Genomic DNA, 54,618 nt, shown 5'->3' with positions numbered 1-54,618 from the left:
TTCGGTAATCAGTATGAATGTGCATAAAGGCTTATCTCCTTTGCATCGGCATTCAACTATTTATCAATTACGCCAGAAAATGCGTACTCACTATCCTGACCTATTATTTTTACAAGAGCTACAACAAGAGCACCGTGGCAGAGTGAAGCGTTTTGGGCACTGGCCGCTAACAGAACTAACCCATTTTTTGTCAGAAGACTTTTGGCATGACTGGCATTACGGAAAAAACGTGGAGTACCCCGATGGTCACCACGGCAACGCCATACTTTCTAAGCATCCACTACATAAGGGTACGAATTACGATATTTCGGCATATCGCTTTGAACGGCGTGGACTCCTACATAGCATCATTCAGTTTGAAGGTGCAGATAAACCAATTCATTGTTTCTGTGTGCACCTCGCTTTATTTGAGAGAGGAAGAGAGCGGCAATTAGACGAAATTATTGGTTATATTGAAGAACTTACACACGATGGACCTACCATCGTAGCTGGAGACTTTAATGATTGGCGAAACCGCATTAGTGCTCCAATGAGGGCGGCGGGATTTAATGAGGTATTTGAAGTATTGACCGGATCTCCGGCTAAGACATTCCCAAGTATGAAGCCCTTACTGCCAATGGATCGCATTTATGTAAGAGGCCTCAAGATTCATTCTGTAGAAATTCTGCATGAATGGATGAAGTTATCCGACCACCTAGGAATTACTGCTGAATTGGAACTGCTATGAATGGTTTGTTGGCTGAAATTTTGCATCTATCACTCAATTTAAATTTTGATTGGATTTTATTAATCCATTTCATCTTGGTGACTTACTTTATTGGCGTGATTATTTCGGTGAGAAGACCGGTTGGTGTGGCATTTGCCTGGATCTTCATTGTGATGAGTTTCCCAGTCGTGGGTATCTGCTTGTATGTGCTCATCGGAGAGCGTCCTGTAGGTCGCAAACTTACCAGAAAAATTAATCGCATGAATCGGGAATATTCTGTGATCACTGAGGACATGCGCAGAAATTACGCTGATGATAAGCAGAAGCTACCAATTGAAGCCCGTTTGTTTAGTCATTTAGCAGCATCAAATAATGGCACGCCAGTGGTTGCAGGCAATCAGGTTGAGTTACATACGAATTCATTACAAATCCTGCAACTCTTTATTGATGAAATTAATCAGGCCAAAGAAAGCCTGCATCTAGAGTTCTATATTTGGGCTTTAGGTGGCGATGCCGATCGAGTAGGTGAGGCAATGATTGCAGCCGCAAAGCGAGGCATTGCTTGCCGGGTTTTATTAGATTCATTAGGAAGTAAAGATTGGTTTAAATCTAAATGGCCAGCCCGCTTTCGGAATGCAGGGATTGAGGTAACGGAAGCATTACCAATCCAGATTGGAAGATTTCAATTTCGTCGCGCCGATATACGCTTGCATCGTAAGATATTCGTAATCGATAGCGCTATCGTTTGGACTGGGAGTATGAATTTGGTTGACCCCCGCACCTTTAAGCAAGATTCTGGAGTGGGTGAGTGGGTTGATGCCATGGTGCGGGTTGAGGGCCCGGTGGCCGCTCAGTTTGAGCTGACCTTCTCGTTTGATTGGAGCGTTGATAACCCAAAGATTACCCATTTCAAAGATCACAAGCCGCCAATAGCGCCTCGTGAGGGTGGAGTCATTGCGCAGGAATTTGCTTCAGGTCCGGTATATCGGGACGATATTTTGTATCAAGTGATGCTCTCAGCGATTGTTGATGCGAACGAAGAGTTGACGATTACGACGCCCTACTTTGGTCCGGATGATGGTCTGATGCAAGCGCTGATGGCAACTGCTCGGCGTGGGGTAAAAGTCACCTTAATTGTGCCCAAATTAAATGATTCAAAACTGGTTGCTTGGAGTAGTAAAAGTTATTACGCAGACCTCTTAAATTCAGGGGTATTGATTGCTGAGTTCCATGGTGGTCTTCTGCACACTAAGAGTTTGATGGTTGATAGAAAAGCAGCGATCTTTGGGTCCGTCAATTTTGACCAACGTAGCCTACGACTAAACTTTGAAATCAGTCTTATTGTGTATGACGGTGATTTTTGTGCAAAGCTCGAAACCTTAATCGAGTCCTACTTAGCACAGTCTGATTACGTCAACCCCAAGTTATGGGCAGAGCGTCCGCGCTGGCAGCATTATTTAGAAAATGCGGCACATCTCACTTCGCCGCTACTTTAGATTGCGCCACTAGCGCGCATACTGGTGATCGCAGATTCTGTCATTCCTAGTTCTTTCAGAATGGCATCGGTATGCTCTCCCACCTCTGGAATGGGATCCATGCGATAGTCGTAGCTGTCATTGAGTCCTGGTGGTAAAAGCGCCGGGATGGGGCCTGCCGGGGTATCAACCTCCGCCCAGCGATTACGCGCCTTGAGTTGTTGATGATTCCAAAGACCCTCCATATCATTCAGATGGGCATTGGCAATTTGGGCTTTATCTAGTTTTGCGATCAGTTGTTCAGCCGTTAACTTACTAAAGCAGGTTTCAATAATTTCTAGTAGCTCAACTCTCTTCTCATTGCGCTTAAAGTTTTTATTGAAACGTTCATCTTGTGCGAGCTGGGGATTTTCTAATACCGTTTCACAAAACTGCGCCCATTCGCGTTCATTTTGCAGTCCTAGCATGACAGTCTTACCATCGCCTGCTTTAAAGGGTCCGTATGGATAAATGGTAGCGTGTGAGGCACCGTTTCTGGAGGGTGCTGCAGCTCCCTTATGAGCGTAATACATCGGAAAGCTCATCCATTCGCTCAGCGCTTCCAACATAGAAATATCAATGACAGTGCCTTTACCGGTTTTTCCTCTTTGCAATAGAGCGGCTAATATATTGCTATAGGCGTACATACCAGCAGCAATATCAGCGATGGAGTTACCAGCCTTACTTGGGGTATCTGGTGTACCAGTGATAGAGAGGAATCCAGCCTCACTTTGGATGAGTAAGTCGTAGGCTTTCTTATCTCGATAAGGCCCATCACTGCCATAGCCAGAGATAGCGCACATAATTAACTGCGGATTGTCTTTTTGCAGCACTTCTGCGGTAAGTCCCATCCGAGCTGCCGCTCCTGGCGCCAGATTTTGTACAAAGACATCAGCAGTTTTTAGTAGATTCTTTAAAACCGTTACCGCAGATTCTTGTTTGAGATCGAGTGTCAAACTTTCTTTAGAACGATTAACCCAGACAAAGTGAGAGCAGAGCCCCTCAACTCGGGTGTCATATCCCCTTGCAAAGTCACCGTCACCAGGACGTTCGATCTTGATGATTCGTGCCCCCAAATCCGCTAGCTGACGGGTACAAAAGGGTGCAGCGATGACATGCTCTAAGGCAACAACAGTAATTCCATCTAAGGGACGAACGCGCATATTCATTTCCAATTAGAAGGATCTAGGTAGACCCAGAACATGCTCGGCTATATAAGAGTAGATCAAGTTAGTGGAGATTGGTGCTACTTGGTATAGACGAGTTTCTCTGAACTTCCGCTCTACATCATATTCATTGGCAAATCCAAAGCCACCATGCGTTTGAATACACACGTTCGCTGCCTCCCATGAGGCTTTAGCAGCTAGGTACTTGGACATATTTGATTCAGGGCCACAGGGCTGGTGAGCATCAAAGAGTTCACATGCTTTGAAGCGCATGAGATTGGCTGCTTCAGTTTCGATATAGCTTTCCGCAATCGGAAATTGGATGCCCTGATTTTTGCCAATCGGACGATCAAAGACTACGCGATCATTGGCATAACGTCTCGCTTTATCAATAAACCAATAGGCGTCACCAATACATTCCGCAGCAATCAGTACCCGTTCTGCATTTAAGCCATCTAAAATATATTTAAAACCTTGGCCTTCAGTACCAATAAGATTCTCTGCTGGGATTTCTAAATGATCAAAGAACACTTCATTGGTTTCGTGATTCACCATATTGGCAATCGGTCTGATTTCCATCCCTTTACCAATGGAATCGGCTAGATTGACGATGAAGATTGACATGCCTTCAGATTTGCGTTGTACTTCACTAATGGGTGTTGTGCGTGCTAACAAAATCATTAAATCAGAATGCTGAATGCGGGAGATCCAAACCTTCTGACCATTTATTACATACTTGTCGCCTTTTTTGACTGCAGTGGTTTTCAATTTGGTGGTATCGGTACCAGTTGTGGGCTCTGTCACTGCCATACTTTGCAGGCGTAGCTCACCATTCGCAATCTTGGGCAGATACAGTTGTTTCTGTGCCTCAGATCCATGTCTGAGCAAAGTACCCATGTTGTACATTTGGCCATGACATGATCCCGCGTTTCCACCAGAAAAGTTAATTTCCTCCATGATGACTGAGGCCTCTGCTAAACCTAATCCTGAGCCACCATATTCTTCAGGGATCAAGGCGGCTAACCAACCTGCTTCGGTAATCGCGTTAACAAATGCTTCTGGGTAGGCTCGTTCGTGGTCTACTTTTTGCCAATAGCTAGAGTCAAATTTTCCACAAAGATCACGTAAAGCCTCACGCATATCTTGATATTGATCTGGCTTAGGAATGGGTAGGTTCATGAAAGTCTCAATTGATAGGTTTTACGGATAATTTTCTTATTTAGGTGCTAGTTTAAGCAAGATTTGAAAATACTGGAAAATGATAGAAATAGGGCGAAAATAGGCTATTTGTGATTTAGATAAACTCGGTAAATAGACTAACGGCAAATAGACTAAATAAGGGCACAGACTTTTCAATGCAGAATAATCACCAACAAATCCTCGCAGGGGTCAAAGTGTTAGAGCTTGGCCAACTCATTGCTGGTCCATTTGCGTCTAAAACGCTTGCGGATTTTGGGGCTGAGGTTATTAAGGTGGAGTCTCCAGGTGAAGGGGACCCTTTGCGCAAATGGAGAATGCTTCATGAGGGCACTTCAGTTTGGTGGCAAGCGCAATCGCGCAATAAACAATCGATTTGTTTAGATCTTCGTGTAAAAGAAGGTCAAGCCATTGCCAGGAAATTGGCGCTCGAGGCCGATGTGGTCATTGAAAATTTTCGGCCAGGGACTCTAGAGAAGTGGGGTCTTGGCTGGGAAGATCTTCATAAAGCCAATCCGAAACTCATTATGTTGCGCATCTCTGGTTATGGTCAGGATGGGCCAAGGCGAGATGAGCCTGGCTTTGCTGCCATTGGTGAAGCAATGGCTGGCTTACGTTACATCACAGGCCATCCTGGCGAGGTTCCGGTTAGGGCTGGCGTTTCTCTTGGAGATACCATCGCGGGCCTTCATGGGGCTATTGGCGTCTTATTGGCCCTCTATGAAAGGGATGCTCGAGGTGGACAAGGGCAAATGATTGACGTTGCTTTATATGAGGCAGTATTTAATTTGACTGAGAGTCTCTTGCCCGAGTATTCCGCTTTTGGCGCAATACGTCAGCCAGCTGGGGGCGCCTTGCCTGGGATTGCACCATCTAATGCCTATTGCTGTAGTGATGGCCAGTATGTCCTGATTGCTGGCAATGGAGACTCCATTTATAAGCGTTTGATGACTCTCATTGGTCGATCGGACTTGGGTGAGGATCCTACGCTTGCGCACAATGACGGACGTGCAAAGCGCGCTATCGAAATTGATGCAGCGATTAATGCTTGGACCGCGACGCTAGGTCTGGATGAAGTGATTCAGGCCCTAAAACACGCTGACGTACCCTCAGGAAAAATCTACACCGCAAAAGATATTGCTGAAGATCCCCACTATCAGGCGCGTGGTGTAATTGAAACTGTGCAAGCAGCCAATGGCCTTAAGGTACAGGTTCCTGGGATCATTCCTAAGCTTTCTCAAAATCCTGGTGCAATTCGTTATCGTGCCCCTACGCTAGGGGAGCATACTGATGTCGTTCTCAAATCTGCTGGCCTTACTGAAGAACAAATCGCTATCCTGAAAAAATCAGGAATTCTGGCTTAATGGATCCATTCTTTGAGCATTTTTTTGGCTGGTTTGGAATGCCAGCCATTGGTTTGCCTGCGGTATTCATCAGCGCATTTTTATCGGCAACTTTGCTGCCGGTCGGTTCCGAGCCAATTCTATTTGGCTATATTACGATCAACCCACATCTTTATTGGATTGCAATCCTTGTCGCTACTGTTGGCAATACCTTGGGAGGGATGTTTGATTGGTGGCTAGGTTTTTTGGCTAGCAAAGGAATTAAGTCAGTCGAAATTAAGACCAAGGGCCGTCTGCACACATGGCTGAAAGACTGGGGTCCCAAGATACTGCTTCTAGCCTGGTTACCTGGTGTTGGAGATCCTCTTTGTGTTGCAGCAGGCTGGCTGCGTTTAGCCTGGTTCCCTTGCATGGTGTATATGTTCTTTGGAAAATTACTCCGCTATCTCAGCATGACTTGGTTACTCACCCTTGTCCCCGATAGCGTGTGGCAGCAATTAGGACGTTGGTTACATATTCTCTAATGCAGCTGCTTTAAACCGCGCAATACTTCTGCTGAATCTCGTCATTATTTAAGAGATTTTGGGCAGTGTCGTGAAACACAATCTCACCTTGATCCAAGATATAAGCCCGGTCTGAAATCTTTAATGCTTGTTGTACGTTTTGCTCAACCAGCAGAATAGTGAGGCCTTGAGCTTTGAGATTGGCAAAAAGCGCAAACATTTCTTCGACGAGCACTGGCATGATGCCTTCCGAGGGTTCATCTAGTAGGATGACTTTTGGTTTACCGATCATCGCTCTAGCAATCGCCAGCATTTGTTGCTCACCTCCCGACATTGAAGTGCCATCTTGATCAAGACGTTCTTTAAGTCTAGGAAAGGTTTCAGCGATTTCATCTACTAAGGCACTCATATCGCCACGATTTTTCTGGGCAATCACTCCCAGCTCTAGATTTTCTTTGACAGTGAGTCCTGGGACGATACGCCGATCCTCTGGAACATAAGCAAGCCCCAAGTGAAAGCGCTCATGGGCCGGTAAATCTAAAAATGACGTGCCATCAATAGATGCTTTACCTTGACGTTTGGATAAGAGGCCCATCAAGGTCCGCAGGGTAGTAGTCTTGCCAGCACCATTACGTCCCATCAAGGTAACAATCTCACCTTTATTCACCTGTAAGGAGACTCCCTGTAAGACGTGACTTCGGTCGTACCAGGCGTTTAGGTTTTCAAGCTGCAACATAGAGGACCTTTAAATTAACCTTGGCCTAAGTACACGCGACGTACTTCAGCATTATTTTGGATTTCTTCAGGAGTACCTTCAGCCAAAAATTCTCCATGATGAAGAACGATGATGCGTTTGCAAAGACCCATGATGAGTTTCATCTTGTGTTCAACCAAAATGACAGTGCGTTCACTGGCTAAAGTTCGAATGAGATCCATCATCACTAGTGTTTCCTCTGGGGACATCCCTGCAGTAGGCTCATCCAGTAGCAGTAGACTGGGATTACAAGCTAAAGCCATAGCAATTTCTAGGGCGCGCTGTTGACCATGGGCTAAGTCGCCAGTCTTCTTATTACGTAAATGCTCGAGATTGACGCGGCGAAGCAATTGATCAGCTAACTCAATAGGTTCAGGATAACTTTGGGCATTACGAAGAAAATCATAACGCGCAGTTTCCATTTGCGCAGCAACACGTACATTTTCATGAACGCTCAGCTGCTTGAATACGTTGGTGATTTGAAAGCTTTTCGATATACCAATGCGTGCAAACTCATATTGCTGCATGCCAGTGATATCTTTGCCATTAAATAAGATTTGTCCACTACTTGGAGGAAAGGCGCCACTTAAGACATTAAAGAAAGTGCTCTTACCTGCACCGTTAGGACCAATGATGGCAGTCAGTGATCCAGGCATAAAGCTGGTGGATACATCTTGTAGAGCTTTAAACTTACCAAAACTCTTGCTGATATTACGCGCCTCAAGGATTGGAGTGGTTGATGGGCTATTCATTATTTTGAATCCCGCTGAATGTTGAGCTTGCTCAGAATTGTTCCCCAGATGCCCTTAGGGAAAAATAGTACAAAGAACATGAAGACCAAACCGATCACAGCCATCCAATGTTTAGTGAAGCTGGTAACAACATCTTCCAGGTACAGCATGACGGCCGCGCCAATAAAAGGCCCAAAAAAAGTGCCCATACCACCTAAGATACTCATCATGACGGCTTGACCGGATTGCAAGTAGTGCAAAGAGTCAATTGGTACGATGGAGAGGTGGAGGGCGCGAAGTGATCCCGCTAAGCCACAAATCGCTGCTGAGAGGACGAAGACCAAGAGCTTTGTTTTTGCAACATCAAAACCACAGGCTGCAGCACGTTTCTCATTTTCCCGAATCGCCTCCATGACTGCACCTAATGGTGAATTCAGAATGCGAGAGATTAGCCAGATTGCGATAACAACAAAAAATAAGATGATGTAGTACTTCACTAGCGGATTTAAAAAATCGACTGGAATTCCAAGGATATTGAATGTATCTACTCGGACACCCCGTAAACCATTCTCACCACCAGTAAAACTTTCCGCTTTATAGAAAATATAGTAAACAATTTGACCGAGCGCTAAGGTCACCATAGAGAAGTAGATGCCGCGCGTACGAATTGCCAGAAAGCCCATAATGAGTCCACCAAGCGCTGCACCCACTACGCCAATCAGAATGGCAGCCGCCCAAGGCACTCCGTAATGAACGATGGCAATGCCGGTGAAGTAGCTGCCAATACCTAAGAAGGCCGCATGACCAAATGAGAGTAGACCCATGTAGCCAAATAAGAGATTAAATCCCATGGCAAACAAGCCGAAGATCAAAATGTTAATCGCCAAGGCCTCGTAGGGCATGATGAATGGAAATATCGCCAGGAAAAGGGTGCTGGCTAGCACTCGGTGACGTGCAATGAGTTGGAAAAATGACTTCATCAATTTAGCCCATCGCCCCCGCTTTACCAAACAGACCTTGAGGACGAATCAATAAGACCACTGCCATTAATACAAAAATAGAGAGTTCGGCTAACTCGGGGAAGAAGAGTGAGGTCATACTATAGACAACGCCAACCAAAAGTCCCGCTACCACTGCACCAACTGGTGAGCCCATGCCACCCACAACAGTAACTACAAATGACTCAGCAAGAATGGGTATACCCATTTCTGGATTAACTGAGCGAGTTGGCGCAGCCAGGATTCCAGATAGACCAGCAATCGCGCAACCCAGACCGAATACCAGTAGCCAAACTTTGGCAATATCAATACCTAACACTTTGACAATTTCTTGGTCGGCTGCACCGGCTTTAATAATTAGTCCGTAGCGGGTTTTCTGGATAAAAAACCAGACGCCAAAAATAATAAGGGCAGTAGCAGCAATCAGAAAGAGGCGATATTTTGGGAAGTCACCAATGCCTACATTCATTGTTCCGCCAAGGCCAGCCGGCGTCACTGAGGGAAGTCCTTCAATGCCGAAAGTCACGCGCATCACTTCAATCAAAACATAGGATAGGCCAAAGGTAAGCAGTAGTGGGTAATCAATACCGCGACCATATAGAGGTCTTACTAAGAAGCGCTCGGTGAACAAACCAAGGCCTCCAGTAACAAGCGGTGTTAAAACAAGGCTAAACCAAAAGTTACCGGTTACCCCCAAGAAATAAACACCTAAAAATGCGCCCACCATAAAGAAAGCACCATGGGCAAAGTTCACTACATTGAGCATGCCAAAAATAAGACATAAGCCTAAAGCAAGGAGTGCATAAATGCTGCCTAGGGCAATGCCTGTTAGCAACTGCATGCATAAAAGTTCGAAGGATAGACCGGTCATAAATGTACTCAGAAAAACTCCCCATGACCAAACCGGTTCAAGGGGAGTGAATCAGGGTAAATCAAGTGATCTACCCTGAGATTTGGTATTAGGCTTTGTGGCCTAGCTCTGCGCAACTGCGCATATTTTTCTCAGTAGTGGGTTCGATAGTCAGAATATTGAAGACATCGTATTTGTCTTTCATATTCTTGGATTTGGACTCAACAATAATCACAGTTTGAACGGCTTGATGATCGCACTTACGATAGTACTCAGGACCTTTGTACCAATCGTATTTGAGGTTTTCCATGGCGGTGACTACCTTCATGGTTTCAGTGGATTTGGCAATCTTGATCGAGGCGAGGACACTCCTCACCCCTGCATAACCTAGGGCACCGTAATCGGATGGCACTGAACCGTTATACATTTTGCGGAAAGCATCATTAAATGTTTTGGCTGTTGGAATACGATCCTCTAAGCCCCAGTAATACGAGGTGCCACCAGCAATACCTTCAAATGCTTCTGGACCACCAGCAAGACGTGAGGTATAGAGCAAGACGGGCGTTACTATCTTCATGCTCGATTTCAGGCCAAAGTCGGTACATTGTTTTGCTGCGTTCACAAGGTCGCGGCCAAAGTTACAGAGCACCAAAATATCAGGGTTCAAGGCTTTGATTCTGGGCAAGAAAGCAGAGTAATCAGATGCGCCTAGTGGATGGCGAATATCCGCCAAAGTGGTAGCGCCCATTTCTTTGCCGGCACGTTCAAAGGCGCGTACCATCTCGTGACCATAAGCATAGTCAGCCGTGAGGAACACAATCTTTTTACCAAAGCGAGGAATGGAATAACGAGCCACAGCACCAGCAGTCATCGTTGGGTTCAAAGCTTCGTGGAATGTATAGACACTCCAGTCTTTGGCTTCGTTAATCGCATCAGACTGACTGATGGAATTAAAAAGTACTTTACGTTCTTTACAAACCGCATTGATTGAAAGTTGTGTGGCAGCAGACAATGAGCCAACTACATAGTTCACTTTATCTTTTTCTATTAGCTCTAATGTGCGTGTAGCAGCTTCACCAGGATTTAATTTGTCGTCACGCACTAAGAGTTCGGCTTTGCGACCATTAAATCCACCGGCATCATTAAATTCTTTAATGGCCAATTCAGCTGCCTTTACTTGATCCTGAGCTTCTGCTGAAAATGGACCAGTTAGGGGAGTTGGAAAACCGATCTTAATCGTGTCGGCTTGGGCCTTAGCAACATTTAACCAAAGTGGGGTGCTTGCAACTGTAGCTCCACCAATCAGTATTTTTCTTCTAGTTTGACTCGTTACCTTTTGTTTCATGGTTGTCTCCTCCATTTAAAACTGTGTTTGAATAAGAATACTTTTTTGTTTCATAAATCTTAACTGAAAGCACCAATTAATGCGTGGATTCAGGCACTGCTTTCCCTTGGGCTAATAAATCACTGATATCAATGGCGGTTTCTGCCATTACAGTATCGGCATTCCTTTTGAGCTTGGCGTTATCCCTTGCGCCTTTACTCCCTTGCGCTTGCATATAGCGACCCAAATACTGGGCTCTAGCTACTACCTGCTGGCCTAATTTCAGGCGTTCATCTCCATAGGCCTTTAGAGCTTCTGGACTGGCACCCAACTTAGCAATATGTCTGGCAATAACGATGGCTTCATCTCCTGCCTTAGTCACACCCATTCCTACATGTGGTCTACCCACAAATGCTGCATCGCCCATCAAAGCAACTCTGCCAAAAACAATTTGCTCAGAACGGACGTCATATATCGCTTGTAAAAATGGAGAGACCGTTTTTTCTAATATCTCCGTATATTGGGGCGCGAGGATTGCTTGGGCTTCTTTACGCATATTTGCTATATGTTTTCCAGAAACCTTAGAAGGGGAGATGCCAGTAGGATGGTAATGACCATCATCATCTGTCAGCAGCTCGATCAGCTCCTGAGATTCAGATGCAGGACGATACCAAACAAAGTTATAACGTCGTTTGCCTGGGCGCGTGTCATTACCAGACCCAGCTACTGGATACCCCAGCATCTGCTCACCACTCGGTAGGCAAAATCCAAAATAGTTAAATAGCGTATCCAGGGTGTACTGAGACAGTACTGATTCGTCACAGACTCCGCGCCACGCAATATACCCTGCATATTCAGGCTGAATCTCGGGTGCAAGCTGCGCTCTAACGCCAGAGCGAATGCCATCAGAGGCAATCAATAACTCGGCCTCATATTGACTGCCATCATCACAACCAACTTGTACTGCATTTGCATCTTGAGTCACTGTTTTTACCGTCTTACCTTGTAGATAGCGCTCAACAGGAAAGTTTTCCTTGAGCATCTGATATAGCCGGCTCCAAGAGGTCAGTATTTGAGGTAGCGCCATTTCACCTAGAGTCTGTCCATCAGCGCCCAAGGTGACACGCTTTGTTACCGCTACTCCGAGGGAATCATCCACTGTTACTCCGGCGGCACCCAATGCTTTAGCTAAGGCATCATGCGTCACAATACCTGCGCCGCGACCATCTAGGGAACCGGTTGCTTTTTCTAGCAGGGTGACATCATGACCTTGACGCAGCAATATATTAGCTACAAACAAGCCACCAAGAGATCCACCGGCTACCAGTATTTTTGCCATATTTTTCTTAGGCTGCCTTGGCATCCAAAGCAGCTTTCTCTTCAGCGGGGTAATTTAATTCAATCACCACGCCATTAGGGTCATCCAAAAAAATCTGATGAAGCTTAATTGCAGGAACGGTACGCTCGCGGTATGGAACCTTGAGTTCTTTTAGCAGAGCAATCTTTTCTTCTAGGCCTATGGCAAAGAAAGCAATGTGATCTACCGCGCCAGAGCCATGAAGCGAGCTAGGATCACGCTCTCCTAGGTATTGCTTTAATCCGTTTGGATCATTCTTATCAATTGCGATCAGGTGCAGTACGGCGTTTGCCCAGCTACCCTCATCGCCGTTATAGAGCCAGACACCAGGAAAGGGAAATTCCGGGCGTGGTCCCACGGTAAGACCAAATAGTTTGCAATAGAACTCTGTGGTCTTTTCAATCTCGAGGCTGCGGATGGAAAAGTGATTTAGGCTTAAGTTAGTCATAGTTACCTTTGAAATTACGCAAAGAGGATTTTTGCTGAAAGTAGATAGGATCGAATGCGATCGCGAATGATGTCTTGCTCTGCATTCGGGCTACTATCGTCATAAATTGCTTGACCATAGATCCAGCGGCGCATACCAATATAAAAGATGCCACCATGCAGCCCCATTAGAAATTCTAATTCTCGATGGGTCGGCTTAGGTCTAGTTGAACGCTCGCAATATTTGCGGGTTTCTCGAATGAGTCTTGGCAGCAGGCGGGAGCGGAGAAGTTCAAAGAATCGATCGCTAATAGAGTGGTCGCTTAAGCCTGAAAAAATTAAAATACGTACAAAGTCATAGGTGAGCACTGTATTGCTGTAATCAAGATAAAACGCGTTTAACTTTTCTTCGGGGGAGAGAAGTTTGTCATCTAGCAATTCCTCCCATTCAGGCTTCCACCTGGATTCAAAGACTTCTTTATAAACCGCTTTGATCAACGCTTCTTTAGTGGGGAAGTAATGGTAAAGCAGGGTATGGGTAACCCCCAACTCTTTCGTCAGATTTCGTAACTGCCCATCGATGCCATGTTTGGCAAAAAACTGAATAGCGCGATCAAGGATTTGGCGCTTTCGGTCCGTAGTACTCATGCGGCGACGAGCTGGTGCCATTTCCTCAATTAAATTTGAGGCCCTTCTGATACTGGAGGTGCGGTCTTCATTAAAGCTCATGAATTCTCAGGGTTTATCCGAATTTGGACTTATTGACCAAAAGTTAAATAATGGTACATTGTTGAGCAGTTGGTAGATAAGACTCTATTCGTACAAACCCCAAGGAGACCAAATGGAACTAAATGGTGAGCAACTCATAGCCGCTCCTATCCCTGCTGTATGGGAGGGTTTGAACGATATTGATGTGCTTGCCAAGTCCATTCCGGGTTGCGAGGAAATTAGTCGTATTTCGCCTGAAGAGATCCATGCCAAAGTGATGTTCAAGATTGGACCCGTACGGGCGCGTTTTTCTGGGAAATTGCTTCTGAGTGACGTTATTCCCAACCAATCTTGCTCGATGTCATTCGAAGGGTCTGGCGGCGCAGCTGGTTTTGCCAAAGGACGTTCCCGTGTCGAGCTTAAGCAGGCAGAAGGTGGAACACTAGTGTCCTATACAACCGAAGCATCGATTGGTGGGAAGCTGGGACAAATTGGCGGTCGCTTAATTAGTGCTTCCGCCAAAAAGATTGCAGATGACTTTTTTCAAAAATTTGCAACAGAGTTAGGCGGGGAGGCAATAGCATTGGATTCCGGTGCTAGTAGTGAATAAAAAAGTCGTTCAAAAATAACCGAATTAAAAACTAAACAACAATAAAAAGCCTTAAGGCTTGATTGATTAGTGGTGGAGGAGATGCAATGAAAGCAGCAGCATTTGATTATGTAAAGCCCAAGGCGCTGCAAGATGCTTTGTCTTTACTGGCTGAAGCGGGCGATGATGCCCAATTAATTGCTGGCGGACAAACTCTGCTAGCCACGCTCAATATGCGCCTATCAGAACCAAGCGTTCTGATTGATATTACCGATTTAGCTGAGCTTAAAGGGATCACTTTAGAGGGTGACCACTTGAGAATCGGTGCCTTGGTTACCCATACTGAAATTGAAGATTCTGAGTTAATTGCCAAGCATGCCCCCTTACTAAAGGCAGCTGCACCCCATATTGCCCATCGTGCAATCCGCAATCTGGGTACCTGGGGTGGTTCGCTTGCTTACGGCGATCCCGCAGCAGAATGGCCAGCCTGTAGTTTGACATTACGGGCGACCATGATTATTCAAGGCCCTGCTGGAGAACGCCGAATTTCTGCTAACGATTTTTTTATTGATCTTTACACCACTACCTTAGAGCCGGATGAAATTCTGGTGGCTACGGAAATTCCGCTCGCCACTAGTCAGGAAGTTTTTTATTTCCATGAACTATCAAGGCGTCATGGTGATTACGCTATTGCAGGCCTGGCAGCTGTTGCGCAAAAGCAGGGTGATGTTTTGAGTCAATGTGCATTTACTTTTTTCTCGGTTAGCTCGAAGCCTGTCATGGCAACAAAGGCACAGAATTTGGTAAATGGACAAAAACTCAATGAGGAACTGATTGGGAATGCGGTAGCCGCTGCGCGCGCTGAGATTGAGGCGATCGCAGATATCACTAACAGTGCAGAAGCCAAACAACACCTCATTGGTGTTTTGCTTGAGCGTGGCCTTAAGCACATGCTTGCTTAAATAAGATAGAACTAAAAAATAGATCAGTTTTTGGAGACCTAAATGAGCCTGAAGAAACCTATTTCAATGACAGTTAATGGCGTGCTTGTGAATGCCGAAATTGAACCGCGTAGACATTTAGTTGATTTCTTGCGTGAAGATTTGCACTTAAAGGGGCCACATCTTGGTTGTGAGCAGGGCGCTTGTGGGGCCTGCACTGTCAAGGTGAACGGCCAAATTATTCGGGGCTGCTTATTCTTAGCAGTCCAAGCGAACGGTGCTGTAGTCGAGACTATTGAAGGCTTGACTAAGAGTGGCGCTTTAGCTGATCTGCAAGAGTCTTTCATGCGCCATAACGCCATGCAATGCGGTTTTTGCTCTTCTGGAATGTTGCTGGCCGCTGCAGAGTTGATTGAGATGCAGCCAAAGGCCTCTCGCGAAGAAGTGCGCGAGTGGATTTCAGGAAATTACTGTCGCTGCACTGGTTATCACTCTATCGTCGATGCAATTGTGGATGTATTAGAGGCTCGTGCTAAGGGTCAAAAAATTAAACCAGTTGTTGCTCACGCTTAACGGATTTAGGAAAACGCATTATGAATAAGCCAAGTGATTTGAAAGGTCTGGTTCTCGATCCTGTTACCAATGACCAGCGCTATATCGGTAATAGTGAGCCAAGACATAGCGCACGCCGTTTGCTCGAAGGTCAAGGCACCTATATTGATGATATTCAACTGCCCCGTATGGGTCATGTAGTCTACTGGCGTTCTCCGGTAGCCCATATGAAGATTGGCAAAATCCATTCTGAGCATGCACGTAAGATGCCTGGCGTTCTAGCGGTTGTAGATGGCGCACAGATGGCGACAATATGTAAGCCGTGGGTGGCTACCTTAGGTCACCTCGTTGGCATGAAATCTGCTCCGCAACATGCATTAGCCATTGATCGCGCTTGTTGGCAGGGTGAGCCAGTAGTGGCGGTTGTAGCAGAAACTCGCGCTCAAGCTGAAGATGCCTTGCAATATATTGAAGTGGAATGGGAAGAATTGCCTGCAGTAGTTTCGATGGAAACGGCTTTGGATCCAGAAACCCCATTAATTCATCCTGAGCTGGGCGATAACCTGTGTTTTACCCGCAGCCTAGATGTAGGCAATGTCGATGAGGTATTTGCCACTGCAGATGTGGTTGCCGAGGCTAGCTTTGGGTTTGGGCGTCACACTGGCGTGACATTAGAGCCTCGCTGCCAAATTGCTGATTACAACCCAGGCGATCGTCGCCTCACTGTCTATCATTCTCAACAAGCACCGCACATGATGCAAGATTTGTATTGCCGTCAGTTTGGTTTATCTGAATCGGATGTGCGTGTGATTTGTAAAGATGTAGGCGGCTCCTTTGGTATTAAGGTGCACGCCTATCCGGATGACTTTGCCACTGTAGGTCTAGCAATAATGTTAGAGCGTCCAGTGAAGTTTGTTGCTGATCGCTTAGAGTCATTTACCAGTGATATTCATGCGCGTGAGCATCGTATTAAAGGCCGCATTGCTGCTAATAAGGAAGGTGATATCTTGGCATTCGAGATTGATGACCTCACAGCGATCGGTCCTTACTCGATGTTCCCTAGAACAAGTGCAATTGAAGGTAATCAAGTTGTCAATTTGGTGGGCGGACCTTATAAGCATCAACACTATCGAGCCAAGTTGAATGTCGTCTTTCAGAATAAAACCCCTACCTGTCAATACCGCGGTGTAGGCCATCCAATTGCTTGTGCTGTAACTGAAGGCTTAGTCGACTTGGCTGCACAGAAATTGCAGATGGATCCATTGGAATTCCGTAAGCGCAATGTGATTCCAGATGATGCTTATCCTTGCTCAGGAATTTCAGGAATTAAGCTTGAAGTCCTGTCACATGAGCAATGCTTGCGTACCATTGAGAAAATGATGAACTACTCGGCTTTGCGTAAAGAACAGGCCGAGCTGCGCAAAAAAGGAATCTATCGCGGTATTGGTTTTGCAACCTTGATTGAATTAACTAATCCAAGTCCAGCATTTTATGGAGTTGGGGGTGCACGGATTGCCTCCCAAGATGGAGCCTCTGTAAGGCTTGATCCTAGCGGGGTTGTGTCCGTATTGGTTGGTGTTGGTGAACAAGGCCAGGGCACTGAAGGCATCTATGCGCAAATTGCAGCAGATGCAGTCGGTGTTTCGATTAATCAGGTGCGTATCGTGACTGGCGATACTGACGTCACTCCCTATGGCGGTGGCACTTGGGCATCGCGTGGTGCAGGAGTGGGTGGCGAAGCTGTTCTATTAGCCTGCCAAGCATTACAAGAAAATATTCTGAAACTAGCAGGTGCGATTTTAAAACGTCCCGTCACAGAATTATCAGTACATCGTAGCCAGGTTTTGGATAAGGCGACCGGGGAGCAGTTATTACCATTTAGTGAGATTGGCCGCATTGGTTATTTTAGGACCGATACCTTGCCACCCGGTTTTTCAGCTGATCTCATGGTGACACGTCATTACACACAAAAAGAGTATCCATTCATTTTTACAAATGGAGTACAAGCTTCTTATGTGGAGGTGGATCCTGACACTGGCTTTGTAAAGCTGTTAAAGCATTGGGCGGTAGAGGATTGTGGTCGTGTTATTAATCCAATGCTCGTCGATGAACAAGTCCGCGGTGCTATTGTGCAGGGAATTGGTGGTGTGTTATTCGAAGAGTGTCTCTATGATGACAGTGGTTTAATGCGGAATGGCAATATGGCTGATTATCTAGTGCCGATGGCAAATGAGATGCCTGATATCGAGGTTGCGCACGTCGAGACGCCCACGCAATCATCGAAGTTGGGTGCAAAGGGTGCGGGTGAAGCTGGAACTGCTGGAGCACCAGGCGCGGTAATGAATGCAATTAATGATGCCCTAGCACCATTTAACACCGCCGTCTTTGATCAGCCTATTACCTGTGAAAAAATCCTGCGGGCATTAGGTAAGATTTAATGAAGCAAGATTTAATGAAGCAAGATTTAATTAATTAAGATTTTAAAAATAGCTTAGCGCTGCAAGATGTGGCGCTTCGATAAACAAAAAACCCAGGACAGATTCCTGGGTTTTTTATGATGATCTAAGGACAATTAACCAGCTTGAATGTTGGTAGCCTGTTTGCCTTTAGGACCTTGGGTAATATCAAACGTTACCTTTTGGTTCTCTTGGAGGGTTTTGAAACCACCCATATTGATTGCGCTGAAATGCGCGAACAACTCTTCTTCACTATCATCTGGTTTGATAAAACCAAAACCTTTTGCATCATTAAACCACTTAACTATTCCGGTAGACATACGAACTCCATTGCATAAACTTAAAACAACCGTGATGGGGGGTAAATACGGGTTAACCAGTTTTACCCTACAACACACCATAAAAGACTTCAATTAAAGCCTAGCGGCTCATTGTTTGCTCATTTTGCTGGGGTGTCAAGGAGTTGTGCAAAAGAATCGATTCAGAGGCCTGCTTTGGCTATAAAGAGACACTAGGCGAGTGTTCTTGGGGCATATGGCATCTTTCAGGGCTAATGAGCTGCTGTAACATCTAGTTTTAGAGGTTTTATCAATTTCAACTGGATGGCGAGTACAGATATGTCTACATTAAAGGGTAAAACAGCCCTGGTAACGGGATCAACTAGCGGTATTGGTTTGGGGATAGCCATAGCGCTAGCGAAGCAGGGTGCCAATATTATGGTGAATGGCTTTGGCGAGAAAGACGAAGCAATTGCCCAAATTAAAGCATTTGGCGTTGAAGTGGATTATCACGGCGCAGATATGAGTAAGCCCGCCGAGATCGCAGATTTGATTCAGCAAACTGAAAAACGTTTCGGCTCTTTAGATATTTTAATTAACAACGCTGGAATTCAATATGTAGCGAATGTTGAAGACTTCCCTACCGATAAGTGGGATGCCATTATTGCAATTAATTTAAGCTCGGCATTTCATACTTCGCATCATGCGCTGCCAGGTATGCAGAAACGGAATTGGGGCCGCATTATCAACATTGCTTCCGTGCACGGTCTAGTGGCCTCAACTCAAAAAGCCGCTTATGTGGCAGCAAAGCATGGGATTATTGGTCTTACTAAAGTGATTGCGCTTGAGAATGCGCGGACTGGTATTACCTGTAATGCAATTTGCCCAGGCTGGGTATTAACACCTTTGGTGCAAAAGCAGGTAGATGCGCGTGCGGAGCATGAGGGTATTTCTAATGACGCAGCTAAGATTGCCTTAGTGTCTGAAAAGCAGCCTTCTGCTCAGTTTGTTTCTCCCGAACAGTTGGGAGCTTTAGCGGTATTCCTCTGTAGTCCAGATGCCTCTGAAGTACGTGGGGCTGCCTGGAATATGGACGGTGGTTGGACTGCACAATAATCTGCAGATTAAATATCTAGCTTTGGCAAGGCGCTTCGTAAAGGCGGTCTACTTTGCCTGCCATGAGTAATTGACTCGGCAAGACTCTTCCAATTAGGGTCTGCAAGTCTTTTGAGCATTCTAATAAAGCATCAATCTGCATATTCGTATCAAAGCCCATGAGATCGAACATATGGACGAGTTCTTCAGTGCAAATATTTCCGGTTGCGCCAGGAGCATAAGGGCAACCACCTAAGCCACCCAATGAAGAGTCAAAGCGGTCGATGCCACTGTTTACGGCCGCTAAGGCGTTTGCGAGACCCATGCCCCGGGTGTTATGGAAATGCAAGGTCCATTGCAGCTTTGGATACTTGGCTTGGGTAGCCTCGCATATTGCTTGAACTTGCGCAGGATTTGCCATGCCAGTAGTATCGCAGATAGTAATACCGCGTACCCCAAGGTTAGCAAACCGATCTACCCAGGACATGAATTCTGCTAAAGAGGTAATACCTGACATAGGACAGCCAAAGCTAGTCGATAAAGAAATATTCACTGCAGTCTTATTTGCATGCGCTAATTCAATAACTGAGACAAGTCCCTGAAAAGAGTCCTCACGACCCATCTTGAGGTTGGCTTGGTTATGCGTTTCACTAACTGACATCACTAAATTGAATTCATCAACGCCAACGGTTAATGCTCTTTCTGCACCCTTGAGGTTCGGAATTAGAACCGTATATTCAACACCGGGCTCTCGATAGATGCCTTTCATGACCGCCTCAGCATCGGCTAACATCGGTATTGCTTTTGGGCTAGTAAAAGAGCTCACTTCAATCTTGGCATACCCCGCACGACTTAGGCGGTTAATCAGAGCAATTTTTTCCTCTGTCGGAATAAAGGTACTTTCCGCCTGAAACCCGTCACGTGTAACAACTTCTTGGATATAGATCCGTTTTGGGCTTTTAAGGGGCACAGTGTTTGTCATAAAGATAGGCTATTTTGAACCCAAATTGGGCTAAGTCGCTATTTTAAGAGAGAATTCTGGATTTTGGCTTGCCACAGCACAATCATCAGAATCGTTTATAGTTAGATCCATTATTACTCATAGGAGATTCTTCCATGGCATCAATCTTGGCCTCATTAGGACGCACCGTATTGGCAGGTTTTGTTCTGCTCGTTATCATCATCTTCGCTTTGGGCGGTAACTTTAGTTCTGCTGAATTGCCTTTCCTATTCCGTTGGGCACACACCATGTTCGGTGTCATGTGGATTGGTCTGCTTTGGTACTTTAACTTTGTGCAAATTCCTTCTATGCCAAAGATTCCAGATGAGCAAAAGCCAGCAATTAGTAAGGTGATCGCACCAGCAGCTTTATTTTGGTTCCGCTATGCAGCGCTCTTCACCGTCATTACTGGTTTGATCGTTGCTGCGTTGAATGGTTACTTACATCAAGCGTTTACATTACAAAGTCCGTTCCGTGCAATCGGCCTAGGAATGTGGATTGCTTTAATTATGGCCTTCAACGTTTGGTTCATTATTTGGCCAAATCAAAAACGCGCTCTTGGTATCGTCGCTGTGGAACCTGACGTCAAAGCAAAATCTGCTCGTGTGGCGATGTTGACATCCCGTTTAAATACACTGCTTTCAGTACCTATGTTGTTCTTGATGGTTGCTCAGTCACACAACACTACTTGGTTTGTGATCGTTTCTTAATCACGCCATCTGCTTTAAAGAAAAGGCCCGCATAGCGGGCCTTTTTGTTTCTGTCATTACCTCTCCGACAAACTTAGCGCAACCCCTATGACAAGATCGGCGGGAGTTCTTTACTTAAGGCACCTCGTTGAGCGGTAGCCGCCCCCATTAAAGCAAAGCCTAGTAATTTGCCATCAGCAGATTCAAACCGTGCCTCAATTCCGCCATCAACAGCAGTTGTTTTCCATTCGCCCTTCACTCCCTTGGCAGGAGGTGAAACGATAGTAGCTAGGGCAGGAGTCTTGACCATGACAGGCATTGCTGGATAGATGAGTGCTGTCCGTTGCCCAATTAAGGTTGGCGCCAATGCCCTTGCTGCCTGCATGATGGGCATCACATAGGGGAGGACAAGCCCATCAACCTCCGCGCAATCGCCAAGCGCATAGACATTACTTGCGCTGGTTTCGAGTTCGCGATTCACTTGGATACCTAAGCCAGTGCGCATACCTGCAGCTTTTGCTAAATCTAATCTGGGTTTTAAACCCACTGCCGATAGGACAGCATCACTTATGATGCAGTCACCATTGGCTAAGGTAATTTGCAAAACGTCTCCATTGCGATCGATAGACTGCACTGTGGTGGAGAAATGCCAGCGTACACCAGCATCGCTCAATTTCGCCTGCAGCTCTTTAGCTGCTTGCTCGGGTAACAGTCTACCCAATGGCTGAGCGGCCAAATCAATCACATCTACTGCATAGCCGCCTAATACTAAATCGTTGGCAAACTCACAGCCAATGAGGCCCGCACCCAGAATGGCAATATTTTTTTTACCTACTATTGCATGACGAAAGCGGGCGTAATCCTCAAGATCATTTACCGTCAGTACTTCTTTGGCAGCGTTACCAGCCAAAGGTAAACGAATTTGATCTGACCCTAGGGCCATCACAAGCTTGCCATAAGGCACTTCCCCTTTGTTCGTTTGCAGTGTCTGTGCTTGAATGTTGATCGCACTCACATCTGTTTCAGATAGGATAGTGATTTCCAGCTGCGTTGCCATTCCATCTGCTGGGGTGGTAACTAGTTGAGCTACTTCTTTCTTGCCTGCAAGTGCGGTAGAGAGCATAGGCTTGGAATAAAAATAGCCAGGCTCACGAGTGATTAAGGTAATCGGGACAGATTTATCTAGTTTACGAACCTCACGAATAACGGTATACCCAGCTAATCCGCTCCCAATGATGACGATTGCGGATGATTGAGGTGTGTTTTGAGTCAAAGCTGGGCTCCCAAGTAAAGCAGAAAAAAGTTATATAAAAAGAGAAAATCAGAGTCTAAAAATACTGAAGAGCTTAGCTTACCTGAACCATCTCAAAGTCAGCCTTTGCAACCCCACAATCTGGACATTCCCAATTTTCGGGGATATCAGACCAAGCAGTTCCGGCAGCGATGCCATCCTCTGGTAAGCCTAAAGCTTCATCATAGATAAAGCCGCATACGATACATTGCCAAGTTTTCATGTTTATTCCTTAATGATGGTGTATTGATTTTAAATTTAATCGAGTTTTATTTCTTGCTATGACTTATTGCGCTGCAAAGGCTTTGGCCTGCTCTAAGGCTTTCTTGTAATGGTTTGCATGACGCTCTTCGACGTTTGCCAAGGCCGCAAAGCGTTTTGCTGCTTTAGCTAATACCGCTTGAAATTGCTCAGCATGCTCTTTGGACTCAGCAATCTGTTCATCAATTTCTTGAATGGCTGCAGAATTACCTTCTTCTACTGCAGTCTTCCGAAATGATGGGTACATTTCTGTGTACTCATAAGTCTCCCCTTCGATTGCAATTTCAAGTGCGCGAGTCGGGGTAATGGTGTGAGCAGGGTAGAGAAGATCTAAGTGACCGAATGCATGCAATACTTCTTGATCTGCAGTAGCCTCAAAAATCTTTGCTGTTTCCTCATCTCCCGCAGCGCGTGCTAATTTTGCAAAGTAGCGGTATTTAATGTGAGCCATTGATTCTCCTGCGAATGCTGACTCTAAGTTTTGGATTGTTTTAATTTCAGGACGTGCCATTTTCATTTCCTTTGTATTGATGATTAAAAATTTGTTGATTACTTAATTTCTTACTTCCTCAACCATGAATCGGATTTTGGGCTTAAATCATTAATCAGTCCAATGAATAATAATGATAGTATTGATCTAAATTATCGATAAGGAACTGATATGGCTTATTTACCCTCGCTTAAACAACTGAGCTATTTAGTGGCCTTGGCAAAAGAGCTTAATTTCACTCGGGCTGCTGAGTCTTGTTTTGTAGGTCAATCTACTTTGAGTGCGGGCTTGAAAGAACTCGAAGAGGGTTTGGGTATCCGCTTGGTTGAGCGTGATCGTCAAAATGTTTCTCTTACGCCAGCTGGCGTTGGAGTGCTGGAGCGCGCTAGGGTGATTCTTGCAGCATCTGAAGACTTAGTGGAATATTCGAACGCTTTAAGTAAGCCGATGACGGCAACTATTCGCTTGGGTGTTATTCCAACCATTGCTCCATTCTTACTACCTAATGTATTGCCTGATATTCGTCAGCGTTTTCCAAATCTTAAAATCACTTTACGAGAAGACCTCACAAAAAATCTGTTAACCAGACTAGCAGATCATCAGCTTGATTTTGCTTTGATTGCTTTGCCATACGATGTCAGTGGCTTGCTTGTTAAAGAATTATTTAATGATGAATTTTGGTTGGTGGCTAGAGAAGATGATCCCGCCCTAAAGGGAAAAGAAGTGACTTTGCCAGCAAAGATGGCTGAGCGCCTCTTATTGTTGGAGGAGGGGCATTGTTTACGTGACCACAGTATGCAGGCGTGCAAGAAGTCCAACATACTTCACGCTGAAGGGATGGAGGCAACTAGCCTCTTAACTTTATTGCAAATGGTGGAATCTGGATTCGGGATTGCCTTGCTTCCAGAGATGGCTATCAAAGGGGGTTTATTAACTAACACGACATTGCTAGCTAGGCCTCTGACTGCGCCTGCACCAAAGCGGGTGATTGCTCTTGTGGCAAGGCCATCTACAGCGCATGCTAAGGAATTTGCAGTCCTATCTGAGTGTATTCAGGAGCGTTTCGGCGGAATTCTTCCGGGCAGTCGAGGACACAGAAGTGTCAAGTTAAATTGAACGCACAGTATTTCTCCGTAAATTTTGGTACAGTCAAAGGTTTATCAGCTTAATATTTAGAAAGTATTCAATGACAAGTAAAGAAGTAATGTTTACACCGGTTAATCTCGGCTCAATTCAATTGAAGAATCGTCTTGTGATGGCGCCATTAACGAGGATGCGTGCAATCGATGGCGAGGTACCAAATCCATTAACTAAGACTTACTATGCCCAACGTGCTAGTGCTGGCTTAATTATTACAGAGGCAACCCAAATTTCCCCGCTAGGTATGGGCTATCCTGCTACCCCCGGTATTTATTCAGCACCGCAAACGGCCGCCTGGAAAGAAATAGTCGAAGCTGTACATGCAAAGGGCGGATCGATTGTTGCGCAGTTATGGCATGTCGGTCGGATTTCTCATTCATCTTTACATCCTGAGCAAGGATTGCCTGAGGCACCTTCCGCAATTGCTGCTTCAGGCCAAACTTATGGCGCAGATTGGCAACTGCACGATTACGAAACACCTAGGGCAATGAGCACTGAGGATATTGCTCGCTTATTAAAACAATTCGAATTCGCCGCACAAAATGCTAAAACAGCAGGCTTCGATGGTATTGAGATTCATGCTGCTAATGGCTACTTACTGGATCAATTTCTGCAAGACGGAACCAATCAGCGAACTGACCAGTACGGCGGCTCAATTGAAAATCGCATCCGTCTATTGGATGAAGTGATTGAGACTGTTAGTACGGTATTTCCAAGTGATCAAATTGGAGTGCGTCTTTCTCCATACGGCACATTCAACGATATCGAAGATAGCGATCCAATCGCTTTGTTTACTACATTGATTAACAAACTGAATGGCTATAAGCTGGCTTACGTCCATATGATTGAGCCTCGCTCAACCAGTTCTGGCGGCAATGATCAAGTATATGAAGATGCACCAATTACATCAGAGTTATTCCGCGCCGCTTATCAAGGTAAATTTATTACTGCTGGCGGATACGATCAGGCAATGGGTGAGCAAGTATTGGAAGAGGGCTTAGCTGATGCAGTAGCATATGGTCGCTTATACATTTCGAACCCAGATTTAGTGGAGAGATTTAAAAAGAATGCTCCGTTAAGTCCATACAACCGCGCTACCTTTTATGGTGGCAATGAGGCGGGCTACACTGACTATCCTACCCTCTAATTTTTGCTTAGGTCAGTTTAGATAAACCTCGCTCCCCATAAAGGACGAGGTTTATTTTTTGTCTTCTGGATCTTTGAGGAGGTCGTACTGGTTGGCTACTAATAGAAGCGCAAGCGAGGCGCATCCCATGGCAAAGAATTCCCATTGATGCAACATAGCGGTGCCCACTACCGTCATGAGTACGGTCCAGCCCACAGCTATCTTTGCTTTTTTTGATAAGGGCTTCATGGGTGATTGCTCCTAAGCGTGGGCTTTTATTTTATTCAACATGCGACGAAGTGTATCGTCCTTTAAGACGTAATGTTGCCATAGTCCAGCTAGTGCATGAATACCAATGAGGAAATACAGCGAATTTCCTAAAAACTCATGGATCCCTTCAGCGAGTTTTTTCATTTCCGGATTAGGGGTAAGTAGTTGAGGCCATACCAATCCAAAGAAGTGGATTTCTTTCCCGCCATACTGAAAATAGAGCACGCCAAAGATAGGCGATATCAGTAGCAGGGCATATAGCAACCAATGCATTGCCTTAGCGAAAGAGATAAATACCGGTTTTGGGTTAGTGGGATTCGGAACGCCATAAGTGAAACGGATCATCAGTCGGAGAGCCATGGCTATAAAAATAAGCTGCCCAATGACGCCATGGACAGATTTACAGAGCTCGCGTGGCTCACTTCCCTTGGGGAACTGTCCTTTAAGTTCAATGACGATGAAAGCTGCTACAACCAGAAGAAATACAAACCAATGAAAAAAGATGGAGGCAGGGTGATAGTGAGTTTTTGACATATTGCTTGCTATTAATTAATGAAGAATCATCACAAATGATAATGAATCTCATTAACAATAACAAGTTTAGGGGTAATTTCCCCTATTTTTATACTTCCCTGGGCTAATTCAGCCTTACTTTGGCGCTTAATTCACTGACTAAGCCTCTTTTATCGATCTGGGATAGCCTGAGCGCTTCGGCTTCAAAATCCAGCTGTCCTGGGTGAAATTCATCATCGTTTTGGAGGTGAATGACGTAAGTCCAGACAAGCTCACGGCCACGGTTTTTATAGACATCAACTACACGTTTCATGTTTACCGCCTCTATGGTGATACTGAATTAGTACTGGCTATCTTGGGATTGATTACTTTCTGAAGCGTAATCAAGTTTCTGGGTTCAATGCGGATGACTCCACCTCTGGGGCTATCAATATCTGCGATCAAGAAAAATGATACAGAAATCACAAAGGGAAAAATCATGAAGAGGCCGATATTCTTTTGAAAATTCCGCGCCCCAAAGCCAACTAATAAATTAGCGCAGATGGCGATCGCTACCATCAAAGCCCAAGCAGTGTAAGGGATTCGATTCCACCACGCTGCCTGCACATAGCCTTGAGAATTCAAAACATCATTCATACCCGAGGCAACGAGTGCCATCGTTGGTGTTGGATTGGTTCGTACAATCGGCAAAATTTCATTCCAGAGGGCTTGCTGAGCCTCATTTGTTTTTTGACGAATGACTAAGACTTTCTCATGGGGTTGTCTAGAGTAGAACTGAATCCGGAGGTCTAGGTAAGAATTTAATAATTCTTTAGTGGCTAACGCTGATTTTGGGGGGAGTAGGTCTGCCCTGAGATATTCGGTCCCAATCGCATTGGCTTCGCTTTCTTCGAGAATTTCGCGTTGATCGTGGCGGTCAATTGCCATGGAGAAGGTGAAGCCAATAATCAGCGCCAGCAAAGTTAAGGTCGCTGTTTGGATAATCCCCAGATCCACAGAGGTCTCGGTATCTTTCGTGCGAAAGCGGCTTAATACTGCATTACCAAACCAAACAGAAAAAATGAGTATTAAAAAGGTTAGGCCAAAAACTAAGAGAGGGTAATTGAGGATGTGTCTAATTTAAAAAGTCCCTGGATATAAGATATCTTTAGTAACGTTCTGAATATCACGATGTCCCGTAAAGGCCATGGTGATATCCAATTCATTATGGATGAGTTCGAGGCACTTCGTAACACCCGCTTCACCCATAGCACCTAAGCCATACAGGAATGGGCGACCAATCATAGTGCCGCGTGCGCCTAATGCCCAGGCCTTTAAAACATCTTGACCAGACCGAATGCCGCCGTCCATCCACACTTCAATATCATTACCAACGGCATTCACAATGCCGGGCAGTGCTCGAATACTAGAAATTGCGCCATCCAATTGGCGACCGCCATGATTAGAAACAATCAGTGCATCAGCACCAGAGTTTGCTGCTAAGCGAGCATCCTCTTCGTCCAAAATCCCTTTGATGATGAGCTTGCCACCCCAGAGTTTTTTTATCCATTCAACATCCCCCCAATTGAGGCCAGGATCAAATTGCTCGGCAGTCCAAGAGGAGAGGGAGGACATATTACCGACACCAGTGGCATGCCCAACAATATTGCGAAAGGTTCTGCGAGGAGTCATAGCCATGCCTAAGCACCAACGTGGCTTGGTCGCCATATTAATCATGTTGGCAATAGTGAGCTTTGGTGGTGCAGATAAACCATTCTTCAAATCTTTATGACGCTGACCTAGAATTTGGAGATCTAAGGTTAAGACTAGGGCAGAACATTTTGCAGCCTTAGCGCGCTCAATTAAGCGCTCGATGAAACCACGATCTTTCATGACATAGAGCTGAAACCAAAATGGCTTAGTAGTGCGCTCAGCAACATCTTCAATGGAGCAGATACTCATAGTAGATAAGCAAAATGGCACACCAAATTTTTCAGCTGCTTTTGCAGCCAGAATCTCCCCATCCGCATGTTGCATTCCGGTAAGTCCAGTTGGAGCAAGCGCCACTGGCATTGTGACTTCCTCTCCAACCATCGTAGTTTTGGTTGTACGGTTAGTCATGTTGACTGCCACGCGCTGACGTAATTTAATCTTCTGAAAATCGGATTCGTTAGCGCGATAGGTTGATTCAGTCCAAGATCCTGAGTCGGCGTAGTCATAAAACATCTTAGGGGTGCGTTTTTGGTGAAGCACTCTTAAGTCTTCGATATTCGTAATGATTGCCACTCTGTATCCTTCTAGTGAATGCTTTCAGGATGAAGCATTTGCCTAATTAAGCTATATCTTAGCAATACCGAGTAATTGTTTCTACAATGTTATGGTATCCCTTGCTTGGGACCCCTCAATGCCCATTTACCCCTATCCCTATCCCTTTTGAATGCCTCAGCTTAATCTTGCCACTATCTCCTATTTGTTAATTGCAACTGCCCTGTGGGCTGGTAATGCAATTGCAGCACGTGTTTTGGTTGCTAGCGGAGCGGTTTCGCCTATTACATTGAGTGCGGTTCGCTGGGGTTTGGCAGCACTACTATTACTTCCTTTTGGTTGGGGTGTTTTCAAGCCAAAAAGTGCTCTTTGGAAAAATAAGAAACGTTTTTTACTCTTAGGTCTATTCGGTGTTGGTAGCTATAACGTCCTTCTCTACTTAGCACTGCAAACTTCAACAGCGATTAATGTCACCTTGATTGGTGCCAGTATGCCAATATGGATGTTAATCATTGGCGCAATTTTCTATCATGTGAAGCCTAGTCGATTGCAGTTGCTGGGAGCACTGATCTCAATGATTGGGGTTGCATTTGTTTTGACTAGAGGCGAGTTATTTACATTGTTGTCGATGCAAATGGTTGTTGGCGACCTCTTAATTATGTTGGCCACTATCTTATGGGCTTTTTATAGTTGGATGCTGAGTCAACCAGGAAAGAGTAGTGAGCGTAATTGGCCGTGGGCCAACTTTTTAATGGCGCAGGTATTTGTTGGCTTGCTGTGGACTGGATTTTTTGATGGCTTCGAGATTGCTGCTGGCAATGCTCATTTAGATTTGAATCTATGGACTGGCTCACTAATCTTATTTGTGGCTATTGGCCCATCCTTAATTGCGTATCGTTGCTGGGGTTTAGGCGTCAATGGTGCAGGCCCTACTGTTGCCGCTTTTTTTGCTAATTTCATACCTTTATTTACCGCATTATTGTCTGCCGCGATGTTGGGTGAGCCGCCCCAACTGTTCCATGGCATTGCCTTTGCCCTAATTGTTTCTGGAATTATCGTTTCTTCTAGGTCGCGCAATAGTCAAATCTACTCTAAGATTTAATTAAACCCGAACTGATTAAGCCCTGTCTGACATGTGCGCGATGTGCTTCGGTCACATTCACTGCTGGTGGGCGTACTAGAGAGTTTGGAATTTGACCTAACTGCATCAAAGCCTCTTTGACGCAAGCTACTTCGCTTGTTGGCGAGCTAGGCTCTTGATTTTCAAAGACACCATCCATAATTGGGATGCAAAACTCGCGGTGAATTTTTTGTGCTTTAACCGCATCTCCACAGATTGCTGCATCAATTAATTCTACCCATTTTGGTGTATCGATAACGCTAATGCCAATGAGTGCTCCATGAACACCATGCAAGATCATTCCCAAAAGTGGTGGTGAGTCTAATGCTGCAAGGATTGTGAGCTTGTCATGCAAGGCCTCCCATATCTGAACGTAACGCGTAACAGTGCCACAGGCTGCTTTGATTGCTACAACATTAGGAATGGAAGAGATGCGAATCAGGGACTCTAGCGAGTAAGCGCAACCCGATTGGTCTGGATATTGGAAGACGATCATCGGTAAGTCAACCTGTTCATCCAATATTTTGTAGAACTGATAGACAGACTCAGGATTTTGTGCCAAGCGACGATAGGGGCGTGCATCAAAAGGATTTAATACCAGTAGCACATCTGCTCCAGCCTTTTTTGCTAGGAGCCCGTCTTTGACCGCTGCAGGACCTCTACCCTCAATCCCACTAATCAAAGTTTGCCCTGGAAGCATTACTTCTCGAGCGAGCTTCAAGATCTTTTGCTTCTCTTCATCCGAAAGTTGAAGAATCTCAGCTAATCCTGCATTCACTGCAATTCCTTTTACACCAGGGGTGTGCACTGTTTCTTTTAGGTGGCGAGCAAGGGCTTCGTAGTTAACACTAAGGTCCGCCTTGAAAGGAGTGATGGTCGCCGGATATAAACCGCTCAGAACCAGCGCTTTTTCGTTTCTTGAAGACATTATTGACCTTTGGATTGATGTGAAGAAGTGAGTCTACTGTGTCAGGAATTCATCATGACATTTGCTGCAGTTAATTCTATAGTAAAGTGAATTCTTAGATTGGCCGCCAACACAAAAAGTCTCAACTGATTTCATATAGAAATGGAAAGATATTTTTTTATGGGTTCTTATACTTACAAATGGATTTCCGCCTTACTGGTAGGTTTAAGCTTATTCCTACTGACTGCTTCCCTATCCCACGCCCAGAACTATCCCGATCGACCGATTAAGTTAGTCGTTCCCTATGCACCTGGTGGCGGAACGGATGTAACAGCGCGCCTGATTGCAAAGATGTTAACCAGTGGCTTTAGCCAGCCGGTATCTGTAGAGAATAAGGCAGGTGCTGGCGGCATTATTGGACAAGAGTTTGTTGCGAGAGCACTTCCGGATGGATATACCTTGTTGTTTAGTGCTGCAGGCCCTTTAACAATTAGTCCATTCACATATCCTAGCTTGCCTTATGATCCTGTAAAAAGTTTCGAGCCAATTATTTTGGTTTCTTCTCAACCATTAGTTTTGGTAGTTAATGCAGATTCAAAAATTTATACCCTAGCCGATTTATTAAAGGCATCCTTCGACTCTAAAAAAGGCCTTACCTATGGATCTTTTGGGAATGGAAGTGCCGCACATTTGGCGGGTGAGTCTTTCAAGACAGCTACCAAAATTGATATGACTCATATCCCCTATAAGGGTACAAGTCCCGCCTTAACTGCATTATTAGGTGGTGATATAGATGTGTTGTTTGATACGGTTAGCACCTCAGCCCCATTTATCAAGTCAGGAAAGTTGAGAGCATTAGCAGTGGCTTCAAAAAATAGATCTACTTTGCTTCCGGATGTTCCCACAATGGTGCAAGCTGGTGTTAGCGGATTTGAGGCTAGCACTTGGTATGGAATGTTAGCTCCAGCGGGCACGAATCCGAAGATCATTCAGCAAATTAACCGCGCTGTAAACAGCGGCTTGAAGAATAAGGAAATTACTGATGTGTTTACTTCAGAGGGGTCTGTAGTAATCGGGGGTACCCCAGAGCAATTTAAAAACTTTATGGCTGCTGAGCTAAAGAAGAATGAAGTAGTAGTGAAGGCTGCTGGGATTTCAAGCAATTAAGGCCTTAATAGGGGGATCTGCTTAATCTGCTTGGATATTATTGGCTTTAATAACCTGTGCCCATTTTTCAACTTCTTGCTTAATTTTTTGTTCAGATTGTTCTGGAGAGCGAACGTTGACAATAAAACCCATACCAGAAAGTTTGTTGCGTAACTCTTTATCTGCCAAAGCTTTTACAACATCTTGATTTAGCTTCTGAACAATTTGTTTTGGTGTGCCTGCTGGAGCCATCAGAAATTGAATTGTTTCCCCTTCAAATTCTGGAAAGCCAGATTCTGCTACCGTAGGAATATCGGATAGCGTTGGGTACCTTACTGAACTGGTTACTGCCAAACCCAACACTTTTCCACCCATAATTTGCTGTACTGTGGGTGGTAGCACAGCAAAGGAAATCGGTACGTCGTTGCTCAAGACTGCCTGCAGTGCAGGCCCTCCACCGTTATAGCCAATATGCTTAATATCTAAATTGGCCCTGAGTTTTAGTAGCTCTGCAGTCAGTTGTGGACTAGTTCCAGCACCAGGAGAGGAGTAATCATATTTACTCGGGTTTTGTTTGATCAGGGCAATAAAATCTTTAAAGTTTTTTGCAGGAAATGATGGGTTTACGACGATGATATTTGGTGAGCTGGCTGGAATAGTGATCGGCGCAAAGTCTCGAACTGCATCATATCCAGAATTTGGTATGAGTGATGGGTTAATTACAAATGCGCTACTCGTGAGCAATATCGTGTATCCATCCGGACTGGCTTTAGCAACTTGCTGGATGCCAATATTCGCACTAGCCCCTGGCTTATTTTCAACAATGAATGTCTTGCCCGTATTCTCACCAATTTTTTGAAATAAAAGTCGCCCAAAAATATCAGAAGGGCCTCCGGGGGCATAAGGGACAACAACCTTGACGGGCCTATTGGGGAAGTCTTGTGCAATAACAGTCCCACAAAAGGAAATTAAGAAAGCAAATGCTGCACAATAATATTGGCCGATCTTCATATCGTTCCCCGTGAATAATTTGTAGTATGGTATCAAGTTCTAGATTGCAGTGTATCGAAATGAATGAAGGGCATCAAAGACTAATATGAGATTAATCACGTTTACTCGTGCAGGATCAAACACTCCAGAAATTGGTGCTCGTTTACCCAATCCTTCAGGTGATCACATCCTTCCATTTGCTGATGTTGCTAAGCAACTTGGCCTCCTCGATTTTCCAACGGATATGAGGGCTTTCTTGGGTGCTGGAGTCTCGGCGATGGAACAAGCGAAAGCATGGGTTCAGGCCGCTAAAGAGTATTCACAATTACAATTAGATTCTCAAGGGATTCATTTTTTACCGCCAGTAATGAATGCTGAAAAATTCCTATGTGTTGGTAAAAATTACCGAACCCATCTAGAGGAATTAAAAAGAACGAATTTAATTAAAGAGATTCCTCAAGAGCCTACTTCGTTTATCAAACTGAATTCTTGTCTATCCGGACATGAAGCCAAGGTGGTTCGTCCCAAGGGTATTACGCGCCTTGACTATGAGCCAGAGCTGGTATTTGTTATCGGTAAACGTGCTTTGGGTGCAAAGAAGGAGGAGGCAATGGATTATGTTGCCGGTGTGACCATTCTGAATGATCTGACATGTAGAGACTTGCAGTTGCGTGAAGTTGCCTCCGGTTCCCGTTTTTGGACGGGAAAAAATATTCCTGGTTTTGGTCCTCTAGGACCTGAGATTGTAACTATCGATGAGATACCAGATCCTTATGACCTATGGATGACTTGTTCAGTGAATGGAGAAGAACGCATGCGAGTCAATACCAAAGATCAAATTTGGAAGATCTCCGATATTTTGGAGCATTTCTCCCGCTTTATACCGATCGAGCCTGGTGATATGTTTTCAACTGGTGCACCAGGTGGGGTTGCTGTTGGAAAAGAGAATGCTGAAGAGCTTTATCTTAAGCCAGGTGATGTAGTGGAATGTTCGATTGATAGCATCTCTACATTGCGCACCACCATTATTGAATGAGAAAAATGAAGCAACTCCTAACCCGTTCTCTGGTTTTGCTCTGTAGTGTTATTTTGTCTACGATGACTGCCAATGCAGCAGATGTATACCCAGTCAAGCCTATTAAAGTGATTGTGCCCTTTCCTCCTGGTGGGGGTGCCGATACTTTAATCCGCTTAATTGCGCCGTTGACTTCAGACTTGTGGAAGCAGTCAGTTGTGATTGAAAACCGCCCAGGGGCAAGCGGTGCCATTGGAGCTGAATTGGTTGCTCAATCTACGGCTGATGGCTATACCTTATTGATGGGCTCAACTGCCGCAGTAACTGAAAAAAATATTCATCAGTTTTCTCCAGTGGCCCTAATCTCAGCCTCTCCTTATATTGTTACCATGTCCCCGGCGCTCAATATCACTTCAGTGCGCAGCTTGATTGCGTATGCAAAAGCAAATCCAGGCAAGATTCGATATGGATCTTCCGGACCGGGATCTGCATCTCATTTGGCTGGGGAATTATTTGCGTCCCTAGCTAATATTTCTTTGCTTCATGTTCCCTATAAGGGTACCGGTCAAGCACTAACCGATTTGTTGGCGGGCCACATAGATCTGATGTTTGCACCAGCGCAAACAGTAATGCCACAAATTGAATCAGGGAAATTATTGGCCTTAGCGCAAACGGGTGCTAAACGTTCTGAGGCATTGTCAAACATACCCACCGTGGCAGAGTCAGGGCTATCTGGCTACAGTGCTGTGGGATGGTTTGGCTTGTTTGCTCCAGCAAATACGCCTAAGCCAGTGATTCAAAAAATCAACCAAACGGTCATGTTTGTCATGTCTCAGGAGAAGGTACGTAAGGCAATGCTGGAGCGGGGAAGCGATCCCGCTAGCGGAAGTCCTGAAGAGTTTTCAGCGTTTCTACGCCTGGATCAATCAAAATGGGCGAAATTGATCAAGGAAAATAAGGTTGCAGTGCAATAACTGACTAAATCAGTATCATTTAGTGCTAATCACTTTATTCTCTAGGAAATTGCTATGCCAGGCTTATTACCCAACGTTGATCCAGATGGTTTATTAGAGTTCTCGGTTGTTTACACCGACCGCTCTTTAAATCACATGTCTGAAGAGTTCAAACGCGTGATAGTGGATATATCAAGTGTTCTTAAAGATGCATACAACGCCCAATCTGCTGTGATTGTTCCCGGCAGTGGAACTTTCGGCATGGAAGCTGTCGCTCGTCAGTTTGCTAGTAAGCAAAAAATCTTAGTATTGCGTAACGGGTATTTTAGCTACCGCTGGACTCAGATTTTCGATTTAGATAAATCGTTTGCAGACATCTCAATATTAAAAGGCCGTCAAGTCGACAACTCTCCTCAAGGCGAATTCGAACCTGCTCCACTTGAAGAGGTTGTGGCCTTTATTAAGAAAGAAAAACCAGCGGTGGTGTTTGCACCGCACGTTGAAACCTCAGCAGGCATCATTCTTCCAGATGATTATCTGAAAGCAGTTGGTGAAGCAGTACGTTCTGTCAACGGCATATTTGTATTGGATTGCATTGCATCTGGTGCGATGTGGGTTGATATGAAAGCATGCAATGTAGATGTATTGATTTCTGCGCCACAAAAAGGCTGGAGCAGTTCACCTTGCTGCGCGCTGATTGCTCTTGGTGAAAGAGGTCGCGAGCGGATTGAATCTACCCAAAGCACAAGCTTCTCAATGGATCTGAAAAAATGGTTGCAGATCATGGAAGCCTACGAAAAGGGTGGCCATGTGTATCACACAACCATGCCTACGGATGCTTTGAAGACTCTGCGTAACGTGATGAAAGAAACGCAATCTCTAGGCTTTGCAGCACTCAAGCAAAAGCAAATCGAGTTAGGTACTAAAGTCCGTGAGTTACTGGTTTCTAAAGGCTATCCTTCGGTTGCCACAAAAGGCTATCAATCTCCCGGCGTCGTGGTGAGCTTTACAAAGGATCCAGAGATTCAGTCGGGTAAGAAGTTTATTGCACTAGGTTTACAAACTGCTGCGGGCGTTCCTTTGCAGTGTGATGAAAGACCAGATTTCCGCACTTTCCGTCTGGGATTATTTGGTCTCGAGAAGTTAGCTAACGTAGATCGTACTCTGGGGCATTTGGCGGTAGCGCTGGAGAAAATTACCGAGGCAGAAGCTCAGCCTGCGTAATATCTGCATTCGGAAAAATAAAGGCCATCTTTGGATAGCCTTTTTCTATTGCAGATGAGGATGTTCAAATATTATCTAGCCAGTGGATTGGGCGTGGCTTCTCCAATCTGATGCAAGGTATTTTTATCAATGTGATGAAATAAATCTGCTTGATTCTGAATCTTTAATACCGTGTCTTGTTCATAAGACCAAGTTCCATCCGTATTGATGCTCACCTGAATATGAAACTCCACAGTTTTAAAGGCGTAATCTAAAAAAGCATTTGAAGAAATTCCTGCGCAAGGATCTCCCTCTTTTGCGTGTAATTCAAATTGTTTTGCATTAGCACCTGATTTGCCGAGCGCCATTGTAGTCATGCCCCGGGGAATGGTTAGGGTATGAATAATGGTTCCGCTTGCGGGTTCCCAGAGCCAGTACCCAACTTGATCGTGATAGGTTTTGACTTGATCAGGCTTAGTAATGTGAGAGTGATATCGCAAGCCATAAAACAATTGTGGACCGTTAGTTTGTGGATCAATTGGTTGAAGTTCGATATGCTCGACATAGGCTTGATTTTTTGGCCCATCTGCTTTCGGCTTTCGGTCCATGCCTCGGGTGCCTTCCCAAATGCCCGCCATACCCGTAAAGGGTCCCAGATTCTCCAAAGTATTGAGTGAATACCCTTGGGGTTCAGTAAAGATATCTTTTGGAAAATCAGTCATGTGGGATCTTCGGAAAATGAAGCATTTATTTCAAATTTATGAGTATTATTAAATTATCCACAAACTCTATGGAGATTTATATGAATTCAGGTATCGCTCGTCTCAGCTTAGCCACTTTCATCTCTATGGCGATTGGCATTACTCCAATAGCAGTGATGGCAGCGGATCCAGCGCCTGCACCAGCTGCTACTCCTGCTGCAGCACCAGCGGCAGCTCCAGTAGCAGTGCCTACAAATAAGGCAACTGAGAAGCAGGCAAAGCAGAAGCCTAAGAAAGAAAAGAAAGCTGAGAAAAAAACGAAGAAAAAATCCAAGAAGAAAGCAAAGCCTGCGGCAGATGCAGCCACCCAGTAATTTCAGTAATACATCCCTCGATTAGTTGAGGGGTTCTGCTCCATCAAAGTCATCTGATTTTTTAGAAGTCGATGACTTTTTTACTGAGCCATTGTTACGTACTAGCAACCACATTGCTGCCATTACTAAACTCATGCCGCTGATTTGCATCCAGGTGATCGGCTCTGATAAGACCAGATAGCCCATAAAGATCGTAGAGACTGGACCCAGTATCCCCGCCTGAGCAACTAGAGGTGAACCAATTCGATGAATGGCAATCATGATCAGCAGCATGGGAATGACTGTGCATACGCTAGCATTCAGCAGACTCAGCCAATAAATTGGGAGGGCTTGTTCAAAAATAGCGCTGGGATGATAAAAGGTGGATTGCAATACGCTCATGAATGCTGAGGCAGTACTGGCATAGACTACTAGGCGGACGCTACCAATGCGCTGAACCATTTCTCCTGAGCCAATCATGTACATAGCATATGAGCACGCACTTCCAAAGACCAGAATCATTCCTAGCCAGGCACTGATACCAGTAGAGCTGGCATCTTGAATGAAAACAATAAAGACGCCCAAATAACCAACTACCAGGGCATACCACTGCAAACGGGAAATGGGTTTGTGTAAAACAAAATACGAAATTAATAAAACAATAGTTGGAGTGAGATAAAGGACAATCCGTTCAAGTCCAACAGAGATGTATTGCAGTCCCAAGAAATCGATATAGCTTGAAAAAAAATATCCCAAGAAGCCAAGTAAAAATAATTTACCTCGATCCAACCAGGTTATCGGGCTCATGGGCTTTCTGCGTGCTTCCCACCAAAAGATTCCCCAAAATAAAGGCATGGCCATGAGCATGCGAAGTGCTAAGAGGGTTTCAGAGTCTGCGCCATAAGCAAAAGAAAGCTTCACCAGAATCGCTTTACCCGAGAAAAGCATCGCGCCAATACCGGCCATGAATATGCCGTAAAGATAACGTCGATGGTGGTCTGCTGCGCTTGCTGAATGCATACCGTTTTATAACAGCTTATTCAGCAGACTTCTCATTTCTAAGATCGTTTCAGAGGGGGTAAGTCCAATCGGACCGACGCCCTGATTTACTAAGCTATCAGCAGCGGAGGCATGGAGCTCGACAGCAATGCAGCTTGCTTCCCATAAGTTCAAGTCATGACGGACACCTTGGGCGGCAAGTGCAGCAATACTGCCGGTTAGTACATCGCCCATGCCACCAGTGCCCATGCCAGGATTTCCGGCATGGCATTCAACCATCCCATGCAGTGGTGATGCAATTAAAGTGTGCTGACCTTTTAATATAACAATCGATTGAGTTAGTAAAACTAAATTTTCAATTGCTTCTAGTCGGTTAGCTTGAACTGCTTCAGTGCTGCTCTCCAAAAGGGCTGCTGCTTCACCTGGGTGAGGTGTTAAAACAGTCTGTCCTGGAAATTGTTGATTACGTTCTTGGAGTGCCTTTAGTAAATAAGATGACTCAGCAATAAGATTTAATGCATCAGCATCAACCACTAAAGGAATCATGGGATAGACGAGGGCAGCATCTAACCAAGCCCTTGCTAAATCTGATTTTCCAAGTCCAGGACCAATGGCAACGACAGCGGGCTTGGTCTCACTCAGACGTTCATCAGCCGAAGAACTAGTATGTCCAATCATCAGCTCAGGTTGGTCTAAATAGGCATGTGCAGTAAGGGGATCGAGCATCTCTAACATCGTCCAGCCTGCACCGAGATGAAGACAGGCCTTACCGGCTAATAAGAGAGCGCCTGCCATACCAGACGATCCGCCGATTAAGACTACTTTGCCTGCATTGCCTTTATGTTCAGAAGGCATCCGTTTCAGGCGCTTAGCTAAGGCGAGTGCGTCTAACTTGATGGGTAAAGGGCTCATACTATTAGTATCGCTCTGATTTGATGGGCGAACACGCAAATCAGTGGCTCTATTCTGCGAATTTAGCCCCTTGGATCCGATCAGTACAAAGTAGCACTAAGCAGTTGAAGAATTTATCCTAACGATGGAATAAAAAAACCGCGGCGGACCGCGGTTTGATTTTGCTAAGGAAAAGATTACTTCTTAGCGTCTGCTGCAGGTGCCGGTGCTGCTGGTGTTGCCGCTGGTGCTGCCGGAGCATCTTTCTTGGCTTCTTCAACATGAGTAGCTTCAGCACCATGCTTTTCGCCGCTCATATCAATATTGCCGTCGCCCTTAAAGAGTAAATAGGCTGTGGCACCAACTAATACCAGTACCATGATGATGATTGAACGATTGCTCATTGCTTTTCCTTCGGTGTGGTTGAAATTGGGACAATATTAACCCTTCTTGTGTGCTGGGTAAATCCTAGAATGCCCTAAGTCCTTGAAGTACAGAGTGAACTAGGTATTTACACTAATCAATCATGGGCTGCAGTCGACACTCTTGTGACTTATTTCAAGAGGTAAGATGAAGTGGTGTTGATGTTGAAGGTGGACAAATGGGCCCAAAGCTCCCTATGAATAATTCGCAAACCATTACGGATTATTTGAGTATCAAAAAGAGCGACATTTCCGAGGAAAGCTCAGACGAGTCCTATAAATTTGCTTTTGGTGATGAAGCATTTCTGTCTCGCAGAGAAACGATTGGAATTCGTTTTGAGTTAGAGCTATTAAAGCCAGAAATTCTCTTGCATGAACAGGGAATTGCCCACACCATTACGGTATTTGGCTCAACGCGTTTTGTTAGTAGAGACAAGGCTTTGGAGCTGGAGAAGAATGCTAAAACTTCTGCGGAAATAGAAGCCTCTAGCAAAGCATTGCTCCATAGTCAGTATTATGAATCCGCACGAGAGTTTGGTGCCTTAGTGGCGCACTACAACGCCACGCAAAATCAAAACGCAAACAAGTTGCATATTTGCACTGGTGGGGGTCCTGGCATTATGGAGGCGGCTAATCGAGGCGCCTTTGAGGCGGGAGATAAAACGATTGGCTTCAATATTAGCTTGCCAAGAGAGCAATACCCCAATCCTTACATTAGTCCTGGCTTAAGTTTTCGCTTTCATTACTTTGCCTTGCGTAAGATGCATTTCATGATTCGGGCAAGAGCAATCGTTGCATTTCCTGGAGGGTTTGGATCGTTTGATGAGTTATTTGAAGTGCTCACCTTAATGCAGACTAAAAAGGTCGAGCGTTTCCCAGTGGTTTTGGTAGGTAAGGCGTTTTGGACGCAAATGATCAATTTTGAGCAAATGATGGAGTTTGGGGTGATCGACGCAGAAGATATGAAGGCCATTCATTATGCTGAGACTGCCGATCAGGCCTGGGGCATTATTCAAGATCACTATCAATTGACCTAAAGAAGTCGTAGGTCACCTGTAAAATGCCCTAAAGGCTTATTTATGAATGCACAAAACACCAGCATTGCCACCTCTTTAGACTTACCTAGCTATCTCATTGGCACTGTCATACTTTTGGTCGTGATGATTTTTCATGGCGCAGTGTTATTGCAAATTTCTAAGCGCTATGAAGTGAAGACTTTTCTCTATTTATCAGAGAAGAAATATTCTGATGTGACTCTTTGTTTTTATATCAGTGTATTTTGTTTATTCATCACCCACATTGCTGAAATTATCCTCTGGGGTATTGCTATCTATGTACTCAGTTTGTTGCCTACCTTAGGGCAAAGTATTTTATTTAGTGGCAGTACCTATACAGCAATGGGTTTTATGGAGGACATCCTGCCAGATGGCTGGAAAATGTTGGCCGTCATTATTGCTTTCTCGGGCATGTTTGCCTTCGCTTGGACTGCCTCAGTCATGATCTCCATGACACGGAATTTCCGTCAGGCTTACACTAAACTACATATGCAAAAGCTCAATATTTCTTCTGAAATCATTGATCGTTTTAAATAAGAAATGAGTACAGAATGGGATGCTGTCGTTCTTGGTGGTGGTGCGGCAGGACTATTTTGCGCTGGGGTTGCCGGACAGTTAGGTAAAAAAGTCTTAGTCCTGGATCACGCGCCAGTGCTTGGGGAGAAGATTCGGATTAGTGGTGGAGGGCGCTGCAATTTCACGAACCTCCATAGCGGTCCTGCAAACTTTCTCTCGCTGAACCCGCATTTCGTCAAAAGTGCCTTGGCTAAATACCCCTCGAGTGAATTTATTAAGCTTGTGGCCTCCTATGGGATTGCTTATCACGAGAAGCATCAAGGACAATTATTTTGTGATGACTCAGCTAAGCAAATCATTGAACTGCTTATGTCAGAATGTACAAAAGGCAATGTCACTATCCGCAATCCAGTTCTAGTCGAGTCTATTGCGCAGGAAGGGTCTAAGTGGATAGTGCGCACTGATACTGGAGTAGAAAAAACCAAATCACTGGTGATGGCTACCGGTGGACTGCCGGTTCCAGCGATTGGTGCCACTGCCTATTCTTTGGATATCGCTAAACAATTTGGTTTAAAGGTAGTGGAGCCCAAGCCAGCCTTAGTCCCGCTTTCATTTACTGCGGATACATTCGGTAGTCTGAACGAGTTGGCTGGCTTAAGTGTCCCCGTTCGGATCGCTTCTGGCTCAAAAGGGCAGCGTTACGGCACATGTCGATTTAATGAAGATGTTTTGCTAACCCACAAAGGTTTATCCGGACCTGCAGTGCTACAAGCAAGTAGCTACTGGACGGAAGGTGAGCCCATTCACATTGACTGGTTGGGCGCGATTGAGCGACCCAATGGATTTAATTGTGATGAATTATTCAATGATGAAGATAATCGACTGAAATCAGCAGAGACGATTTTGGCTGCGGTCTTACCCCAGCGCTTAGCCAAAGCATTTGCAGAGCAGAACAATGTAACCGGTCGTAAGTGGGCCGAGGTTTCTAAAAAAGATCGCCAAGCGCTCAAAGAATTGATTACGAATTGGTCCGTGAAGCCAGCCGGCACCCTAGGTTGGAAAAAGGCTGAGGTCATGCTCGGTGGAGTCGATACTAAAGAGCTAGATGGTCAGACTATGATGTCGCGTCAGAACCCAGGATTATTTTTTATTGGCGAGTGCGTGGATGTTACCGGCCACCTTGGTGGTCATAATTTTCAGTGGGCCTGGGCAAGTGGATTTGTTTGCGCACAAGCCCTCTAGCGGCTCAGAAGATTAGACTCTAGTTTTTTTCTTTTTCTCGCGTGAACGGATATTCAAAAGTTCAACCGAGAGAGAGAACCCCATCGCGACATAGACATAGCCTTTAGGAATGTGAACCCCCATTCCCTCAGCAATCAGCACTACACCCACAACAGTAAGGAATGATAGGGCTAGCACCTTGATAGAAGGATGGTGATGCACGAAGTCGCCAATGGGTTTTGCGGCAATGAGCATGATGAGAACGGAGGCCAGAACAGCAGCAATCATGACGCTGATGTCATCCACCATACCTACAGCAGTTATCACGCTATCTAAAGAGAAGATGATATCGAGAAGGCCAATTTGAAGGACGGATCCAATAAACAGGGCCGTCATGGATTTGGCTGCGCTTTGATGGTCACCAGAGCCAGTTTCGTCGTTGTGCGCACCCTCTTCTACTTCAGTGTAGATTTCTTTTGAGGCTTTCCAGATTAAAAAGAAACCACCTAAGAGCAAGATCAGATCTCTGCCACTAATAGCATGGTTAGTAATCGTAAAAAGTGGGTTGGTCAGACTCATGACCCAAGACAAGCTCAGCAATAACAAGATCCGAGTTACTAAAGCAAAAATGAGGCCAAAGCGGCGCACTTTTTCACGGATCTCTATCGGCAGCCTATTGGCGATGACACTAATGAAAATAATGTTATCAATCCCAAGAATAATCTCTAGAGCAGAAAGTGTTAAAAATGCGATCCAGGCATTAGGGTCGCTGATGAGTTGCAAAAGGCTTTCGATCATTTTCTATTTCGTGGGATTGGCATTGGGTTTGAGTGTAGCTAAAAAATACCCGAAACAAATGACCATACGGAATAAGAGGGCATGGCAGGCTTCGTAAATAGCCTCTCTTTGACTTAAGGACTGATTTTCATACTCAGGATCGGGGGAATTGGCAGTTTAGCTATTTGGGTATAGAGTAGAGATGAAAGATTTAATCAACGCCTACTTTAGGAGGGTATAAAAATGGATGCAAAAGAGCTGCAAAAATGGCAACGAGAAAAAGCGAATGAGCTTTTTGATTATTCGCATACTCTTTTAGAGGCTGCCAAGAAACTCAGCGAACACCATATGGCAGAGATAGAGTGGGGCATGAAAAATGCACTGGATAGCGCTAAGTCTGCGGCTAAAAATGATCTAGAGAAGCTCAAGAGCTTGCAAGAGGATGCTACTAACGAGGCTGCTAAACGCGCCATTGTGTATCAAAAGAAAGTGAAATCAGTTTTGAAGGAGTTGGGCGAGAGCGCTGCGGATGAAACGGAGAAGCACCTGGAGAAGGTGCGCGCATACCTAGTAACTTGGCTTGAGGAAGCGGAAAATAAAATGCCTGCGCAGGCTGATAAGTTATCAAAGGTTGTGAATGAGATGTCTGCGACGGGTCAGAATATGTTTAAAGAAGGGCGTCGTATTATCAATGAGGTTGCTGATACAGCCGAAAAAAATATTGATGAATTAGTGAAGAGAGCGCCTGCCTCAAAAAAGAAGTCTGATTAAAAAATAGATTCAACAGAGTAAAAGCCAAAACCGCCTCACATGCTGGGGCGGTTTTTTTATTTCCAGCCCTGCAACCAAAGCTCGCTATTAGTGAGATCGCGCCAAGGTATTAGGGAAGTTTTCTTGGAATAGACTGCTTCAATTTCGACGAATTCAATTTTCTCACTAGGTGGCTCAGGAAGAATAACCTTGCTCACCAAAAAGTGTTTTTGTTTAGCAATGGGCTCAACTGCCGTCCATTTACTCAGCAATAGTTTTTTTGGGCTTAAATTATTCATTAGTCAATACAGATTTTAAAGTGCAGTGCATTGGTAATCTTGAGAGCCAGTCTGGAGTGCACCTGACGCGAGTGTAAATACATAGCGAGAGTCTTGAGTGAGTGCGGGGCACTTCTGATCAAAGTAGCTTTGGTTGCCAAGGCTGCCGCAATAGTCCAGCTTGAGGTCTTTCCATTCCATTTGGGCTTTTCTCAGGATCATGGAAATCTTGGTTTCGGTGGGAGAGTTGCATGACCAGGTGGTGTAGGTATCCCGTTCGCAGGCGCATAAGCCCAGTATGGCAAGGGCATAGACTGCTAGGCGTAAATGGGATGGGCGCATCAGGTAAGAATAGTCAAATTTGGTAAATTCTGCCTAATTTTCTATTTTGGTATTAGTATTTACGACAGCTTGTTGTATTACATAATAATAAAAAAAGAATTCTAAAAATCATTAAAGGAGAGCTTGTGGATACGAATCGGAGAGATGCACTGAAATTGGGTGCATCAGCAGCAGTGAGCGGGATGTTTATTTCTAATGCAATCGCCGCCCCGGGCGATCGTCAATCGATAGTGGTGGAGCCTATGACAGGTAAAGCAGGTTTTCGTATTGCCAATTACTTACCCAAAATGGGCGCAAGTTCTAGATTGGGTCTAGTAACAAATGATGGGTTAATTATTGATATTCCTGCAGAAGCTGCGCGCCAAAAAGTGCAACTGTCATTTGATCCTACTTCCATGATTTCTTTGGCTGCCGCAGGTAATGCTGGCTTGATGGAGTTAGCGGCTATTTTCAAAAATCGTGGTTCCAAATTAGTGAATGTGAACCAAGTGATCTTGCTATCGCCAATTCCTAAGCCACAAAGTAATATTTACTGTGTGGGCTGGAACTACTTAGACCATTTTGAAGAAGGTCTGCAGAACCGCGAAGATAAAACAGTCAAAGAGTATCCAAAGGTTCCGGTACTCTTCACTAAAGGGACGCAAACCATGAATGGTCCCTTTGACTCTATTCCTTATGACGCAAGCTACTCGACTGCAATTGACTGGGAAGCGGAGTTGGCCGTCGTTATTGGCAAAAAGGGTAAGAATATTTCTGAAGATAGTGCAATGGATTATGTCTTTGGCTACTCTGCATACAACGATACAACTGCGCGGGATGTACAGCAAAAGCGTCATTCAGGACAATGGTTTAAAGGCAAGAGCTTAGATGGTCATGGACCAATGGGCCCATGGATTGTGACTGCCGGCGGAGTAAATCTACAAGATACCCGCATTATTTGTCGCGTGAATGGGGTTGAAAAACAAAATGCTAGCTATAAGCAGATGTTCTTCAAGATTCCGGTGATCATTTCTGAGTTGTCACGCAGTCTGACTTTATTACCTGGTGACATCATTGCAACTGGTACTCCATCTGGTGTTGGTTACAGCAGAAAGCCGCCCGAGTTTCTAAAGCCGGGCGATGTCATGGAAACAGAAGTTACCGGTATCGGAATTATTCGCAATGCGATTGCTTAACTAGTCAGTTAGCAAGACAAAAGCCAACTGCAAGGATTAGAGAACCCAGAAGTGATGGGTTCCGTCCTTGCCCAGTTGTGCCACTAAACCAAATTCCCAGTCCAAATAAGCCTGCATCGCTGCGGGATCTACGCTAGTGCCTTCATAAGGTCGCTTATAACGATCTAAGGGTGGCGAGGCTAAATGACTTGGACCTTTCTCCATCTCCAAGCCCGCAGCAGCCCATGCAGTATTGCCACCTTCTAATACAAGTACTTCGGCTTTGGTGAGTTTCTGAAATTCTTGGGCTACAAAGAGACTTAATTCAGTGGGAAAGCTTGTGAGTACGTAGCGATCTGCTTGCGGAAGTTGTTTGATAGCATCGGCAAGTTGTGAGCGTAAGGCATACCAACTACCAGGAATATGGCCTTTTACATAATTGGCATGCGTACTGAAGTCGACAGCAATCGTGTTGCTGTCAGTCTTAAGCCAATGAGATACAGTCATTGCATCCACTGACGCCACGATTGGGAGGCTTGGCAATGGTGCCTTCCATATCCCTTTTTCTGTGAGATCACTAGACTGGACATCATCGATGACATACACATCCCAGGCCATTTGTGCTAACCAGGATGCAGGCATATTGGCTCTGACTCCGCCACCGCTGGGGTCGGTTAAAACAATGCGGGCGCCACGAACGGGGGCGACCATTTCGGTTTCTTGAACCAGTTGACCACCTGGAACAGAGCGAAATCCGGGTAGATGCCCAGCTTCATATTCTTCTGGAGTGCGGGTATCAAAAAAGTAAGAAGTGCGATCAGATTGGGATTTCCATGGTTCGATAGCAGCAAGGCTCACGCGTTTGACACGGGCTTGATCGGCAACGCTACGGGCACGAGCAGCTGCTTCAGTTGTCGTGCTCTCGCTCACCTCTTTAAATTGACGACTCTGACCTTTATCGAGTGCTTGACCAGCCAAAGTCCAACCGATAGTGCCATTGCGTAAAGCGTTTACTTCATTCGGAATACCGGCATTAATGAGGGACTGGGTGCCAATAATGCTGCGCGTTCTCCCCGCACAGTTCACAATAATTTTCGTCTTGGGATTAGGGGCAAGTTCGGGCAAGCGCAATACCAGCTCAGCACCAGGTACGCTAATGCCAGTTGGAATACTCATGGTGTTGTACTCATCGAAGCGCCGGACATCCACCACCACGACATCCTCTTTGTCGTCAATCAGCTTCTTGACTTCTTGGGCAGAGAGGGAGGGGGTATGACGCTGAGACTCCACGAGCTCACCGAAGGATTTGCTGGGCACATTGACATCCCGAAATAATTCTCCACCGGCTGCTTTCCAGCCTTGTATGCCATTCTCAAATACAGATACATCGCTATAGCCAAGGGCGATTAAGCGCTGAGCCGCTAACTCAGCCAATCCTTCGCCATCATCGAGGGTAACGATAGGGACATTTTTTCTAGGTAATTTGCCATAGGCATCGAATTCAATTCGAGAAAGTGGCAGATTGGCGGCGAATAAAGGATGCTCCTGCGCGTGGGGATCTTCCTCGCGGACATCTACAAAAGCAATCTCTTCTTTATTCAGAAGTTTGTTGCGGACAAAGGAATAATTTTTTGTATTGATATGCATCGTGCTCATTACGTTCTTATATTTTTTATTTAAATTAATCTAACTTCGCACCCGATTTTTTAACCACCTCATTCCAGCGCACAATTTCTTGATTGATAAAGACTGCTAATTCTGGGCGTGTCATCTTGGGCACGCTAGCGCCCATAGCCGCCCAGCGCTCTTTGATCTCTGGTGAGGCGAGTGCGATTTGTACTTCAGTACTCATTTTCTCAACAATCTCTTTCGGGGTGCCTTTAATAGCCCACATGGCATACCAGCTAGTTACGACGAAGTTCGATATTCCCAATTCTTGAGCGGTAGGTATATTTGGAAAAGCATCTACGCGTTTTGGCGTAGCAACAGCTACAGCAATCAGTTGACCACTCTTAATAAACGGCGCTGCACCAGCCAAAGTGTCAAACATCATGTCTACTTGGCCTGCAACAACATCTTGCAGCGCTGGTCCAGTTCCGCGATAAGGGATATGCGTAATGAATAATTTGTTTTGCATTTTGAACAACTCACCAGTCAAGTGCTGTGAGGTGCCATTACCCGTGGATGCGTAGTTATATTTTCCGGGGTGGGCACGAATTTCTTCAATGATCGATTTCAAATCATTTTTAGGAAACTTGCTTGGATTCACAACAATCACATGCGGCACGCTACCAATGATGGCAATCGGCTCAAAATCTTTGGTGATGTCATAAGATAAATTGGTATACATACTTGGAGCAATCGAGTGATGCACTGCACCAAGAAGCCAGGTGTAACCATCAGGAGCCATTTTTGCTGCAGCTGCAGCACCAACCGTTCCACCGGCACCACCGCGATTGTCGACCAGGATGGAGTCATTCAATTGGGTTGATAGCTGTTTGGCTAGAGGGCGCCCAAAGGCGTCTACGGCCCCGCCGGGAGGGAAGGGGTTAATAAAAGTGATTGGCTTGTTTGAGGATGGCCAGGAACTGGTTTGAGCGCCCGCCGCCAGGGAAAGTACGCTAGTAATGAGCAAAAGAAGGATATTTCTGAGCATTTTGGGCCTCTCCGTACTATTTTTCAGTAATTAAAGCATTTTGGCTGAAGTGCTGCTTCTAAGAGTTATCCCTGATGAAAAGGGGCATTTCCTATAGTTTTTATAGGGATATACTGATTTCGTTGTTGAAATGAATACTTTTTTTAGAATAGGAGACAAGATGTCACAACACGATACATTGTTGGCAGCTTTTGAAGCATACAAAGCTGAAAATGAAAAATTCATTGAAAAAGGAATTAAGGCATCTGCAGCACGTGCTCGTAAAGCCTTGCAAGAAATTGCTGGTGCATGCAAAGAGCGTCGCAAAGAAATCACTGCTACAAAAGAGTCTATGGAAGCAAAAAGATAATTCCAAGTCTTATTGATCTGTAAGCCTAGCCTTCAAAAGCTAGGCTTCTTTTTTATCTACATCGCTTGGATGCTGGCACTAAAGAGAGTGAGTTTCATTGCTTGATTACGTGTAGCAACTAAAGCTTGGTATTCGGGACTATGAGCCCAAGCATGGGCATCTTCCTTACTTGAAAAGTGTAACTCCACAAAAGTACTAAAAGGAGCGCAATCAAGCTCATTCCAAAAGAGTTCATTCACAATGCCTCGTGCATGAATACTTCCCTTGTAAAGCGCCACTGTTTGTCCAACTTGGCTACGGTATTGCTCGAAAGCAGCTTGGTCTGTTAATTCAATTAATCCAATGACTTTAACTGGCATATCTCCCCGCAAATAGAGTCGTGTGTAAGGAGTGTATATCCACGCTATAGTGAGGACATGAGCAAGTCGCAATTTATCAAAATGCTGCAGCAGGAATCTTATCCGCAGCCGGTTGAGGTCCAAAGAGAGCCCAATGGCCATTTAGATGATCATACCCATCCATTTGAAGTAAAGGCGCTGGTCTTGGAGGGTGAAATTGACTTGATGAGGAACGGGCACACCAAAACATATGGACCTGGGGATATCTTTCATTTAGGTTTAGAAGAAGTTCATGCAGAGACTTATGGACCGCAAGGTGTTCGCTATTTAGCTGCCAGAAAACAATAGAATCATTCATTAGGAACAATATGAAAATCGCATTTATTGGCTTGGGTAATATGGGCTTACCAATGGCCCTTAATCTGTTGCAGGCAGGACATCAAGTAACGGGATTTGATTTGGCAAAAGCTCAGTTAGAGGCGTTTGCCGCTGCCGGTGGTACTGTTGCCCCAGACGCAGTTACTGCGACTAAGGATGTGGATGTGTTAATTAGCATGTTGCCAGCATCTAATCATGTAGAAGGTCTGTATCTTGGTGAGGGTGGTCTTCTTGCTAAAGCTAGCCCCAACACTTTATTAATTGATTGCTCCACCATTTCGCCTAAAGTTGCACAAGCGGTTGCTGCTGCAGCAAAAGCGAAGGGTTTTGCCATGATTGATGCGCCAGTATCAGGCGGTACTGCTGGAGCACAAGCAGGAACGCTGACCTTTATGGTGGGCGGAGATGTAAAGGATGTTGAGCTAGCCCGACCATTACTAGAAAAAATGGGTAAGAATATTTTCCATGCAGGTGCCAGCGGTGCAGGGCAGACGGTGAAGGTTTGTAACAATATGCTCTTAGGTATTCAGATGCTGGGAACAAGTGAAGCTTTGCGCTTGGGCATTGCTAATGGACTGGATCCCAAAGTGTTATCAGACATCATGTCGAAAAGCTCGGGCCGCAATTGGACTTTGGAGTTGTATAACCCCTGTCCTGGTGTGATGGAAAATGTACCCTCATCAAAAGCCTATGCTGGCGGGTTTGGCGTGGACTTAATGCTCAAAGATTTGGGTCTTGCGGTTGAGAATGCAGAAAATTTAGATGCGAGCGTGCCATTGGGTAAATTGGCCCAGCAACTTTATGAGTTGCATAGCAAAGCGGGTAATGGGCAGCTTGATTTCTCAAGCGTATTTAATCTGAAGAAAGTAGATTAAGAAACTACTAACGGTTTCTCTTGGCGCTTGCTCATCTGGCCGATGACACGAGCACCTAAGAAATGATGTTGGTTAAAAATCTCCAGCACTTCTTTAACGCAATCTGGACTGCAAGACACCAATAAGCCGCCGCTCGTTTGTGGATCTGTTAATAGAGCAAGCTGTGCAGGTGTAAAGCTTGCTGGTATTCCAACTTCAGCTCCATAACTCTGCCAATTGCGATCAGAAGCGCCTGTAATGACTCCATCGTCAGCAAAGGTTTGTACGTTAGAGAGTAGGGGAACCTGACTCCAGTCAATATGGGCGGTGCAGTTCGAGCCTCTGGCTAATTCCAAGGTATGACCAGCTAAACCAAAGCCCGTCACATCCGTTAGAGCATGCACCCCAGGGAGTTTTGCTAAATCCGGCCCAGCAGAATTGAGTTTGGTTGTATTGGCAATCATTTCTCTGTAACCATCAGGACCTAGCAAATCTTGTTTCAAAGCTGCCGACAATATTCCTACTCCAAGCGGCTTACCTAAAATCAACACATCGCCAGCTTGCGCACTCGCATTACTCTTGACCCGCTTTGGGTCTACTAAACCAATAGCAACTAAGCCATAGATAGGTTCAACAGAATCAATCGTGTGACCACCAGCAATCGGAATCCCAGCACTTCGACAAGCTTCAGATCCACCCTCTAGAATGCGCGCAATCGTTTGATTGGATAGCACCTTGATCGGCATACCCACCAGCGCTAATGCAAACAGGGGTGTACCACCCATTGCATAGATATCGCTAATCGCATTGGTTGCAGCAATTTTTCCAAAATCAAAGGGATCATCCACAATCGGCATGAAGAAATCCGTCGTCGCGACGATCGCCTGAGTTTCATTAATTTGATAGACCGCAGCATCATCTGAAGTTTCAATACCAATGAGCAACTCTTTTGGAAAAGGCAGCTGTGGAACCTTCTTGAGAATTTCAGAAAGAACCCCTGGGGCAATCTTGCAACCACATCCGCCACCATGAGAGAGGGAAGTTAGGCGGGGTTCTAGTATTAGGTTTTCTGAAGTCTGTGTCATGAGCATATTTTAAGCAAAAGAGATTAGCGATTAAAACTCTTCTTTGGTGGACTACTGCGCTTCGCTGGGGCTCTGCCAGCACCACCACCTTTGCTAGCACTAGCGCCAGAGCCAGAGCCAGCAGCTTTTGGTTTTCGGGATTGCTGATGCTGTTGACTACGCAACTGAATGGGTTGTGCAACCGCATTTGGATCAGGCTCAAATCCCACGATGACTTCTTGAGGCAACTTTTGCTTGATCAATTTCTCAATATCTCGCAGCATTTGATGCTCATCAACGCAAACCAAGGATACGGCAACCCCGTTGGAGCCGGCACGACCAGTACGACCAATGCGGTGTACATAATCTTCTGAAACATTCGGTAAGTCGTAGTTAACAACATGGGGCAGTTGATCAATATCAATACCACGTGCTGCAATGTCGGTCGCCACTAAGGCGGTGAGTTTTCCGGCCTTAAAGTCTGCCAGTGCTTTAGTGCGAGCAGTTTGGCTTTTGTTGCCATGGATCGCCATGCTGGTGATGCCATCTTTTTCCAATTGGGTAACTAGTTTATTAGCACCGTGTTTAGTTCGGGTAAAAACCAAAACCTGTTTCCAGTCATTGCTCTGAATCAAATGCGCTAATAAAGGATGTTTTTTAGTTCTATCAACTGGGTGAATCAGCTGAGCAATAGCCTCGTTAGCGCTATTACTGCGTGCCACTTCAATCAGCTCCGGGGCATTTAGCAGGCCATCTGCTAGTTGTTTAATCTCGCTTGAGAAGGTAGCGGAGAACAAGAGGTTCTGACGTTTCTTTGGTAGGGCAGCCAAGATCTTTTTAATGTCACGCAAAAATCCCATGTCGAGCATGCGATCCGCTTCGTCTAATACTAAGATTTCGATATCACTTAAGGAGACACACTTTTGCGACATCAAATCGAGCAAGCGTCCTGGAGTAGCAACCAAAATATCTAAGCCGGCAGCAATGGCCTTGATTTGGGGATTAGCCCCCACACCGCCAAAAATCACGGCAGACTTTAAGCCCGTGTATTTGCCATAAGTATCTACAGACTCTTGGACTTGAGCTGCCAGTTCGCGGGTAGGTGTCAGAATTAATACGCGCAGTAGGCGTTTACCTGAGCTGGCTTTAGTGGTGCTCAGCCGCTGCAGGATAGGAAGAGTAAAGCCAGCCGTTTTGCCTGTACCTGTTTGTGCAGCCGCTAATAAGTCACCGCCTTTTAAGACAGCAGGAATCGACTTGGCTTGAATTGGGGTGGGGCTGGTATAGCCTTCTTCTGCAATAGCGCGAAGAATGGGTTCTGATAAACCAAGATCTGTAAATAACATAGGGGCCAATAAAGTATTGACCCGTATTCAACGTATTTAATAAACGACTATCCCGGTCAATGGGGTGAGCTGCCACGCTAGAGCGTTTGCAGTAAGAGACCGTATTTTAAGTCATTCAGGTGTTTATCAGTGGAATTACCGTCAATTCCAAAGATTGGGCACTACTGAATTGGCATAACCAGAGATGAATGATTTCTCAGCACCAGTAATGGGATCAAATACAGAACGCTGTATTCGGCCAATATTGCCGCCATAAACATGAATGCTGATAGAAGCTTGATCCTTCATGTCATTTTCTACTACGTGAATATCATGTGTATTAGGAGAAACAGTGTCTACCTGACCAGGCAGATTAGTGCACGAGATACCCGGCTTAAAGCAGCCATCCTCTTGGCGATAGTAAGGCGTTTCCTTTTCCCTGCCACGCAGTTGGCCAAGCATGCCCCAGACAGTATGATTGTGTATGGGCGTTTTTTGATTCGGCCCCCACACAAAACTGACAATCGAAAAACGATCCAAAGGATCTGCATACAATAAGTATTGCTGATAGTACTGGGGGTGCGGTTTTGTAAACTCTTCTGGCAGCCAATCATCGACTGCAACTAGTTTTTCCAGCAGCACTCTGCCTGTGATGAAGATTATTTCCTCGCTTGGATTCTGCTCTAACAACACACTCAGATCCTTAACAAAGGTGAGTAATTTTCCCTCAGGCATATTCGTCTCCATTACTCAGCAATAAATAAGCAATCAGGAAATGCTTTTGGTTTGAACGTACTAGTGTCTACGCAGACGAGTTGAATGACAGCGCTGGCGATCACTTCCATATCTTCATTCTCACCATCCTTTATTTTTCTCATGGCATTTTGTTTTACTTTGACCTGAGTGCGACCACGATGTTCAATCACCTGATCAATATAGAGAATGTCATCCAGCAGCCCGGGTTTATAGAAATGCATCGTGAGTTCTCGAACAGGCAATAACATGTTGAACTCATCAATGAGTTTAGTTGGGCTCAAGTTGCGTTGGGCTAGCCATTCTGCGCGGCTGCGTTCAAAGATATCGAGATAGCGTGCGTGGTAAACAAATCCAGCTGCATCCGTATCGGCGTAACAAACACGGTGAATATAGAGAGCGGATGCAGGGCTAGTAGTCATAAAGGCAATCAATCATTAAACCATCTTGGGTAATAAAAGAATCATATTACGATGCGGGATACCTGCCTCTTCATAGACGGGGCCTTGGGCAATAAATCCTCGCTTTTCATAAAAAGGGATTGCCTTCACTTGAGAGTGTAGAGACAAGCTACTAATTCCCTGCGACCGAGCTAGTTTAAGTAAGGCTTCCAAAATAGCAGTCCCAATGCCTTGACCGCGGTATTGGCTTAAAACCGCCATCCGCCCAATTTGGGCACTGTTATCTTTCAGATAAACCAAGCGTGCCGTTCCAGTGCAAATTGGACCTTCATAAGAAAGGGCATGTTGAGCAAGAGGATCAAATTCATCTAATTCCATCTCCTCAGGTACCCCTTGTTCCAGAACAAATACAGCTTTGCGAACCGGATAAGCTATATCGAATGCATGATCCCAAGGTTTAATCAAAATCATGGCAGTACTCTTTGCGTGTGGGTGAATAGAAATTTCGGTATTTTCCAATGTAGCAAATCTAGGGGAGATAAGCACCCCGTACTAACAATATAGTCACAAAACTGCCATATATACTCGTTAGTGTAGTGTGAGTCAAAGTGCGTCTTGGACTCCACTTTTGAAATTCGTATCTGAACACCGTCTTTTAATACTTAACTTTTTTGCTAGGAGCTATCTTGAAGAAATCCTCAATTGCCATACTTTTCAGTGCACTCAGTTTGATTGCGACATTCTCTGCATATGCGCAAATGCCAGAAAAAATGCTGCCATTAGCAGTTGAAGTTGAAGTCATCACAGTCTTTGTAATGGATGTGGATTTGCAAAATCGCACCATTGAATTGAAAGATACCAATGGCAATCTAATGCAAATGAAGGTATCTAAGCAGATTAAGGATTTAGATAAAGTAAAAAAGGGCGACTTATTTATAGTTGAACATGCTCGCGCGATTGCAGTGGGTTTAGTTCTTGCTCCTAAGGGACAAAAGCCGGGCGTATCCAGCGTACGTTCTGTAACGATTTCTGCTAAAGGCGCGGCAAAACCATTTGAAGAAATCACCGATACGACTTTTGCTACTGTAAAAATCAGTACCATCGATCAAAAAACACGCATTGTGACTTTTACATGGCCAAGCACTGAGAAGCAAAGAGTGAAGGTGGATAAGAGTGTTCTAGGTCTTGAGAAGTT

Annotated in this window: 64 protein-coding genes (2 of these 64 only partly in view); 27 read left to right on the top strand and 37 right to left on the bottom strand. The window is 45.1% G+C overall.

Annotated features, from left to right (window positions below; translation table 11 throughout):
* Positions 1 to 727 carry the 3' portion of an endonuclease/exonuclease/phosphatase family protein gene (locus tag ICN45_RS03140; RefSeq protein WP_216173018.1) on the top strand. 26 nt of this gene lie to the left of the window's left edge, so 727 of the gene's 753 nt are visible here — the last part of the coding sequence; its start codon lies off the left edge, out of view; its stop codon occupies positions 725 to 727.
* Positions 724 to 2,202 carry a cardiolipin synthase gene (cls, locus tag ICN45_RS03135; RefSeq protein WP_216173014.1) on the top strand — a complete coding sequence of 493 codons (1,479 nt, stop codon included), beginning with the start codon at positions 724 to 726 and terminating at the stop codon, positions 2,200 to 2,202. Before ICN45_RS03140 ends, cls begins: the two co-directional genes overlap by 4 nt.
* Here the strand turns inward: cls and ICN45_RS03130 are convergent.
* Both ICN45_RS03130 and ICN45_RS03125 read right to left on the bottom strand, forming a co-directional pair.
* The gene (locus ICN45_RS03130; RefSeq protein WP_216173012.1) at positions 2,199 to 3,389 is read right to left on the bottom strand and encodes a CaiB/BaiF CoA transferase family protein; all 1,191 of its coding nucleotides are present in this window, start codon (positions 3,387 to 3,389) and stop codon (positions 2,199 to 2,201) included. The two genes, cls and ICN45_RS03130, sit on opposite strands and share 4 nt — an antisense overlap.
* A gap of 6 nt (positions 3,390 to 3,395) precedes the next feature.
* A complete protein-coding gene (locus tag ICN45_RS03125) occupies positions 3,396 to 4,565 on the bottom strand; it encodes an acyl-CoA dehydrogenase family protein (protein ID WP_216173009.1) in 1,170 nt (389 codons plus the stop codon).
* Positions 4,566 to 4,741: 176 nt separating this feature from the next.
* Between ICN45_RS03125 and ICN45_RS03120 the strand changes: the two genes are divergently transcribed.
* Positions 4,742 to 5,947 carry a CaiB/BaiF CoA transferase family protein gene (locus tag ICN45_RS03120; RefSeq protein ID WP_216173006.1) on the top strand — a complete coding sequence of 402 codons (1,206 nt, stop codon included), beginning with the start codon at positions 4,742 to 4,744 and terminating at the stop codon, positions 5,945 to 5,947.
* Complete coding sequence (locus tag ICN45_RS03115; RefSeq protein WP_216173003.1) at positions 5,947 to 6,450, top strand: YqaA family protein; 504 nt, start codon at positions 5,947 to 5,949, stop codon at positions 6,448 to 6,450. Before ICN45_RS03120 ends, ICN45_RS03115 begins: the two co-directional genes overlap by 1 nt.
* 10 nt (positions 6,451 to 6,460) lie before the next feature.
* Here the strand turns inward: ICN45_RS03115 and ICN45_RS03110 are convergent, their stop codons facing one another.
* The 8 genes from ICN45_RS03110 to ICN45_RS03075 form a co-directional block, all read right to left on the bottom strand.
* Positions 6,461 to 7,165, bottom strand: coding sequence for an ABC transporter ATP-binding protein (locus ICN45_RS03110; RefSeq protein ID WP_216173001.1), 705 nt, complete (start codon positions 7,163 to 7,165; stop codon positions 6,461 to 6,463).
* Positions 7,166 to 7,179: 14 nt separating this feature from the next.
* Entirely contained in the window at positions 7,180 to 7,935 is a 756-nt protein-coding gene (locus ICN45_RS03105; RefSeq protein ID WP_216172998.1) for an ABC transporter ATP-binding protein, read from the bottom strand.
* The gene (locus ICN45_RS03100; protein ID WP_216172995.1) at positions 7,935 to 8,894 is read right to left on the bottom strand and encodes a branched-chain amino acid ABC transporter permease; all 960 of its coding nucleotides are present in this window, start codon (positions 8,892 to 8,894) and stop codon (positions 7,935 to 7,937) included. The genes ICN45_RS03105 and ICN45_RS03100 overlap by 1 nt, the downstream gene beginning before the upstream one ends.
* Before the next feature lie 4 nt (positions 8,895 to 8,898).
* A complete protein-coding gene (locus tag ICN45_RS03095; protein ID WP_216172992.1) occupies positions 8,899 to 9,783 on the bottom strand; it encodes a branched-chain amino acid ABC transporter permease in 885 nt (294 codons plus the stop codon).
* Between the two features lie 88 nt (positions 9,784 to 9,871).
* Positions 9,872 to 11,107 (bottom strand): ABC transporter substrate-binding protein, encoded by a 1,236-nt coding sequence (locus ICN45_RS03090; protein ID WP_216172989.1) that lies wholly within the window; start codon positions 11,105 to 11,107, stop codon positions 9,872 to 9,874.
* A 76-nt stretch (positions 11,108 to 11,183) separates the two neighbouring features.
* Complete coding sequence (locus tag ICN45_RS03085; protein ID WP_216172987.1) at positions 11,184 to 12,425, bottom strand: FAD binding domain-containing protein; 1,242 nt, start codon at positions 12,423 to 12,425, stop codon at positions 11,184 to 11,186.
* 7 nt (positions 12,426 to 12,432) lie between these two features.
* Complete coding sequence (locus tag ICN45_RS03080) at positions 12,433 to 12,891, bottom strand: VOC family protein (protein WP_216172984.1); 459 nt, start codon at positions 12,889 to 12,891, stop codon at positions 12,433 to 12,435.
* A gap of 14 nt (positions 12,892 to 12,905) precedes the next feature.
* Positions 12,906 to 13,598, bottom strand: a complete 693-nt coding sequence (locus ICN45_RS03075) for a TetR/AcrR family transcriptional regulator (RefSeq protein ID WP_255531068.1) — start codon at positions 13,596 to 13,598, stop codon at positions 12,906 to 12,908.
* A 112-nt stretch (positions 13,599 to 13,710) separates the two neighbouring features.
* On the opposite strand from ICN45_RS03075, the gene ICN45_RS03070 reads away from it, so the two are divergent.
* The 4 genes from ICN45_RS03070 (at position 13,711) to ICN45_RS03055 (ending at position 18,097) form a co-directional block, all read left to right on the top strand.
* Positions 13,711 to 14,187, top strand: a complete 477-nt coding sequence (locus ICN45_RS03070; RefSeq protein WP_216172981.1) for an SRPBCC family protein — start codon at positions 13,711 to 13,713, stop codon at positions 14,185 to 14,187.
* A gap of 86 nt (positions 14,188 to 14,273) precedes the next feature.
* Positions 14,274 to 15,128 (top strand): FAD binding domain-containing protein, encoded by an 855-nt coding sequence (locus ICN45_RS03065; RefSeq protein ID WP_216172979.1) that lies wholly within the window; start codon positions 14,274 to 14,276, stop codon positions 15,126 to 15,128.
* Positions 15,129 to 15,170: 42 nt separating this feature from the next.
* On the top strand, positions 15,171 to 15,680 hold the full coding sequence (locus tag ICN45_RS03060; protein WP_216172976.1) for a (2Fe-2S)-binding protein: 510 nt from the start codon (positions 15,171 to 15,173) through the stop codon (positions 15,678 to 15,680).
* Positions 15,681 to 15,700: 20 nt separating this feature from the next.
* Entirely contained in the window at positions 15,701 to 18,097 is a 2,397-nt protein-coding gene (locus ICN45_RS03055) for a xanthine dehydrogenase family protein molybdopterin-binding subunit (RefSeq protein ID WP_216172972.1), read from the top strand.
* A gap of 134 nt (positions 18,098 to 18,231) precedes the next feature.
* Here the strand turns inward: ICN45_RS03055 and ICN45_RS03050 are convergent, their stop codons facing one another.
* The gene (locus ICN45_RS03050; protein ID WP_216172969.1) at positions 18,232 to 18,435 is read right to left on the bottom strand and encodes a cold-shock protein; all 204 of its coding nucleotides are present in this window, start codon (positions 18,433 to 18,435) and stop codon (positions 18,232 to 18,234) included.
* A 297-nt stretch (positions 18,436 to 18,732) separates the two neighbouring features.
* On the opposite strand from ICN45_RS03050, the gene ICN45_RS03045 reads away from it, so the two are divergent.
* The gene (locus ICN45_RS03045; RefSeq protein ID WP_216172967.1) at positions 18,733 to 19,509 is read left to right on the top strand and encodes a 3-hydroxybutyrate dehydrogenase; all 777 of its coding nucleotides are present in this window, start codon (positions 18,733 to 18,735) and stop codon (positions 19,507 to 19,509) included.
* A gap of 16 nt (positions 19,510 to 19,525) precedes the next feature.
* Here the strand turns inward: ICN45_RS03045 and ICN45_RS03040 are convergent, their stop codons facing one another.
* Positions 19,526 to 20,470 (bottom strand): hydroxymethylglutaryl-CoA lyase, encoded by a 945-nt coding sequence (locus tag ICN45_RS03040; RefSeq protein ID WP_216172964.1) that lies wholly within the window; start codon positions 20,468 to 20,470, stop codon positions 19,526 to 19,528.
* Between the two features lie 134 nt (positions 20,471 to 20,604).
* On the opposite strand from ICN45_RS03040, the gene ICN45_RS03035 reads away from it, so the two are divergent.
* Positions 20,605 to 21,198, top strand: coding sequence for a urate hydroxylase PuuD (locus tag ICN45_RS03035; RefSeq protein ID WP_216172962.1), 594 nt, complete (start codon positions 20,605 to 20,607; stop codon positions 21,196 to 21,198).
* An 85-nt stretch (positions 21,199 to 21,283) separates the two neighbouring features.
* Here ICN45_RS03035 and ICN45_RS03030 read toward each other — a convergent pair whose 3' ends face one another.
* From ICN45_RS03030 to ICN45_RS03020, 3 genes are all read right to left on the bottom strand, one after another.
* Complete coding sequence (locus ICN45_RS03030) at positions 21,284 to 22,450, bottom strand: NAD(P)/FAD-dependent oxidoreductase (RefSeq protein WP_216172959.1); 1,167 nt, start codon at positions 22,448 to 22,450, stop codon at positions 21,284 to 21,286.
* Positions 22,451 to 22,523: 73 nt separating this feature from the next.
* Positions 22,524 to 22,691, bottom strand: coding sequence for a rubredoxin (locus ICN45_RS03025; RefSeq protein WP_216861710.1), 168 nt, complete (start codon positions 22,689 to 22,691; stop codon positions 22,524 to 22,526).
* 63 nt (positions 22,692 to 22,754) lie between these two features.
* Positions 22,755 to 23,240 carry a rubrerythrin family protein gene (locus tag ICN45_RS03020; protein WP_216172956.1) on the bottom strand — a complete coding sequence of 162 codons (486 nt, stop codon included), beginning with the start codon at positions 23,238 to 23,240 and terminating at the stop codon, positions 22,755 to 22,757.
* Positions 23,241 to 23,390: 150 nt separating this feature from the next.
* On the opposite strand from ICN45_RS03020, the gene ICN45_RS03015 reads away from it, so the two are divergent.
* Together ICN45_RS03015 and ICN45_RS03010 are read left to right on the top strand one after the other, a co-directional pair.
* Positions 23,391 to 24,335 carry a hydrogen peroxide-inducible genes activator gene (locus ICN45_RS03015; RefSeq protein WP_216172953.1) on the top strand — a complete coding sequence of 315 codons (945 nt, stop codon included), beginning with the start codon at positions 23,391 to 23,393 and terminating at the stop codon, positions 24,333 to 24,335.
* A gap of 70 nt (positions 24,336 to 24,405) precedes the next feature.
* The gene (locus tag ICN45_RS03010) at positions 24,406 to 25,506 is read left to right on the top strand and encodes an alkene reductase (protein WP_216172950.1); all 1,101 of its coding nucleotides are present in this window, start codon (positions 24,406 to 24,408) and stop codon (positions 25,504 to 25,506) included.
* Between the two features lie 51 nt (positions 25,507 to 25,557).
* Here the strand turns inward: ICN45_RS03010 and ICN45_RS03005 are convergent, their stop codons facing one another.
* From ICN45_RS03005 to ICN45_RS02985, 5 genes are all read right to left on the bottom strand, one after another.
* Complete coding sequence (locus ICN45_RS03005; protein WP_216172947.1) at positions 25,558 to 25,734, bottom strand: hypothetical protein; 177 nt, start codon at positions 25,732 to 25,734, stop codon at positions 25,558 to 25,560.
* Between the two features lie 12 nt (positions 25,735 to 25,746).
* Positions 25,747 to 26,289, bottom strand: a complete 543-nt coding sequence (locus ICN45_RS03000) for a cytochrome b (RefSeq protein WP_216172945.1) — start codon at positions 26,287 to 26,289, stop codon at positions 25,747 to 25,749.
* A 103-nt stretch (positions 26,290 to 26,392) separates the two neighbouring features.
* A complete protein-coding gene (locus tag ICN45_RS02995; protein WP_216172942.1) occupies positions 26,393 to 26,581 on the bottom strand; it encodes a hypothetical protein in 189 nt (62 codons plus the stop codon).
* Between the two features lie 11 nt (positions 26,582 to 26,592).
* Positions 26,593 to 27,330, bottom strand: coding sequence for a bestrophin-like domain (locus ICN45_RS02990; protein WP_500797054.1), 738 nt, complete (start codon positions 27,328 to 27,330; stop codon positions 26,593 to 26,595).
* A 57-nt stretch (positions 27,331 to 27,387) separates the two neighbouring features.
* Positions 27,388 to 28,533 carry an alpha-hydroxy acid oxidase gene (locus ICN45_RS02985; RefSeq protein ID WP_216172939.1) on the bottom strand — a complete coding sequence of 382 codons (1,146 nt, stop codon included), beginning with the start codon at positions 28,531 to 28,533 and terminating at the stop codon, positions 27,388 to 27,390.
* A gap of 151 nt (positions 28,534 to 28,684) precedes the next feature.
* On the opposite strand from ICN45_RS02985, the gene ICN45_RS02980 reads away from it, so the two are divergent.
* Positions 28,685 to 29,614, top strand: coding sequence for a DMT family transporter (locus tag ICN45_RS02980; RefSeq protein WP_216172936.1), 930 nt, complete (start codon positions 28,685 to 28,687; stop codon positions 29,612 to 29,614).
* Here the strand turns inward: ICN45_RS02980 and ICN45_RS02975 are convergent.
* Positions 29,604 to 30,560 carry a dihydrodipicolinate synthase family protein gene (locus ICN45_RS02975; RefSeq protein ID WP_216172933.1) on the bottom strand — a complete coding sequence of 319 codons (957 nt, stop codon included), beginning with the start codon at positions 30,558 to 30,560 and terminating at the stop codon, positions 29,604 to 29,606. The genes ICN45_RS02980 and ICN45_RS02975 overlap by 11 nt on opposite strands.
* A gap of 159 nt (positions 30,561 to 30,719) precedes the next feature.
* Here ICN45_RS02975 and ICN45_RS02970 point away from each other — a divergent pair, with 159 nt between their 5' ends.
* Positions 30,720 to 31,706, top strand: a complete 987-nt coding sequence (locus ICN45_RS02970) for a Bug family tripartite tricarboxylate transporter substrate binding protein (protein WP_216172930.1) — start codon at positions 30,720 to 30,722, stop codon at positions 31,704 to 31,706.
* Positions 31,707 to 31,727: 21 nt separating this feature from the next.
* Here ICN45_RS02970 and ICN45_RS02965 read toward each other — a convergent pair whose 3' ends face one another.
* Entirely contained in the window at positions 31,728 to 32,696 is a 969-nt protein-coding gene (locus tag ICN45_RS02965; RefSeq protein WP_216172928.1) for a Bug family tripartite tricarboxylate transporter substrate binding protein, read from the bottom strand.
* Between the two features lie 85 nt (positions 32,697 to 32,781).
* Between ICN45_RS02965 and ICN45_RS02960 the strand changes: the two genes are divergently transcribed.
* The 3 genes from ICN45_RS02960 to ICN45_RS02950 are packed head-to-tail and all read left to right on the top strand — an operon-like array spanning position 32,782 to position 35,867.
* On the top strand, positions 32,782 to 33,711 hold the full coding sequence (locus ICN45_RS02960) for a fumarylacetoacetate hydrolase family protein (protein WP_216172925.1): 930 nt from the start codon (positions 32,782 to 32,784) through the stop codon (positions 33,709 to 33,711).
* A 5-nt stretch (positions 33,712 to 33,716) separates the two neighbouring features.
* Complete coding sequence (locus ICN45_RS02955) at positions 33,717 to 34,664, top strand: tripartite tricarboxylate transporter substrate binding protein (protein ID WP_216172922.1); 948 nt, start codon at positions 33,717 to 33,719, stop codon at positions 34,662 to 34,664.
* Positions 34,665 to 34,718: 54 nt separating this feature from the next.
* Positions 34,719 to 35,867 carry an aminotransferase class V-fold PLP-dependent enzyme gene (locus ICN45_RS02950; protein ID WP_216172919.1) on the top strand — a complete coding sequence of 383 codons (1,149 nt, stop codon included), beginning with the start codon at positions 34,719 to 34,721 and terminating at the stop codon, positions 35,865 to 35,867.
* Between the two features lie 71 nt (positions 35,868 to 35,938).
* On the opposite strand, the gene ICN45_RS02945 is transcribed toward ICN45_RS02950, so the two are convergent.
* The gene (locus tag ICN45_RS02945) at positions 35,939 to 36,568 is read right to left on the bottom strand and encodes an FABP family protein (RefSeq protein WP_216172917.1); all 630 of its coding nucleotides are present in this window, start codon (positions 36,566 to 36,568) and stop codon (positions 35,939 to 35,941) included.
* A 38-nt stretch (positions 36,569 to 36,606) separates the two neighbouring features.
* Here ICN45_RS02945 and ICN45_RS02940 point away from each other — a divergent pair, with 38 nt between their 5' ends.
* The gene (locus ICN45_RS02940; RefSeq protein ID WP_216172915.1) at positions 36,607 to 36,921 is read left to right on the top strand and encodes a hypothetical protein; all 315 of its coding nucleotides are present in this window, start codon (positions 36,607 to 36,609) and stop codon (positions 36,919 to 36,921) included.
* A 21-nt stretch (positions 36,922 to 36,942) separates the two neighbouring features.
* Here the strand turns inward: ICN45_RS02940 and ICN45_RS02935 are convergent, their stop codons facing one another.
* From ICN45_RS02935 to ICN45_RS02925, 3 genes are all read right to left on the bottom strand, one after another.
* Entirely contained in the window at positions 36,943 to 37,920 is a 978-nt protein-coding gene (locus ICN45_RS02935) for a DMT family transporter (protein ID WP_216172912.1), read from the bottom strand.
* A 6-nt stretch (positions 37,921 to 37,926) separates the two neighbouring features.
* Entirely contained in the window at positions 37,927 to 38,811 is an 885-nt protein-coding gene (locus ICN45_RS02930; RefSeq protein ID WP_216172909.1) for an NAD(P)H-hydrate dehydratase, read from the bottom strand.
* A 176-nt stretch (positions 38,812 to 38,987) separates the two neighbouring features.
* Positions 38,988 to 39,194: a hypothetical protein gene (locus ICN45_RS02925; RefSeq protein ID WP_216172906.1), complete on the bottom strand. Its 207-nt coding sequence runs from the start codon at positions 39,192 to 39,194 to the stop codon at positions 38,988 to 38,990.
* 215 nt (positions 39,195 to 39,409) lie between these two features.
* Between ICN45_RS02925 and ICN45_RS02920 the strand changes: the two genes are divergently transcribed.
* The 3 genes from ICN45_RS02920 to ICN45_RS02910 are packed head-to-tail and all read left to right on the top strand — an operon-like array spanning position 39,410 to position 42,025.
* Entirely contained in the window at positions 39,410 to 40,249 is an 840-nt protein-coding gene (locus ICN45_RS02920; RefSeq protein WP_255531067.1) for an LOG family protein, read from the top strand.
* Positions 40,250 to 40,291: 42 nt separating this feature from the next.
* On the top strand, positions 40,292 to 40,804 hold the full coding sequence (locus tag ICN45_RS02915) for a hypothetical protein (RefSeq protein ID WP_216172900.1): 513 nt from the start codon (positions 40,292 to 40,294) through the stop codon (positions 40,802 to 40,804).
* 3 nt (positions 40,805 to 40,807) lie between these two features.
* On the top strand, positions 40,808 to 42,025 hold the full coding sequence (locus ICN45_RS02910; protein WP_216172897.1) for a BaiN/RdsA family NAD(P)/FAD-dependent oxidoreductase: 1,218 nt from the start codon (positions 40,808 to 40,810) through the stop codon (positions 42,023 to 42,025).
* Positions 42,026 to 42,037: 12 nt separating this feature from the next.
* Here ICN45_RS02910 and ICN45_RS02905 read toward each other — a convergent pair whose 3' ends face one another.
* Positions 42,038 to 42,802 carry a TerC family protein gene (locus tag ICN45_RS02905; RefSeq protein WP_216172894.1) on the bottom strand — a complete coding sequence of 255 codons (765 nt, stop codon included), beginning with the start codon at positions 42,800 to 42,802 and terminating at the stop codon, positions 42,038 to 42,040.
* Between the two features lie 222 nt (positions 42,803 to 43,024).
* Here ICN45_RS02905 and ICN45_RS02900 point away from each other — a divergent pair, with 222 nt between their 5' ends.
* The gene (locus ICN45_RS02900) at positions 43,025 to 43,552 is read left to right on the top strand and encodes a hypothetical protein (RefSeq protein WP_216172893.1); all 528 of its coding nucleotides are present in this window, start codon (positions 43,025 to 43,027) and stop codon (positions 43,550 to 43,552) included.
* Positions 43,553 to 43,608: 56 nt separating this feature from the next.
* Here ICN45_RS02900 and ICN45_RS02895 read toward each other — a convergent pair whose 3' ends face one another.
* Complete coding sequence (locus ICN45_RS02895; RefSeq protein WP_216172891.1) at positions 43,609 to 43,830, bottom strand: TIGR02450 family Trp-rich protein; 222 nt, start codon at positions 43,828 to 43,830, stop codon at positions 43,609 to 43,611.
* 15 nt (positions 43,831 to 43,845) lie between these two features.
* Positions 43,846 to 44,151: a hypothetical protein gene (locus tag ICN45_RS02890; protein ID WP_216172889.1), complete on the bottom strand. Its 306-nt coding sequence runs from the start codon at positions 44,149 to 44,151 to the stop codon at positions 43,846 to 43,848.
* Positions 44,152 to 44,276: 125 nt separating this feature from the next.
* On the opposite strand from ICN45_RS02890, the gene ICN45_RS02885 reads away from it, so the two are divergent.
* Positions 44,277 to 45,326 carry a fumarylacetoacetate hydrolase family protein gene (locus ICN45_RS02885; protein WP_216172887.1) on the top strand — a complete coding sequence of 350 codons (1,050 nt, stop codon included), beginning with the start codon at positions 44,277 to 44,279 and terminating at the stop codon, positions 45,324 to 45,326.
* 36 nt (positions 45,327 to 45,362) lie between these two features.
* Here the strand turns inward: ICN45_RS02885 and ICN45_RS02880 are convergent, their stop codons facing one another.
* Positions 45,363 to 46,952 (bottom strand): rhodanese homology domain-containing protein, encoded by a 1,590-nt coding sequence (locus ICN45_RS02880; RefSeq protein WP_216175603.1) that lies wholly within the window; start codon positions 46,950 to 46,952, stop codon positions 45,363 to 45,365.
* 34 nt (positions 46,953 to 46,986) lie between these two features.
* A complete protein-coding gene (locus ICN45_RS02875) occupies positions 46,987 to 47,961 on the bottom strand; it encodes a Bug family tripartite tricarboxylate transporter substrate binding protein (RefSeq protein WP_216172885.1) in 975 nt (324 codons plus the stop codon).
* A 160-nt stretch (positions 47,962 to 48,121) separates the two neighbouring features.
* On the opposite strand from ICN45_RS02875, the gene ICN45_RS02870 reads away from it, so the two are divergent.
* Positions 48,122 to 48,310 carry an Hc1-related histone H1-like protein gene (locus tag ICN45_RS02870; protein ID WP_216172883.1) on the top strand — a complete coding sequence of 63 codons (189 nt, stop codon included), beginning with the start codon at positions 48,122 to 48,124 and terminating at the stop codon, positions 48,308 to 48,310.
* Positions 48,311 to 48,366: 56 nt separating this feature from the next.
* Here the strand turns inward: ICN45_RS02870 and ICN45_RS02865 are convergent, their stop codons facing one another.
* On the bottom strand, positions 48,367 to 48,669 hold the full coding sequence (locus ICN45_RS02865; protein WP_216172881.1) for a DUF1330 domain-containing protein: 303 nt from the start codon (positions 48,667 to 48,669) through the stop codon (positions 48,367 to 48,369).
* A 57-nt stretch (positions 48,670 to 48,726) separates the two neighbouring features.
* On the opposite strand from ICN45_RS02865, the gene ICN45_RS02860 reads away from it, so the two are divergent.
* Together ICN45_RS02860 and mmsB are read left to right on the top strand one after the other, a co-directional pair.
* The gene (locus ICN45_RS02860; RefSeq protein WP_216172879.1) at positions 48,727 to 48,996 is read left to right on the top strand and encodes a cupin domain-containing protein; all 270 of its coding nucleotides are present in this window, start codon (positions 48,727 to 48,729) and stop codon (positions 48,994 to 48,996) included.
* 20 nt (positions 48,997 to 49,016) lie between these two features.
* A complete protein-coding gene (mmsB, locus tag ICN45_RS02855; RefSeq protein ID WP_216172877.1) occupies positions 49,017 to 49,901 on the top strand; it encodes a 3-hydroxyisobutyrate dehydrogenase in 885 nt (294 codons plus the stop codon).
* Here the strand turns inward: mmsB and selD are convergent.
* The 5 genes from selD to ICN45_RS02830 form a co-directional block, all read right to left on the bottom strand.
* Positions 49,898 to 50,965 carry a selenide, water dikinase SelD gene (selD, locus tag ICN45_RS02850; RefSeq protein WP_216172875.1) on the bottom strand — a complete coding sequence of 356 codons (1,068 nt, stop codon included), beginning with the start codon at positions 50,963 to 50,965 and terminating at the stop codon, positions 49,898 to 49,900. The two genes, mmsB and selD, sit on opposite strands and share 4 nt — an antisense overlap.
* Before the next feature lie 23 nt (positions 50,966 to 50,988).
* Positions 50,989 to 52,290, bottom strand: coding sequence for a DEAD/DEAH box helicase (locus ICN45_RS02845; RefSeq protein WP_216172873.1), 1,302 nt, complete (start codon positions 52,288 to 52,290; stop codon positions 50,989 to 50,991).
* A gap of 141 nt (positions 52,291 to 52,431) precedes the next feature.
* Positions 52,432 to 53,004: a cysteine dioxygenase family protein gene (locus ICN45_RS02840; protein ID WP_216172871.1), complete on the bottom strand. Its 573-nt coding sequence runs from the start codon at positions 53,002 to 53,004 to the stop codon at positions 52,432 to 52,434.
* 11 nt (positions 53,005 to 53,015) lie between these two features.
* A complete protein-coding gene (locus tag ICN45_RS02835; protein WP_216172869.1) occupies positions 53,016 to 53,444 on the bottom strand; it encodes a YbgC/FadM family acyl-CoA thioesterase in 429 nt (142 codons plus the stop codon).
* A 15-nt stretch (positions 53,445 to 53,459) separates the two neighbouring features.
* A complete protein-coding gene (locus ICN45_RS02830) occupies positions 53,460 to 53,894 on the bottom strand; it encodes a GNAT family N-acetyltransferase (RefSeq protein ID WP_216172868.1) in 435 nt (144 codons plus the stop codon).
* 215 nt (positions 53,895 to 54,109) lie between these two features.
* Here ICN45_RS02830 and ICN45_RS02825 point away from each other — a divergent pair, with 215 nt between their 5' ends.
* A protein-coding gene (locus tag ICN45_RS02825) for a hypothetical protein (protein WP_255531066.1) crosses the window boundary here: on the top strand, positions 54,110 to 54,618 show its 5' portion. Its footprint extends 85 nt past the window's final position; only the first 509 of its 594 coding nucleotides appear in the window; it begins with the start codon at positions 54,110 to 54,112; its stop codon lies beyond the right edge, outside the window.

The organism is Polynucleobacter alcilacus, from assembly GCF_018881545.1.
Lineage (GTDB): Bacteria > Pseudomonadota > Gammaproteobacteria > Burkholderiales > Burkholderiaceae > Polynucleobacter > Polynucleobacter alcilacus.
Note: the sequence above shows the minus strand (reverse complement) of the source record. Positions and strands in the feature narration are given on the sequence as shown.

Coding starts and splice junctions, on each gene's coding strand:
- ICN45_RS03060 (WP_216172976.1), top strand. CDS start 15,171: ATGAGCCTGAAGAAACCTATTTCAATGACAGTTAATGGCGTGCTTGTG.
- ICN45_RS02840 (WP_216172871.1), bottom strand. CDS start 53,004: ATGCCTGAGGGAAAATTACTCACCTTTGTTAAGGATCTGAGTGTGTTG.
- ICN45_RS02860 (WP_216172879.1), top strand. CDS start 48,727: ATGAGCAAGTCGCAATTTATCAAAATGCTGCAGCAGGAATCTTATCCG.
- ICN45_RS03110 (WP_216173001.1), bottom strand. CDS start 7,165: ATGTTGCAGCTTGAAAACCTAAACGCCTGGTACGACCGAAGTCACGTC.
- ICN45_RS02845 (WP_216172873.1), bottom strand. CDS start 52,290: ATGTTATTTACAGATCTTGGTTTATCAGAACCCATTCTTCGCGCTATT.
- ICN45_RS02835 (WP_216172869.1), bottom strand. CDS start 53,444: ATGACTACTAGCCCTGCATCCGCTCTCTATATTCACCGTGTTTGTTAC.
- ICN45_RS03035 (WP_216172962.1), top strand. CDS start 20,605: ATGGCATCAATCTTGGCCTCATTAGGACGCACCGTATTGGCAGGTTTT.
- ICN45_RS02895 (WP_216172891.1), bottom strand. CDS start 43,830: ATGAATAATTTAAGCCCAAAAAAACTATTGCTGAGTAAATGGACGGCA.
- ICN45_RS03085 (WP_216172987.1), bottom strand. CDS start 12,425: ATGGCAAAAATACTGGTAGCCGGTGGATCTCTTGGTGGCTTGTTTGTA.
- ICN45_RS02880 (WP_216175603.1), bottom strand. CDS start 46,952: ATGCATATCAATACAAAAAATTATTCCTTTGTCCGCAACAAACTTCTG.
- ICN45_RS03125 (WP_216173009.1), bottom strand. CDS start 4,565: ATGAACCTACCCATTCCTAAGCCAGATCAATATCAAGATATGCGTGAG.
- ICN45_RS03040 (WP_216172964.1), bottom strand. CDS start 20,470: ATGACAAACACTGTGCCCCTTAAAAGCCCAAAACGGATCTATATCCAA.
- ICN45_RS02865 (WP_216172881.1), bottom strand. CDS start 48,669: ATGCCAGTTAAAGTCATTGGATTAATTGAATTAACAGACCAAGCTGCT.
- ICN45_RS02975 (WP_216172933.1), bottom strand. CDS start 30,560: ATGTCTTCAAGAAACGAAAAAGCGCTGGTTCTGAGCGGTTTATATCCG.
- ICN45_RS03015 (WP_216172953.1), top strand. CDS start 23,391: ATGGCTTATTTACCCTCGCTTAAACAACTGAGCTATTTAGTGGCCTTG.
- ICN45_RS03070 (WP_216172981.1), top strand. CDS start 13,711: ATGGAACTAAATGGTGAGCAACTCATAGCCGCTCCTATCCCTGCTGTA.
- ICN45_RS03080 (WP_216172984.1), bottom strand. CDS start 12,891: ATGACTAACTTAAGCCTAAATCACTTTTCCATCCGCAGCCTCGAGATT.
- ICN45_RS03050 (WP_216172969.1), bottom strand. CDS start 18,435: ATGTCTACCGGAATAGTTAAGTGGTTTAATGATGCAAAAGGTTTTGGT.
- ICN45_RS02980 (WP_216172936.1), top strand. CDS start 28,685: ATGCCTCAGCTTAATCTTGCCACTATCTCCTATTTGTTAATTGCAACT.
- ICN45_RS02875 (WP_216172885.1), bottom strand. CDS start 47,961: ATGCTCAGAAATATCCTTCTTTTGCTCATTACTAGCGTACTTTCCCTG.
- ICN45_RS03010 (WP_216172950.1), top strand. CDS start 24,406: ATGACAAGTAAAGAAGTAATGTTTACACCGGTTAATCTCGGCTCAATT.
- ICN45_RS02925 (WP_216172906.1), bottom strand. CDS start 39,194: ATGAGCAATCGTTCAATCATCATCATGGTACTGGTATTAGTTGGTGCC.
- ICN45_RS03020 (WP_216172956.1), bottom strand. CDS start 23,240: ATGGCACGTCCTGAAATTAAAACAATCCAAAACTTAGAGTCAGCATTC.
- ICN45_RS02890 (WP_216172889.1), bottom strand. CDS start 44,151: ATGCGCCCATCCCATTTACGCCTAGCAGTCTATGCCCTTGCCATACTG.
- ICN45_RS03090 (WP_216172989.1), bottom strand. CDS start 11,107: ATGAAACAAAAGGTAACGAGTCAAACTAGAAGAAAAATACTGATTGGT.
- ICN45_RS03120 (WP_216173006.1), top strand. CDS start 4,742: ATGCAGAATAATCACCAACAAATCCTCGCAGGGGTCAAAGTGTTAGAG.
- ICN45_RS02910 (WP_216172897.1), top strand. CDS start 40,808: ATGAGTACAGAATGGGATGCTGTCGTTCTTGGTGGTGGTGCGGCAGGA.
- ICN45_RS03095 (WP_216172992.1), bottom strand. CDS start 9,783: ATGACCGGTCTATCCTTCGAACTTTTATGCATGCAGTTGCTAACAGGC.
- ICN45_RS02945 (WP_216172917.1), bottom strand. CDS start 36,568: ATGACTGATTTTCCAAAAGATATCTTTACTGAACCCCAAGGGTATTCA.
- ICN45_RS02920 (WP_255531067.1), top strand. CDS start 39,410: ATGAATAATTCGCAAACCATTACGGATTATTTGAGTATCAAAAAGAGC.
- ICN45_RS02905 (WP_216172894.1), bottom strand. CDS start 42,802: ATGATCGAAAGCCTTTTGCAACTCATCAGCGACCCTAATGCCTGGATC.
- ICN45_RS02830 (WP_216172868.1), bottom strand. CDS start 53,894: ATGATTTTGATTAAACCTTGGGATCATGCATTCGATATAGCTTATCCG.
- ICN45_RS02995 (WP_216172942.1), bottom strand. CDS start 26,581: ATGAAACGTGTAGTTGATGTCTATAAAAACCGTGGCCGTGAGCTTGTC.
- ICN45_RS03005 (WP_216172947.1), bottom strand. CDS start 25,734: ATGAAGCCCTTATCAAAAAAAGCAAAGATAGCTGTGGGCTGGACCGTA.
- ICN45_RS02900 (WP_216172893.1), top strand. CDS start 43,025: ATGGATGCAAAAGAGCTGCAAAAATGGCAACGAGAAAAAGCGAATGAG.
- ICN45_RS03000 (WP_216172945.1), bottom strand. CDS start 26,289: ATGTCAAAAACTCACTATCACCCTGCCTCCATCTTTTTTCATTGGTTT.
- ICN45_RS02935 (WP_216172912.1), bottom strand. CDS start 37,920: ATGCATTCAGCAAGCGCAGCAGACCACCATCGACGTTATCTTTACGGC.
- ICN45_RS03100 (WP_216172995.1), bottom strand. CDS start 8,894: ATGAAGTCATTTTTCCAACTCATTGCACGTCACCGAGTGCTAGCCAGC.
- ICN45_RS03075 (WP_255531068.1), bottom strand. CDS start 13,598: ATGAGCTTTAATGAAGACCGCACCTCCAGTATCAGAAGGGCCTCAAAT.
- ICN45_RS02970 (WP_216172930.1), top strand. CDS start 30,720: ATGGGTTCTTATACTTACAAATGGATTTCCGCCTTACTGGTAGGTTTA.
- ICN45_RS02870 (WP_216172883.1), top strand. CDS start 48,122: ATGTCACAACACGATACATTGTTGGCAGCTTTTGAAGCATACAAAGCT.
- selD (WP_216172875.1), bottom strand. CDS start 50,965: ATGACACAGACTTCAGAAAACCTAATACTAGAACCCCGCCTAACTTCC.
- ICN45_RS02960 (WP_216172925.1), top strand. CDS start 32,782: ATGAGATTAATCACGTTTACTCGTGCAGGATCAAACACTCCAGAAATT.
- ICN45_RS02930 (WP_216172909.1), bottom strand. CDS start 38,811: ATGAGCCCTTTACCCATCAAGTTAGACGCACTCGCCTTAGCTAAGCGC.
- ICN45_RS03105 (WP_216172998.1), bottom strand. CDS start 7,935: ATGAATAGCCCATCAACCACTCCAATCCTTGAGGCGCGTAATATCAGC.
- ICN45_RS03065 (WP_216172979.1), top strand. CDS start 14,274: ATGAAAGCAGCAGCATTTGATTATGTAAAGCCCAAGGCGCTGCAAGAT.
- mmsB (WP_216172877.1), top strand. CDS start 49,017: ATGAAAATCGCATTTATTGGCTTGGGTAATATGGGCTTACCAATGGCC.
- ICN45_RS03130 (WP_216173012.1), bottom strand. CDS start 3,389: ATGAATATGCGCGTTCGTCCCTTAGATGGAATTACTGTTGTTGCCTTA.
- cls (WP_216173014.1), top strand. CDS start 724: ATGAATGGTTTGTTGGCTGAAATTTTGCATCTATCACTCAATTTAAAT.
- ICN45_RS03115 (WP_216173003.1), top strand. CDS start 5,947: ATGGATCCATTCTTTGAGCATTTTTTTGGCTGGTTTGGAATGCCAGCC.
- ICN45_RS02955 (WP_216172922.1), top strand. CDS start 33,717: ATGAAGCAACTCCTAACCCGTTCTCTGGTTTTGCTCTGTAGTGTTATT.
- ICN45_RS03055 (WP_216172972.1), top strand. CDS start 15,701: ATGAATAAGCCAAGTGATTTGAAAGGTCTGGTTCTCGATCCTGTTACC.
- ICN45_RS03045 (WP_216172967.1), top strand. CDS start 18,733: ATGTCTACATTAAAGGGTAAAACAGCCCTGGTAACGGGATCAACTAGC.
- ICN45_RS03025 (WP_216861710.1), bottom strand. CDS start 22,691: ATGAAAACTTGGCAATGTATCGTATGCGGCTTTATCTATGATGAAGCT.
- ICN45_RS02950 (WP_216172919.1), top strand. CDS start 34,719: ATGCCAGGCTTATTACCCAACGTTGATCCAGATGGTTTATTAGAGTTC.
- ICN45_RS02915 (WP_216172900.1), top strand. CDS start 40,292: ATGAATGCACAAAACACCAGCATTGCCACCTCTTTAGACTTACCTAGC.
- ICN45_RS02965 (WP_216172928.1), bottom strand. CDS start 32,696: ATGAAGATCGGCCAATATTATTGTGCAGCATTTGCTTTCTTAATTTCC.
- ICN45_RS02940 (WP_216172915.1), top strand. CDS start 36,607: ATGAGTATTATTAAATTATCCACAAACTCTATGGAGATTTATATGAAT.